Annotated in this window: 57 protein-coding genes, 1 tRNA gene and 1 pseudogene (1 of these 59 running past the window's edge); 41 read left to right on the top strand and 18 right to left on the bottom strand. The window is 64.5% G+C overall.

Features of this window, described 5'->3' with window-relative positions; translation table 11 throughout:
- Together B552_RS0112630 and B552_RS0112625 are read right to left on the bottom strand one after the other, a co-directional pair.
- Positions 1 to 241, bottom strand: partial view of a hypothetical protein gene (locus tag B552_RS0112630; RefSeq protein ID WP_019449387.1) — the 5' portion only. It extends 68 nt beyond the left edge of the window; the window shows 241 of its 309 coding nt (coding positions 1-241); its start codon is at positions 239 to 241; its stop codon lies beyond the left edge, outside the window.
- Between the two features lie 104 nt (positions 242 to 345).
- Positions 346 to 1299 carry a LysR family transcriptional regulator gene (locus tag B552_RS0112625; RefSeq protein ID WP_019449386.1) on the bottom strand — a complete coding sequence of 318 codons (954 nt, stop codon included), beginning with the start codon at positions 1297 to 1299 and terminating at the stop codon, positions 346 to 348.
- Between the two features lie 217 nt (positions 1300 to 1516).
- On the opposite strand from B552_RS0112625, the gene oxlT reads away from it, so the two are divergent.
- From oxlT to B552_RS0112605, 4 genes are all read left to right on the top strand, one after another.
- Positions 1517 to 2860, top strand: coding sequence for an oxalate/formate MFS antiporter (gene oxlT, locus B552_RS0112620; protein ID WP_019449385.1), 1344 nt, complete (start codon positions 1517 to 1519; stop codon positions 2858 to 2860).
- A 32-nt stretch (positions 2861 to 2892) separates the two neighbouring features.
- On the top strand, positions 2893 to 3804 hold the full coding sequence (locus B552_RS0112615; RefSeq protein WP_026035599.1) for a LysR family transcriptional regulator: 912 nt from the start codon (positions 2893 to 2895) through the stop codon (positions 3802 to 3804).
- 217 nt (positions 3805 to 4021) lie between these two features.
- Entirely contained in the window at positions 4022 to 4240 is a 219-nt protein-coding gene (locus tag B552_RS0112610; protein WP_019449383.1) for a hypothetical protein, read from the top strand.
- Positions 4241 to 4562: 322 nt separating this feature from the next.
- Positions 4563 to 5579: a zinc-binding alcohol dehydrogenase family protein gene (locus tag B552_RS0112605; RefSeq protein WP_019449382.1), complete on the top strand. Its 1017-nt coding sequence runs from the start codon at positions 4563 to 4565 to the stop codon at positions 5577 to 5579.
- A gap of 93 nt (positions 5580 to 5672) precedes the next feature.
- On the opposite strand, the gene B552_RS0112600 is transcribed toward B552_RS0112605, so the two are convergent.
- The gene (locus B552_RS0112600; RefSeq protein ID WP_035879782.1) at positions 5673 to 6698 is read right to left on the bottom strand and encodes an alpha/beta fold hydrolase; all 1026 of its coding nucleotides are present in this window, start codon (positions 6696 to 6698) and stop codon (positions 5673 to 5675) included.
- Positions 6699 to 6894: 196 nt separating this feature from the next.
- The gene (locus tag B552_RS0112595; RefSeq protein WP_019449380.1) at positions 6895 to 7515 is read right to left on the bottom strand and encodes a TetR/AcrR family transcriptional regulator; all 621 of its coding nucleotides are present in this window, start codon (positions 7513 to 7515) and stop codon (positions 6895 to 6897) included.
- Between the two features lie 280 nt (positions 7516 to 7795).
- On the opposite strand from B552_RS0112595, the gene B552_RS0112590 reads away from it, so the two are divergent.
- From B552_RS0112590 to B552_RS0112475, 24 genes are all read left to right on the top strand, one after another.
- The gene (locus B552_RS0112590) at positions 7796 to 8176 is read left to right on the top strand and encodes a helix-turn-helix transcriptional regulator (protein WP_019449379.1); all 381 of its coding nucleotides are present in this window, start codon (positions 7796 to 7798) and stop codon (positions 8174 to 8176) included.
- 425 nt (positions 8177 to 8601) lie between these two features.
- On the top strand, positions 8602 to 9930 hold the full coding sequence (gene hmgA / locus B552_RS0112585) for a homogentisate 1,2-dioxygenase (protein ID WP_019449378.1): 1329 nt from the start codon (positions 8602 to 8604) through the stop codon (positions 9928 to 9930).
- Positions 9931 to 9979: 49 nt separating this feature from the next.
- Complete coding sequence (gene fahA / locus B552_RS0112580; RefSeq protein ID WP_019449377.1) at positions 9980 to 11242, top strand: fumarylacetoacetase; 1263 nt, start codon at positions 9980 to 9982, stop codon at positions 11240 to 11242.
- 210 nt (positions 11243 to 11452) lie between these two features.
- Entirely contained in the window at positions 11453 to 12202 is a 750-nt protein-coding gene (locus B552_RS0112575) for a beta-ketoacyl synthase chain length factor (protein ID WP_019449376.1), read from the top strand.
- On the top strand, positions 12195 to 12974 hold the full coding sequence (locus B552_RS0112570; protein WP_019449375.1) for a lysophospholipid acyltransferase family protein: 780 nt from the start codon (positions 12195 to 12197) through the stop codon (positions 12972 to 12974). Before B552_RS0112575 ends, B552_RS0112570 begins: the two co-directional genes overlap by 8 nt.
- The gene (locus B552_RS0112565) at positions 12961 to 13230 is read left to right on the top strand and encodes a phosphopantetheine-binding protein (RefSeq protein ID WP_019449374.1); all 270 of its coding nucleotides are present in this window, start codon (positions 12961 to 12963) and stop codon (positions 13228 to 13230) included. The genes B552_RS0112570 and B552_RS0112565 overlap by 14 nt, the downstream gene beginning before the upstream one ends.
- A gap of 39 nt (positions 13231 to 13269) precedes the next feature.
- Entirely contained in the window at positions 13270 to 13527 is a 258-nt protein-coding gene (locus tag B552_RS0112560) for an acyl carrier protein (protein ID WP_019449373.1), read from the top strand.
- A 7-nt stretch (positions 13528 to 13534) separates the two neighbouring features.
- Positions 13535 to 14092, top strand: a complete 558-nt coding sequence (locus B552_RS0112555) for a membrane protein (RefSeq protein WP_019449372.1) — start codon at positions 13535 to 13537, stop codon at positions 14090 to 14092.
- Positions 14085 to 15767, top strand: a complete 1683-nt coding sequence (locus B552_RS0112550; protein WP_019449371.1) for an AMP-binding protein — start codon at positions 14085 to 14087, stop codon at positions 15765 to 15767. Before B552_RS0112555 ends, B552_RS0112550 begins: the two co-directional genes overlap by 8 nt.
- Entirely contained in the window at positions 15764 to 16516 is a 753-nt protein-coding gene (locus B552_RS0112545; protein WP_019449370.1) for a glycosyltransferase family 2 protein, read from the top strand. The genes B552_RS0112550 and B552_RS0112545 overlap by 4 nt, the downstream gene beginning before the upstream one ends.
- On the top strand, positions 16513 to 17559 hold the full coding sequence (locus B552_RS0112540; protein WP_026035596.1) for an acyltransferase: 1047 nt from the start codon (positions 16513 to 16515) through the stop codon (positions 17557 to 17559). Before B552_RS0112545 ends, B552_RS0112540 begins: the two co-directional genes overlap by 4 nt.
- Complete coding sequence (locus B552_RS0112535; RefSeq protein WP_019449368.1) at positions 17537 to 17953, top strand: acyl-CoA thioesterase; 417 nt, start codon at positions 17537 to 17539, stop codon at positions 17951 to 17953. The genes B552_RS0112540 and B552_RS0112535 overlap by 23 nt, the downstream gene beginning before the upstream one ends.
- Positions 17950 to 18570: an outer membrane lipoprotein carrier protein LolA gene (locus tag B552_RS0112530; RefSeq protein ID WP_019449367.1), complete on the top strand. Its 621-nt coding sequence runs from the start codon at positions 17950 to 17952 to the stop codon at positions 18568 to 18570. Before B552_RS0112535 ends, B552_RS0112530 begins: the two co-directional genes overlap by 4 nt.
- Positions 18563 to 20944: an MMPL family transporter gene (locus tag B552_RS0112525; protein ID WP_237718201.1), complete on the top strand. Its 2382-nt coding sequence runs from the start codon at positions 18563 to 18565 to the stop codon at positions 20942 to 20944. The genes B552_RS0112530 and B552_RS0112525 overlap by 8 nt, the downstream gene beginning before the upstream one ends.
- Positions 20941 to 22170 (top strand): NAD(P)/FAD-dependent oxidoreductase, encoded by a 1230-nt coding sequence (locus B552_RS0112520; RefSeq protein WP_019449365.1) that lies wholly within the window; start codon positions 20941 to 20943, stop codon positions 22168 to 22170. Before B552_RS0112525 ends, B552_RS0112520 begins: the two co-directional genes overlap by 4 nt.
- A complete protein-coding gene (locus B552_RS0112515) occupies positions 22158 to 22730 on the top strand; it encodes a DUF3261 domain-containing protein (protein WP_019449364.1) in 573 nt (190 codons plus the stop codon). The genes B552_RS0112520 and B552_RS0112515 overlap by 13 nt, the downstream gene beginning before the upstream one ends.
- Positions 22727 to 23917, top strand: a complete 1191-nt coding sequence (locus B552_RS0112510) for a beta-ketoacyl-ACP synthase (RefSeq protein WP_019449363.1) — start codon at positions 22727 to 22729, stop codon at positions 23915 to 23917. Before B552_RS0112515 ends, B552_RS0112510 begins: the two co-directional genes overlap by 4 nt.
- Before the next feature lie 2 nt (positions 23918 to 23919).
- A complete protein-coding gene (locus B552_RS0112505) occupies positions 23920 to 24438 on the top strand; it encodes a hotdog family protein (RefSeq protein ID WP_019449362.1) in 519 nt (172 codons plus the stop codon).
- Positions 24435 to 25166 carry a 3-oxoacyl-ACP reductase FabG gene (gene fabG, locus B552_RS0112500; RefSeq protein ID WP_019449361.1) on the top strand — a complete coding sequence of 244 codons (732 nt, stop codon included), beginning with the start codon at positions 24435 to 24437 and terminating at the stop codon, positions 25164 to 25166. Before B552_RS0112505 ends, fabG begins: the two co-directional genes overlap by 4 nt.
- Positions 25163 to 26392 (top strand): beta-ketoacyl-ACP synthase, encoded by a 1230-nt coding sequence (locus tag B552_RS0112495; RefSeq protein ID WP_019449360.1) that lies wholly within the window; start codon positions 25163 to 25165, stop codon positions 26390 to 26392. Before fabG ends, B552_RS0112495 begins: the two co-directional genes overlap by 4 nt.
- Before the next feature lie 48 nt (positions 26393 to 26440).
- On the top strand, positions 26441 to 27106 hold the full coding sequence (locus B552_RS0112490; RefSeq protein ID WP_237718200.1) for a 4'-phosphopantetheinyl transferase superfamily protein: 666 nt from the start codon (positions 26441 to 26443) through the stop codon (positions 27104 to 27106).
- Positions 27107 to 27299: 193 nt separating this feature from the next.
- Positions 27300 to 27575, top strand: coding sequence for a helix-turn-helix domain-containing protein (locus tag B552_RS0112485; protein ID WP_019449358.1), 276 nt, complete (start codon positions 27300 to 27302; stop codon positions 27573 to 27575).
- Complete coding sequence (locus tag B552_RS0112480; protein ID WP_026035594.1) at positions 27575 to 28900, top strand: type II toxin-antitoxin system HipA family toxin; 1326 nt, start codon at positions 27575 to 27577, stop codon at positions 28898 to 28900. Before B552_RS0112485 ends, B552_RS0112480 begins: the two co-directional genes overlap by 1 nt.
- A 116-nt stretch (positions 28901 to 29016) precedes the next feature.
- Positions 29017 to 29511 carry a universal stress protein gene (locus tag B552_RS0112475; RefSeq protein ID WP_019449356.1) on the top strand — a complete coding sequence of 165 codons (495 nt, stop codon included), beginning with the start codon at positions 29017 to 29019 and terminating at the stop codon, positions 29509 to 29511.
- Positions 29512 to 29654: 143 nt separating this feature from the next.
- On the opposite strand, the gene B552_RS0112470 is transcribed toward B552_RS0112475, so the two are convergent.
- A complete protein-coding gene (locus B552_RS0112470; RefSeq protein ID WP_019449355.1) occupies positions 29655 to 29918 on the bottom strand; it encodes a hypothetical protein in 264 nt (87 codons plus the stop codon).
- Positions 29919 to 30146: 228 nt separating this feature from the next.
- Here B552_RS0112470 and B552_RS28430 point away from each other — a divergent pair, with 228 nt between their 5' ends.
- A complete protein-coding gene (locus B552_RS28430; protein ID WP_083860285.1) occupies positions 30147 to 30422 on the top strand; it encodes a DUF3562 domain-containing protein in 276 nt (91 codons plus the stop codon).
- 71 nt (positions 30423 to 30493) lie between these two features.
- Here B552_RS28430 and B552_RS0112465 read toward each other — a convergent pair whose 3' ends face one another.
- The 3 genes from B552_RS0112465 to B552_RS0112455 all read right to left on the bottom strand — a co-directional run bounded on the left by B552_RS0112465 (position 30494) and on the right by B552_RS0112455 (position 34061).
- Complete coding sequence (locus B552_RS0112465; RefSeq protein WP_019449354.1) at positions 30494 to 31387, bottom strand: DMT family transporter; 894 nt, start codon at positions 31385 to 31387, stop codon at positions 30494 to 30496.
- Positions 31388 to 31461: 74 nt separating this feature from the next.
- Positions 31462 to 33483 (bottom strand): squalene--hopene cyclase, encoded by a 2022-nt coding sequence (gene shc / locus B552_RS0112460; protein ID WP_019449353.1) that lies wholly within the window; start codon positions 33481 to 33483, stop codon positions 31462 to 31464.
- Positions 33480 to 34061 carry a TetR/AcrR family transcriptional regulator gene (locus B552_RS0112455; protein ID WP_019449352.1) on the bottom strand — a complete coding sequence of 194 codons (582 nt, stop codon included), beginning with the start codon at positions 34059 to 34061 and terminating at the stop codon, positions 33480 to 33482. Before B552_RS0112455 ends, shc begins: the two co-directional genes overlap by 4 nt.
- A 154-nt stretch (positions 34062 to 34215) precedes the next feature.
- Here B552_RS0112455 and B552_RS0112450 point away from each other — a divergent pair, with 154 nt between their 5' ends.
- Positions 34216 to 35358: a CapA family protein gene (locus B552_RS0112450; protein ID WP_019449351.1), complete on the top strand. Its 1143-nt coding sequence runs from the start codon at positions 34216 to 34218 to the stop codon at positions 35356 to 35358.
- 7 nt (positions 35359 to 35365) lie between these two features.
- Here B552_RS0112450 and B552_RS27465 read toward each other — a convergent pair whose 3' ends face one another.
- Entirely contained in the window at positions 35366 to 36133 is a 768-nt protein-coding gene (locus tag B552_RS27465) for a PTS sugar transporter subunit IIA (protein WP_035879777.1), read from the bottom strand.
- A 291-nt stretch (positions 36134 to 36424) separates the two neighbouring features.
- Here B552_RS27465 and B552_RS0112440 point away from each other — a divergent pair, with 291 nt between their 5' ends.
- The 3 genes from B552_RS0112440 to B552_RS0112430 are packed head-to-tail and all read left to right on the top strand — an operon-like array spanning position 36425 to position 38194.
- The gene (locus tag B552_RS0112440) at positions 36425 to 36769 is read left to right on the top strand and encodes a hypothetical protein (protein ID WP_035879774.1); all 345 of its coding nucleotides are present in this window, start codon (positions 36425 to 36427) and stop codon (positions 36767 to 36769) included.
- A 28-nt stretch (positions 36770 to 36797) separates the two neighbouring features.
- Entirely contained in the window at positions 36798 to 37841 is a 1044-nt protein-coding gene (locus B552_RS0112435; RefSeq protein ID WP_019449348.1) for an MBL fold metallo-hydrolase, read from the top strand.
- Positions 37842 to 37870: 29 nt separating this feature from the next.
- Positions 37871 to 38194, top strand: a complete 324-nt coding sequence (locus B552_RS0112430; RefSeq protein ID WP_019449347.1) for a hypothetical protein — start codon at positions 37871 to 37873, stop codon at positions 38192 to 38194.
- Between the two features lie 16 nt (positions 38195 to 38210).
- Here B552_RS0112430 and B552_RS0112425 read toward each other — a convergent pair whose 3' ends face one another.
- The gene (locus B552_RS0112425) at positions 38211 to 38426 is read right to left on the bottom strand and encodes a CDGSH iron-sulfur domain-containing protein (protein ID WP_019449346.1); all 216 of its coding nucleotides are present in this window, start codon (positions 38424 to 38426) and stop codon (positions 38211 to 38213) included.
- Positions 38427 to 38640: 214 nt separating this feature from the next.
- Between B552_RS0112425 and B552_RS0112420 the strand changes: the two genes are divergently transcribed.
- The gene (locus tag B552_RS0112420; RefSeq protein ID WP_019449345.1) at positions 38641 to 39036 is read left to right on the top strand and encodes a hypothetical protein; all 396 of its coding nucleotides are present in this window, start codon (positions 38641 to 38643) and stop codon (positions 39034 to 39036) included.
- Positions 39037 to 39116: 80 nt separating this feature from the next.
- On the opposite strand, the gene B552_RS0112415 is transcribed toward B552_RS0112420, so the two are convergent.
- Both B552_RS0112415 and B552_RS0112410 read right to left on the bottom strand, forming a co-directional pair.
- The gene (locus B552_RS0112415; RefSeq protein WP_019449344.1) at positions 39117 to 40172 is read right to left on the bottom strand and encodes an alkene reductase; all 1056 of its coding nucleotides are present in this window, start codon (positions 40170 to 40172) and stop codon (positions 39117 to 39119) included.
- 108 nt (positions 40173 to 40280) lie between these two features.
- The gene (locus tag B552_RS0112410; protein ID WP_019449343.1) at positions 40281 to 40583 is read right to left on the bottom strand and encodes a metalloregulator ArsR/SmtB family transcription factor; all 303 of its coding nucleotides are present in this window, start codon (positions 40581 to 40583) and stop codon (positions 40281 to 40283) included.
- Positions 40584 to 40826: 243 nt separating this feature from the next.
- On the opposite strand from B552_RS0112410, the gene B552_RS0112405 reads away from it, so the two are divergent.
- Positions 40827 to 40903 (top strand) — tRNA-Val (locus tag B552_RS0112405).
- Positions 40904 to 41001: 98 nt separating this feature from the next.
- On the opposite strand, the gene B552_RS0112400 is transcribed toward B552_RS0112405, so the two are convergent.
- Positions 41002 to 41838: a class II glutamine amidotransferase gene (locus B552_RS0112400; RefSeq protein WP_019449342.1), complete on the bottom strand. Its 837-nt coding sequence runs from the start codon at positions 41836 to 41838 to the stop codon at positions 41002 to 41004.
- A gap of 469 nt (positions 41839 to 42307) precedes the next feature.
- Here B552_RS0112400 and B552_RS28425 point away from each other — a divergent pair.
- Positions 42308 to 42544, top strand: a pseudogene (locus B552_RS28425) (EAL domain-containing protein); the annotation flags it as partial.
- Positions 42545 to 42574: 30 nt separating this feature from the next.
- Here the strand turns inward: B552_RS28425 and B552_RS0112385 are convergent.
- Complete coding sequence (locus tag B552_RS0112385; RefSeq protein WP_019449340.1) at positions 42575 to 42841, bottom strand: hypothetical protein; 267 nt, start codon at positions 42839 to 42841, stop codon at positions 42575 to 42577.
- 328 nt (positions 42842 to 43169) lie between these two features.
- Between B552_RS0112385 and B552_RS0112380 the strand changes: the two genes are divergently transcribed.
- From B552_RS0112380 to B552_RS0112365, 4 genes are all read left to right on the top strand, one after another.
- Positions 43170 to 43496, top strand: coding sequence for an H-NS family nucleoid-associated regulatory protein (locus B552_RS0112380; protein WP_019449339.1), 327 nt, complete (start codon positions 43170 to 43172; stop codon positions 43494 to 43496).
- Positions 43497 to 43670: 174 nt separating this feature from the next.
- Positions 43671 to 44348: a heavy metal response regulator transcription factor gene (locus B552_RS0112375; protein WP_019449338.1), complete on the top strand. Its 678-nt coding sequence runs from the start codon at positions 43671 to 43673 to the stop codon at positions 44346 to 44348.
- Positions 44348 to 45790 carry a heavy metal sensor histidine kinase gene (locus B552_RS0112370; protein WP_019449337.1) on the top strand — a complete coding sequence of 481 codons (1443 nt, stop codon included), beginning with the start codon at positions 44348 to 44350 and terminating at the stop codon, positions 45788 to 45790. The genes B552_RS0112375 and B552_RS0112370 overlap by 1 nt, the downstream gene beginning before the upstream one ends.
- A gap of 45 nt (positions 45791 to 45835) precedes the next feature.
- Entirely contained in the window at positions 45836 to 46243 is a 408-nt protein-coding gene (locus tag B552_RS0112365; protein ID WP_019449336.1) for a VOC family protein, read from the top strand.
- Positions 46244 to 46350: 107 nt separating this feature from the next.
- Here B552_RS0112365 and B552_RS0112360 read toward each other — a convergent pair whose 3' ends face one another.
- From B552_RS0112360 to czcI, 4 genes are all read right to left on the bottom strand, one after another.
- Entirely contained in the window at positions 46351 to 49482 is a 3132-nt protein-coding gene (locus B552_RS0112360) for a CusA/CzcA family heavy metal efflux RND transporter (protein ID WP_019449335.1), read from the bottom strand.
- Positions 49483 to 49496: 14 nt separating this feature from the next.
- Positions 49497 to 50708 carry an efflux RND transporter periplasmic adaptor subunit gene (locus tag B552_RS0112355; RefSeq protein ID WP_019449334.1) on the bottom strand — a complete coding sequence of 404 codons (1212 nt, stop codon included), beginning with the start codon at positions 50706 to 50708 and terminating at the stop codon, positions 49497 to 49499.
- Positions 50709 to 50721: 13 nt separating this feature from the next.
- Positions 50722 to 51993, bottom strand: a complete 1272-nt coding sequence (locus B552_RS0112350) for a TolC family protein (RefSeq protein WP_026035593.1) — start codon at positions 51991 to 51993, stop codon at positions 50722 to 50724.
- 99 nt (positions 51994 to 52092) lie between these two features.
- Complete coding sequence (gene czcI, locus B552_RS0112345) at positions 52093 to 52473, bottom strand: cation efflux protein, CzcI family (protein WP_019449332.1); 381 nt, start codon at positions 52471 to 52473, stop codon at positions 52093 to 52095.
- Positions 52474 to 52633: 160 nt separating this feature from the next.
- On the opposite strand from czcI, the gene B552_RS0112340 reads away from it, so the two are divergent.
- Positions 52634 to 54988, top strand: a complete 2355-nt coding sequence (locus B552_RS0112340) for a heavy metal translocating P-type ATPase (RefSeq protein WP_019449331.1) — start codon at positions 52634 to 52636, stop codon at positions 54986 to 54988.
- Positions 54989 to 55160 lie beyond the last annotated feature (172 nt).

Below are 55160 nucleotides of genomic sequence, written 5' to 3'. Positions count from 1 at the left end.
GGAACGACGCTTCATAGGCCTTGAGCAGATGCGCGTGGAAGTCCTCGATGTAGCGTGCAACACGGGTCTTTTCGCATTCGATGCCGCAGAGCCAGTCGAACATCGGCATGTCCCAGCGAAAGCGCAGGCCCAGTTCGGCGAACGCGGCGTTGTAAGCGGCAAGCTGCATTTCGCGATCAGGCCGGTTCATCTCGCTGGCTGCCGAAGCGGCGATCGGTGCGGCGGTATGGAGTTGGTTCATGATCGTCTCCTTGCGTGACACGTGGTCGGGGCTGTTTATGCCTGCAGCTTAGGATGGACGATCAATTAACGATAATTAAAGTTTCATCGATAAACCATAAGTAATCACTTATGCATGGCGTGACGAGGGCGGATCACACCTTCCACGCCGGTGATCTGCTGGATCAGCGTGGCGCCTTCCTCCATCAGGAACTGCTTGAAAGCCAGCGCTACGGGCGGCAGGCGCTTGTTCTTGCGGTGAACCACGTACCAGTTGAGCATGACCGGGAAGCCCTCGATATCGAGCACGGCCAGCTTGCCAGTCTGAAGCTCCAGACCCACGGTATGGGCAGACAGAAACGCGATGCCCATGTTGGCGATCACGGCCTGCTTGATGGTCTCGGTGCTCTTGATCTCCATTGCAATGCGCAGATTCGACAGGCGGCCCGCAAAGCCTTCCTGCATCGAGTTCCAGGTGTCCGACCCTTTCTCTCGCGACACAAAGGCCTCTTCGGCCAGGCCGGCCAGCGGGATATTGCGTTTGCCGACCAGCGGATGGTTCGGAGCGGCAACGATCACGTACGGGTGGGGGGCAAACGATTCGGCGATGGTGTCCATGCCTTCCGGCGGGCGGACCATCACGGCGACATCCGTCAGGTTGCTGGAAAGCTGGTGCAGCAGTTCCTCGCGGTTGTGCACTGCAAGGTTGAGGGTGACCGCGTCGTGCCGGTTCATGAACTCGGCCAAAAGCCGCGGGAAGAAATAGTCGCCTGCGCTGATCACGGCAACGTTGAGGCGGCCTCCGGAAATACCCTTAAGCTGCGCCATCGCATCTTCGGCTTCGCGGAACTGCTGAATGATGCTGCGGCTGTAGTGCAGCATCTCGGTGCCGGCCGGGGTCAGGTAAATGCGCTTGCCGAGTTGCTCGAAGAGCGGCAGGCCCACATGCAGCTCAAGCTGCCGAACCTGTGTGGAAACAGCAGGTTGCGTGAGGTGCAGTTCCTCCGCCGCGCGCGAAAAGCTCATGTGGCGGGCCACCGTTTCGAACACTTTCAGCTGACGCAGCGTGGCATTCTTCATTGCACGATATCCCGCTATCTATAAAGGATCGTTAATGATCATAATAAAAAACTTTATGCTGTGCTGATCTAAGTTTGAAGTAGCATCAATTCACCGATGCAACGTGCCGCAATGTCAGGCGCGCTCATTCAGTAGTGAAAAGTAGGGCGTCCCACAGGGGCCAGCCCACCATTCGCGCCGCCAGAGCGCGATAGACACTAATGCAAGGAGACACGACATGGCGCACACCAATGCGGCAGGCCCCGCTGTAGGCAATTTCAATGGCGGTCTGCTCCACAACCGCTGGTTCCAGCTCTTCATAGGCGTACTCTGCATGGGCCTGGTGGCGAACCTCCAGTATGGCTGGACGCTGTTCGTAACCCCCATGAACGCCAAACATCATTGGGGCGAATCGGCGATCCAGGTTGCATTTTCCATCTTCATCGTCACCGAAACCTGGCTCGTGCCGCTGGAAGGCTGGCTCGTCGACAAGCTCGGACCACGTCCAGTGGTGGCTGGCGGCGCGATCTTCGCGGGGCTTGCGTGGGTGATGAACTCGTATGCCACGTCGCTGCCGATGCTGTACGCGTCAGCAGTCATCGCGGGGATAGGCGCTGGTGGCGTCTATGGCACGTGCGTCGGCAATGCGCTCAAGTGGTTCCCGGACAAGCGGGGCCTGGCTGCCGGCCTGACTGCAGCCGGCTTTGGCGCGGGCTCGGCGCTGACGGTGATTCCGATCGCCAACATGATCCAGAAGTCCGGCTACGAGCATGCGTTCTTCACGTTCGGCATCCTGCAGGGCGTATTGATTTTCGTGATGGCCTTGCTGCTGGTAAAGCCGCAGCCTCCCAAGGGATTGGTGGCCAACAAGGCCATCCTGACCAACCCAGTTGAGTTCACGCCAGGTCAGATGGTGCGCACACCAGTGTTCTGGGTCATCTATGCCTCGTTTGTTGCGGTGGCGGCGGGAGGGATCATGGCAACTGCGCAGCTCGGGCCCATCGCCAAGGACTTCGGCTTTGCCTCGATGCCGGTCACGATGCTTGGCATGACGCTGCCGCTGCTGACGATGACCCTGTCGATCGACAACCTCTGCAACGGCCTGACTCGCCCGCTGTGTGGCTTTATCTCGGACCGCATCGGCCGCGAAAATACGATGTTCCTGATCTTTATCGGCGAAGGGCTGTCTCTGCTCGGCCTGCTGGCGCTGGGTCGCGACCCGTACTGGTTCATGCTCTTCGCGGCGCTGACTTTCCTGTTCTGGGGCGAGATTTTCTCGATCTTCCCCGCGCTGTGTGCGGATACGTTCGGCAGCAAGTTTGCCGCGGCCAATGCCGGCACGCTCTATACGGCAAAGGGCACCGCGGCGATGCTGGTGCCGCTGGCGTCCGTGCTGTCCCACCAGGGCGGCTGGAACCTGGTATTCACGGTGGCGGCGGTGATGACCGTGACCGCCGGGGTATCCGCCAAGTTCGTGCTGCAGCCGATGCGCCGCCGCTTTATCACGGGCCACGCCGTTGCGCAGCCAGTCAGCGATCACGCAACGTACATGGCAGGGTTCTCCACCGGGAAGGGCGAATAGGCGGCCCGGAGAACGTGGAAAGGAGCGGCACCATGAATGTTTCTCTTCCCCAGTTGAAGGCCTTCGCCGCGGTTGCACGGCAGAAGAGCTTTACGCGCGCGGCGGCCGAACTGGGCCTTACCCAGTCGGCGATCAGCCGCAGCGTGCGTGAACTGGAAGAGGAGATCGACCAGCGCCTGTTCGATCGCACCACGCGCCAGGTGGAGTTGACCGATGCGGGCGAGTTGTTGTCGCAACGGATCTGCCACCTGATCGAGGAAGTCGAGCAGACGCTGCGCGAAAGCCATGGCACGGGCAAGCCGTGCGAAGGCACGGTGCAGATCGCGACCGATCCGGTACTGTCATCGATGTCGGTGCCAATGTGGGTGGCAGGCTGCCGCAAGGCATGGCCAGGCATCGGTATCACGTTGCGCGATCGTTCGCATGAATGCGTGCTGCAAAGCGTGCGTAGCGGTGAGGTCGATTTCGGCATCGCCAGCAACCCCGCACCTTGCGACGATCTTTACTACGAGCCACTCTGCATCGATCCGTTGCAGGCCGTGTTGCCGGCCCACCATCCGCTGGCCACTCGCGAATCGCTGGGGTGGGGCGAACTTGGCAACGCGTCGCTACTGGTGCTCGACCAGAGTTCCGGCATACAAACAGCGGTGGAACGCGCGCTGGCAACCTATCACGTGCGCCCCGGCTCTCTGCAGGTGCTGGGCCACTTTGCCGCGATATTCGGCATGGTGGCGATGGAACTCGGCATTGGCGTGGTGCCGTCACGCGCGCAGGCCGGCGGCGTCGCGCCCGGAGCGGTCCTGCGCCCTCTGCGGCCGCAGGCCACATCCAATGTCATGCTCGTGCGCCGCAAGGCCCGCTCGCTCAAGCCGAATGCGGCAGCGGTGTGGGACAACCTGCGTGCTCAGGAATATGACCAGGGATGGTTGAAAAAGGTGGGGTAGGGCGCTGAATTGCATTCACGTGTGGCATCGCCGCAAGCGCCGATTGCCACGATTGGGTCCCTTGAAATGGTTGTTTGAGACGCGCAGCGCACCCCGAGGGGTGCGCTGTTGCATTTAAACTGCAACTCTTGTTGATATATCACATACCAAATATTTACAGATCTCGCAGTGCAGCATATACTGGGAACTTCTTGACCTACCTCACTTAGGAGTTTTCATGAACGCCGCACTGCTTTCCGCCGTCGCCCTGGGCCTGATTTCGCTGGGTGTTTCCGTGACCTATCTGCTGGCAACACGCCTGCCCATGAGCCTGCTGGCCACCGCGCAAGAGCATGGCCGCTTTGCGGGTCTCGGTTCCACGCAGGATATCGACGGTGTTGGCCGTGCGACGCCGAGCGCCACTACCCAGGTTCAACCGCAATTCGCACACGCCTGATTCTCTCGCCCCGCTTTCTGCCAGGAGCCTTGTAACGGCCGGCAACTCCTGACAAGCACGCTTCATCCAGATAGTTCGTACCTCTCACGGCCGTCCCATCCCTAATGCCCCTGCGCTGCGGATCTCAGGTCCCGACGCAGCCAGGCGTCTCAAGATTTCCCCAATTCCCATTCAGCAGTGTTCTGAACTGCGTCACGCGGGCTGCTTTGCTCAAATTCTCCAGATTTTCGGGAAAGTGATTGCGAGATCTTCCGGCTAATCAACGGGATCGTTAGCGACTAGCATCGAGTCATCTTCATCTGTCTTGCAAAGGATGCACTCCATGAAAGCCATCGGTTTGACCCGCTACCTGCCCATCAGCGATCCTCAGTCGCTCGTCGATATTGACATCGCCAGGCCTGAGGCTAGCGGCCACGATCTGCTGGTCAAGGTTGAGGCGATTGCCGTGAATCCCGTCGATACGAAGGTTCGCGCTCCGAAAGACAAGGTCGAGGAAACGCCGCGCGTGCTTGGCTGGGATGCCGCAGGCACGGTGGTGGCGGTCGGCCCGGATGTGACGCTGTTCAAGGTTGGCGATCCTGTCTTCTACGCTGGCAGCATCACGCGCCAGGGAACGAACAGCGAATATCACCTTGTCGACGAGCGCATCGCCGGGCACAAGCCCGCTTCGCTCGACTATCCGCAAGCGGCCGCGCTGCCACTGACGGCGATCACCGCCTGGGAAGCTATGTTCGACCGGCTCGGCATTTCGCCAAAGGGTGATGACGCGGGCAAGTCAGTGCTGATCATTGGCGGCGCCGGCGGGGTAGGGTCGATCGGAATCCAACTCGCCAAGGTGCTGGCCGGGTTGACCGTGATTGCCACGGCATCCCGGCCGGAATCCGAAACATGGTGCCGGCGCCTTGGCGCCGACCACACCATCGATCATCGCGCCGACATCCCCACGCAACTGCGCGCGCTGGGTTTTGAACACGTCGACTTCATCCTGTGTTTCAACGATACGGATCGCCATTTCAATGCAATGGCCGAAGCAATCGCGCCGCAGGGCAAGATTTGCTCGATCGTCGAGAACGCCCAGCCGCTGGCCATCGGCGCGCTGAAGAACAAGAGTGCCACCTTCGTCTGGGAGTTCATGTTCACGCGCGCGATGTTCCAGACGTCCGACATGATTGCGCAGCACCGCCTGCTCAACGAGGTGGCGCGTCTGATCGATGCGGGCAAGCTGCAGACGACGATTGGCGACAACCTGGGCGCGATCAACGCGGCCAATCTGCGCCGCGCCCATACGCTACTGGAAGGGGGGCAGACAATCGGGAAGCTGGTGCTGTCCGGCTTTTGATTGAACGATATTTGCAATTAACGGCCAAGAACTCACCAAACCAATAAGAAGGGCCGGACCTCTTGCGAGGTCCGGCCCTTTCATCTTGTGCTTTCAGCAAGTGGCGATGGCTGATCGGGATGCGCTCGCCGTTTTGTACAAGGCCGGCTTTGTCTGAAGCGTGTTCACAAAATCGGCGATATGGCCGATCACACTGGGATCGCGCAGGATGCGGCGATGCCCGAGGCCGTCGGTTGTTACCAGCCGCGCGCCAGGCCACGCACCAGCGATGGCGGCGCCGTCTTCCCAGCGCACTTCCTTGTCATCGCGATCGTGAATCACGAGTGCAGGGGGAACCGGGCGCGTGCGGCCGACGTCTGGCACATTGAATGTGGACCACGCCATTCCGAGCCATTGTTCGCTGCTCCGCTCCATGCGTGCGAGCACGTGTGGCGCGATGCCGAGCCTCCAGGCGAGGGTGGCGCATGCGCTATGCATATCGGCGGGTGACCCAAGCATCACCACGCCGCGCACGGGCAAGCCTTCGCGGATCGCCTGTGCCGCCGCGGCGCCGCCCATAGAGTGCGCCACGACCGTATGAACGGGGCCAACATGCCAGGCAACAGCCAGCAGCGATCGAGCCATCTCCACGATCGAGCTTTGGTCCCGGCCGCGGGCCCCTGCATCGGAGGCACCGTGGGACAACGCATCGAAAGCCACCACACGCATGCCGGCAGCCAGCAAACCGGTGACCACCGCATGCCACTGGCCCGCGTTGCCGCCCCATCCATGGGCCAGCAGTACGACAGGCCCCTTGCTGCCCCAGCGGTAGACACGTACGCGGCGGCTGGCGCCCTGGCCGGTGACCAGTGCCCATTCGGTCCGCGCAGAATCCAGCAGCCGCAAGCCTTCCGGAGACGGTTTGCTGCCAGGCGGACTGAACCAAAGGCGTTCCAGCGAACGCGAAGTGGCCGTGGGGAAGAACAGGCTACCGGTCTGCCAGCGCAGACGCCGGCTGGCGTGGGCCAGTCCCTCGAGCATGCCCGCGAGCGCCGCGTGGCCAGATCGAGGATTGGAAAGCGGCTCGCCGACAGTTCGGGCGGCGCGGGTCGGGGGTGAGGATGACAGCACTTGCGACACGACAAACTCCTCCAACTGATGCTTCAACCGGATTGAGTGGCGATTAGCGCCAGAATTTCTTGGATTTTTTGTGTTTCACGACCGACCAGTCGTGCTATTTTTTGGGCAACAAAAGACTGTAAAAATGCCGTTGGATACACCAGGCGCCTGCCCTGGGCGCGTGGGAACTGGATATCTCGATGGGGGCGCCGGCAGTTCAGTGTGCGGTGCCGGTGACCTCGGCGCGATTCTCTTTCACGTCGTTGACGAGCCGGCCAAACGCTCGCCGCGCCATCGCTTCGGCATCGCTTCGGCCAATCATCCTGAACGATGACTGGAACGACATGCCGATGCCTGCCATCTCGAATGCAAACTGGCGTGCGTCGGTATCGGCACGCAGATCGCCTTCGTCCACGGCGTCGCCAACCACTCGCACGATGGTGCTGTGCCAATCCTTGAATGCCTGCAAAACCTTGTCCCGTATGACTCCGGGGCGATTGGCGTACTCCTGGGACAGCGCCATGAAAATGCACCGGCCCTCGACAACCGTGCCACTGAGCCATACCAGATAGCCATCGAACAAAGTCTGCAGGCGGGGCATGCCGCGCCGTGCACGCATCGCGGGATCGATCACGATCTCGCCGAAACGCTCCATCGCGCGGGCAAGCACGGCTTCCTGCAATGCCTCCTTCGACTTGAAGTGGGCGTACAGGCCACTCTTCGACATGTTGGTGTCGGCGGCGAGCGTTGCCAGCGACAACTGCTCGAAGCCAACCTGCGTGGCCGAGCGGAATGCCTGTTCAATGATCGCGGTGCGGGTGAATTGGCCTTTTTGCATGCGCTGAAGAATAGCACGACCGGTCGGTTTGTCAACTTGCCTTGTTCCACACATGGACGATACTGATGTGACGTCAACGCAAAGCGGGCGGTCCCGTTATGTGGGGGCGGGAAGAGGAAGTTGTGCTTTACCCGCCGTTTGGATGAGAGTCTGGATGGCGAGAAAGAGCCATCATAGGAAATCTGCAAAAGTGTTCCGGAATACCTTACGGAACGCTTTACGTGCTCTATACTCGAATGCACGTCCGCGCACTTTTTTTGACTGGTGACTGGAGACCGACATGAACAGTACAGCCGTGCCAAGAGGCGCTAGCGAACCGTTCCGGCAACTGCGGGCGTTGCGTCGAGCGCGCAAGCTCAAGCAGGAGGACGTCGCCCGTAAGGCAGGAATCTCCCGGGAAGCCTATCTACGGGCGGAATCGGGTCAGGCCGATCCGCGTATGTCCACATTCCTGGCGGCCTGTGAGGCGCTGGGCCTGGAAGTCGTGCTCGCTCCGCAGCATCTTGCCGCAGACGTGAACGCATTTATCGCCAGCCGTAACGGCGGTGTCACAGCTGCTTCGATGGCAGGACAGGCTGCAGGCGCAACCGCTCCAGCGGCCGCGGCATCGTCTGGTGGTTTTGGTTCGGGCCCCGCGTCCGAGGGTCACAAGCCCGTTTAAACCGCCAGCACCCGATTCTTCAGCAGGGCGGATACCCATCCCGTCCTGCTGAAGGACGCTGCGTCCACTTTTCCTGCGCTCACCTCCGGGGCGCCGACTCCGCTTCTGCGGCTGCTTGCGTCACAGCGTTCGCTGTCGCCCAGCAGTCCATCATCTGACTCGCCGAGACCCCGGCCGGGTCGCCTTTTCCTTTCCGGAAGTTTCTCTGACCCTGTATCGCCGATACAGCGCTCGTGCTCGCCTATCGTAATTGTGGTTTGACTTTGCGCAAGACGATGATTACGATTTGGTAAATCGATTTCACAATTCGTAAATCGAAGAGCGAGGCGGTGATACCGTCACAAGGCACCTGGCGTTGACCGGGCTGCCTGCCGCCAAGGATGTTCGCCCCGTCGCAGGCGCGAGCGAAGCGAGAGGAAGACTTCATGACCCAGACCCAACTGAATGTGGCCGACACCGCCGTGGCCGAATACATGTCCGGCTTTGCGAACGAGTTCGCCACGGAAGCATTGCCCGGCGCGTTGCCCGTCGGCCGCAATTCGCCGCAGCGCGCACCGTACGGCCTGTACGCCGAACAGCTTTCGGGCACGGCATTCACCGCGCCGCGCGCCCACAATCGCCGTTCGTGGCTGTACCGGATCCGCCCGGCGGCCATGCACAAGCCGTTCACGCTGATCGAGCAGGACCGCTGGGTGAGCCACTTCGACGGCGTGGTGACGTCGCCGAACCAGATGCGCTGGAGCCCGCCTGCAATGCCCACCGTGCCTACGGACTTTGTCGATGGCATCGTCACGATGGCAGGCAATGGCGGTCCGGAGGGGCAGGCCGGTTGCGGCATGCACCTGTATCTCGCAAACAGCTCGATGCGGGATCGCTTCTTCTACAACGCCGACGGCGAGATGCTGATCGTGCCGCAGCAGGGCCGCCTGCTGATTGCCACGGAAATGGGGCGTCTGGCGGTGGAGCCGCAGGAGATCGCCGTGATCCCGCGCGGCGTACGCTTCCGCGTGGAACTGCTCGATGGCGAGGCGCGCGGCTATATCTGCGAAAACTTTGGCGCGCTGTTCAAGCTGCCCGACCTGGGCGTGATCGGCTCGAATGGCCTGGCGAATCCGCGCGATTTCCAGACCCCCGTGGCCAGCTATGAAGACCGCGATGGCAATTTCGAACTGGTGGCGCGCTTCCAGGGCAATCTGTGGCGTGCCGAAATCGGACACTCGCCGCTGGACGTGGTGGCGTGGCACGGGAACTACGCGCCGTACAAGTACGATCTGCGCCTGTTCAACACCATCGGATCGATCAGCTACGACCATCCGGACCCGTCTATTTTCCTGGTGCTGCAGTCGCCTTCGGACACGCCGGGCGTGGACTCGATCGACTTCGTGATCTTCGGGCCGCGTTGGCTGGCCGCGGCGGACACGTTCCGCCCGCCCTGGTTCCACCGCAACATCGCCAGCGAATTCATGGGCCTGATCGCAGGTGTGTATGACGCGAAGGCGGAAGGCTTCGCCCCGGGCGGCGCAAGCCTGCACAACTGCATGAGCGGCCACGGCCCCGATGCGGAGACGTTCGAGCGCGCCACCGTTGCCGACACCAGCACGCCGCACCACATCACCGATACGATGGCGTTCATGTTCGAAACGCCGGCCGTGATCCGGCCGACCCGCTACGCGGCTGAATCGGCGCTGCTCCAGAACGACTACTACACGTGCTGGCAAGGCCTGAAGAAGCATTTCAACCCGAACGTGCGTTGATCCGACGTATCAGCAGGACCAAGACAGGAACAAGAGGAGTACCGAGACAATGACTGCCCCCAAGACAAGCTGGGTTGAATCGGCCAACGACGGCCAGACCCATTTCCCGCTGCAGAACCTGCCGTACGGCATTTTTTCGCCGGCCGGTGGTGCACCGCGCGTCGGCGTGGCGATCGGCAACCAGATCCTGGACCTTGCCGTCCTGGACGATGCCGGCCTGCTGCCCGCAGCGGCAAAGGGTGCGTTTGCCGCCCCCAGTCTCAACCGCTTCATCGCGCTGGGCAAGCCGGTGTGGACCGAAACGCGTGAGCGCGTGACCGCGCTGCTTTCGGCCGACGACAGCAAGCTGTCCGGCGATGCCGCACTGCGTGGCAAGGCGCTGGTACCGATGTCGGCGGCCACGCTGCACCTGCCTGTGGAGATCCCCGGCTACACGGATTTCTATTCGTCGCGCGAGCACGCCACCAATGTCGGCCGCATGTTCCGCGATCCGGAAAACGCGCTGCTGCCGAACTGGCTTGAAATCCCGATCGGCTACAACGGTCGCGCCAGTTCCGTGGTTGTCAGCGGCACCGCGCTGCATCGCCCCAACGGCCAGATCAAGCTGCCCAACGAAGCGCGCCCGGTCTTCAGCCCGTGCCGCAAGCTCGACTACGAGCTGGAAATGGCCTTTATCGTCGGCAAGCCGTCGAACCTGGGCGAACCGGTCAGCACGGCCGATGCCCCGGCCCATATGTTCGGTCTTGTGATCCTGAACGATTGGAGTGCGCGCGATATCCAGCAATGGGAATACGTGCCGCTCGGGCCGTTCAACAGCAAGACGTTCGGCACGTCGATCTCGCCGTGGGTGGTGACGATGGACGCGCTGGAGCCGTTCCGCCGCGACAATCCGGCGCAGTCCCCCGAGCCGCTGCCGTATCTGCAGCAGCAGGGCCGCAATGCCTACGATATCGATCTCGAAGTGGCGTTGCAGCCGGAAGGCGCAGCAGCCGCCAGCACGGTCTGCCGCACCAACTTCAAGGCGATGTACTGGACCATGGCCCAGCAACTGGCCCACCATACGGTGTCAGGCTGCAACGTGCGCATTGGCGACCTGATGGGCTCCGGCACCATCAGCGGCACGACGTCCGATTCCTGCGGCAGCCTGCTGGAAACGACGCGCAACGGTGCAGAACCCGTCACGCTGGCCGATGGCGTCAAACGCGGTTTCATCGAGGATGGCGACACGGTGATCATGTCCGGCTGGTGTCAGGGCGACGGGTATCGCGTCGGCTTCGGCGAGGTAACGGGTAAAATCCTGCCGGCGCGCTAAGTACCGCGGCGGGGCCGCACGGGCGGCCACGGCAAGTCAACAGGGCGGAGCGGCAAATGTGCTGCATCCGCCCTGTTACATTTCTGCAATACGGTTACTTTTCTGGCACAGCCAGGGCGCGCCGGGACATGAGAAAATGCGCCGCCGAACAGATATTCATCCGATTACATCTGACGGCGGACCGGGTCACTATCCTCCCACGCGCAAGGCATGACACTTGAATTCGAAATTCGCGCATGGGCGGCATGTGCGCCGGCTTTGCAGACACACGCCGACTGGCAGGCATGGAGCCAAGCCCCATGGTTGCCAGAAGGAACGGATCTGCCTGCGCTTGCCGCGATGGCGCCAATGTTGCGCCGCCGTGTCAACGCTACCGGACGTGCCGCGCTACATCCCGCCTACGAGATCGCCGCCAATGACGCAGGCGGAATGCCTGCCGTCTTTGCTTCTCGTCACGGGGATTCCCACCGCGCCTTTTCGATGCTGAGCGAGCTTGCCGCCAACCAGCCGGTTTCGCCCACCGCGTTCGGCCTGTCCGTACACAATGCCATCGGGGCGATGTTTTCGATCGACCGGGGCGCCGCCACGAACCTGCAGGCGCTCTCTGCTGGGCGGGACACCGTCGAGACCGCCGTGGTCGAAGCCTGCGCGCTGCTGGCGGATGGCGCCCCGGAGGTACTGCTGGTCTGCTACGACACACCGCTTCCCGACCCGTATCTGGCCTATGCCGACGAGCCCCAATGCCTGTATGGCTGGGCCTGGAGGGTTGGGCAGCCGCGCACGGGCGCGCCGGCATGGCGGCTTGAACTCGTCGGAGTTGATGCTGCCGAAGATCCTGCCGCCCAGGGCAATCCATTGCTGCCGCATGGACTGGATATCCTGCGTTTCGTGCTGGCCGGGGATGCGCAGTTGCTGCATCGCACCGAACATGCGGTCTGGCGGTGGAGTCGTCATGATTGACCGGCTTGACCGCGCCTGGCGCGTCTGCGCCACGGCGTTCTGCTTCGCGGTCTTCGGCATCGGCGGCCTGCTGCTGGGCGTGCTGGTCTTCCCGTTGCTGTCGCTTGCACCGTGGTCGCGCGCCCGGGGGGAGCGGATCTGCCGTGGCGTGATCCAGTACGCGCTTCGCGCCTTCCTGTGGCTGATGCGTGCGGTCGGCGTGCTCGATTACGAGGTGCGTCATGCCGAGCGCCTGCGCCGGACGGGCCTGCTGATCGTGGCCAACCACCCGTCGCTGATCGATGTGGTGTTCCTGATGGCGCTCACGCGTAACGCGAACTGCGTCGTGAAGGCCGCGCTGGCGCACAACCCGTTCACACGCGGGGCGATACGGTCCACTGGCTGGATCCGCAACGACAGTGGCGGCGCGGCCATGGTCGACGACTGCATTGCGTCACTTCGCGCCGGCAACAACCTCATCATTTTTCCGGAAGGCACGCGTACCCGGCCCGGTGCGCCGCTGCAACTGCAGCGCGGCGCAGCCAATGTGGCCGTGCGTGGTGACATCGCCCTCACGCCTGTGGTGATCCGCTGCGAACCGCCTACGCTGACAAAAGGCGACAAGTGGTACCGCGTGCCGCAACGGCGGCCACGTTTCGTCATCGATGTCCATCCCGATGTCGGCGTCGCCCAGTGGGTGCCGGACGGACTGGAAGCCGTCCAGGCCGTGCGCCGCTTGAACCATTCACTATCTGACTATTTTTCTCGGGAGATCCGCCGTGAAGTCGCTTGAGCAGGAAATCAAGGAACTCATCATCACCTCGCTGTCACTGGAAGATATCAAGGCGGAAGATATCGACACCGACGCGCCGCTGTTCGTGGAGGGGCTCGGGCTCGATTCCATCGACGCGCTTGAACTTGGCCTGGCGCTGCAGAAGCGCTACGGCGTCACCATGAAGGGCGAGAAGGAGGAGGTCCGCGCCCGATTCGCGAGCGTGGCGACGCTGGCCGCCTACATTGCGTCGCAACGCGGGCAGGCCGCGGCATGACGCCGCGGTAACCGCTAATCGGGAACACGGAGCCATACCATGACGCACGACGAAATCTTTGCTCGCGTGGCGGCAGTGCTCGATCAGACTTTCGAGATCGATCCCGCACGCATCACGCTCGATGCGCGCCTGTATGACGACCTCGATATCGACAGCATCGATGCCGTGGACCTGCTCGTGAAGATGAAGCCGCTGCTGAACCGGCCGCTTCAGCCCGAGCAGTTCAAGTCAGTGAGGACCGTGCGCGACGTGGTGCAGGCACTGGCGCAACTGATCGATTCAACGGCCACCGCCTGAGAGAGACATGGCATGGCGAAAATGGGGGCTGGGGCTGCTGACGATGGCTTACCCGCTCGTGATCTACCTTGGCTTGCAGCACTTTTCGCCGCGCGTGATGGCGCTGGCGCTGGTGGCGCTTGCACTGCTGCGCGCCGGCACCAGCCGCCAGGCTGGCTGGCGCGTCACGGCGCTGCTGGCCGGGGTGCTGGCGATTGCGGTGTTCGCTTCGGACCACGCGCTGCCGCTGAAGCTTTATCCCGTGCTGGTCAACATGGCCATGCTCGGCGTGTTCGGCTGGAGCCTGCGCCATCCGCCGACGCTGGTTGAACGGCTTGCCCGCCTGCGCGAACCGGACCTGCCGCCGGCCGGCGTGGCCTATACACGCCGCGTCACGCAGGCCTGGTGCGTTTTCTTTGTCCTGAACGGGACGATAGCCGCTGTCACGGCGCTGGCCGGTAGCGACCGGGTCTGGGCGCTCTATAACGGCGGTATTGCCTATGGATTGATCGGGCTGATGTTTGTTGGAGAATGGCTGGTGCGCCAGCGCGTGAAGTCCGCACATGCGGAGGACCACCATGGGTGATCGCATGTACGGAGTCGGCTCAGTGATGCCCGCGCTGGCCGGGCAGGACAAGGCCAGCGAATTCGTTGCACGGGCATCGGCCTGGCGGCAGGCGTTCCTGGGCGCTCCCGGAAGCCGCTGGGCGTTGCATGTCGAAAGCCCGGCCGAGTTCGCCGCGGCGCTGTTCGGCGCGTGGTACGCGGGCAAGCACGTGGTACTGCCCGGAGACACACGGCCCGAAACACTCGCCGTGCTGAACGGCCAGGTCGATGGCATGGCCGGCGATCTTCCGCATGGCCTGCAACCGGTTGCGGCGGTTGCGGCGGCTGCGCCACTGGAATGGCCGCCGCTTGACGTTCAGGACACGTGGCTCACGCTATTCACATCTGGCTCGACCGGCGCGCCTAGCGCGATAGTCAAGCGGCTGGCCCAACTCGACGCGGAGGTACATGCGCTCGAACAGGCGTTTGGCGCCTTGCTGCCAGCCGACAGCCGACTGTTGACCACGGTTTCCCATCAGCATATCTACGGCCTGCTGTTCACGGTGCTTTGGCCGCTGGCCGCCGGCCGGCCACTGCCGGCTTCGCGCCTGGCCTTTCATGAGGAACTGGTTGCCGCTTGCGCCGAAGACCCGGCGCCGGCGGTTCTGGTCAGCAGTCCGGCTCACTTGAAACGGATGCCCGAGGCGCTGGACTGGCGTGCTGCGCGTGACGTGGTGCGCGCGGTGTTCTCGTCGGGCGGGCCATTGCCTGCGGAGGCCGCGTCGGATGTGTTGCGCCATATCGGCCTGTCACCGATCGAGGTTTTTGGCAGTTCGGAGACCGGCGGCATTGCATGGCGTCAACGTGCCACGCGGGACGATCGCTGGACGCCGTTGCCCGGTGTGGCATGGCGGCTTGAGGACGGTTTCCTGGCCGTGCGCTCGGGGCATCTTGCCGACGATGGCTGGCAGGTGTGCGCGGACCGTGCACTTCCCGCCAGCGATGGCGGCTTCGTGCTGGCCGGCCGGGCAGACCGCATCGTCAAGATCGAGGAAAAGCGCGTTTCGCTGAGCGCGATCGAACAGCGGCTGGCGTTGTCACCGCTTGTGCGCGAAGCGCGCGCACTGGTGATCGACACGGCTGTTGGCACCCGTGTGGGCGCCGTCGTGGTCCTGGGCGATGAAGGCCAGGCGATGCGTGATGGCGCAGGGCGCCAGGCGGTGATTGCAACGCTGCGCCGCCATCTTGCCGACAGCGTGGACCCGGTGGCATTGCCGCGCCGGTGGGACTTTCCGGCTGCGCTGCCGTGCAACGCACAGGGCAAGACCACCGAAGCGATGCTGCGCGAGCTGTTCCGCAGGAGTATTCCGGCAGTGCGGTGGCTGGAGGCGGACGATACGTCCGCCACGGCCGAGCTTGATATTGCCGAGGATCTCGCGATCTTCGACGGCCATTTCCCCGGTGCGCCAATCGTGCCCGGCGTGGCCCAGGTCGACTGGGTCATGGCGCTCGCGCCGCAGCGCCTGGCTGTTCCCCCGCGCCAACGCTTCGCGCGGCTCGATGTGCTGAAATTTCAGGCCGTGATTCGTCCCGGTGCCACCGTGCGGCTTGCCATCACCTGGCAGCCCGACGCTTGCGCACTGGCTTTCCGACTAACCTCCGACGCCGGCTCGCACGCGAGCGGCAAGATCGTTTTTCACCCCGCAGTTTCATGACCGCCGTTTTTCGTCCCATCGTGCTGGTGCCGGTCTTTGACCACGAGCATGCCATCGGAGCCATGGTCGAGGCCATCCTGAGGCATCCGTGGCCCTGCCTGCTCGTCGATGACGGCAGCGGTCCTGAATGCGAGCAGGTCTTGCGCGATCTTGCCGACGCCAATCCCGGGCGTGTGCTGCTGATACGCCTGCCGGAGAACCGTGGCAAGGGGGCGGCGATGATGGCCGGTTTTGAGGCGGCCGCAAAGCTTGGCTATTCGCACGCGCTGCAGATCGATGCCGACGGCCAGCACAATGCTGCCGACATCCCGCGCTTTCTGGCGCTGGCGCAGGAGAATCCGGCGGCGGTCATTGCCGGCTGCCCGGTCTACGACGAATCGGTGCCGCGCCACCGCTTCTATTTCCGCTACCTCACGCACATCCTTGTGTGGATCAATACGCTGTCGTTCGAAATCCGCGATTCCATGTGCGGCCTGCGCGTCTATCCGCTCGATGCCGTGACGGCGCTGATGGATGACGTCCAGCTTGGGCGCCATATGGAATTCGACACGGAGGTCATCGTGCGCATGTACTGGCGCGGCGCATCGGTCGTGAACGTACCCACGCGCGTGACGTATCCGACCGACGGCGTGTCGCATTTCAGGCTTCTGCAGGACAACGTGCTGATGACGGGCATGCTGACCCGCCTGTTCTTCGGCATGCTCTGGCGCATGCCGCGCCTGCTATGGCGCAAGGTGCGCCCGGCATGAGTATCGTGCACCCCGAATCCCCACGCTCCGGGCGTTCGCAATCGGCTCAATCTCGCCAGTCGCCTCACTGGAGCGCGATCGGCGAAGCCACGTGCGTGTGGGGCATCTGGCTGCTGTACGGCTTGTACCGAGCCTTCGGCCGCCTGCTGTTCCGTGCCGTGATGTACCCGGTGGTGGTGTATTTCTGGCTGGCCTATCCGCTGGCGCGGCGCTCATCGATGGAATACCTCGGGCGCGTGGAAGCCGCCAGCAGTGCTATTGGCACGCGGCCCACATGGCGCCATTCGCTGCGGCATCTGTTCTCGTTCGGCGATACGCTGCTGGACAAGCTGCTGGCCATCGGCGGGCGCTATCGCTTCGAGCAAGTCTCGAAGGAAGGTGCCGAAGTGCTGCGCCGCCAGATTGCCAGCGGGCGCGGCGGCATCATCATGACGGCCCACGTCGGTTGCCTGGAGCTTTGCCGCGCCATGGCCAATCGCCTGGACGGCCTGCGGCTGACCGTGCTGGTCAACAGCGCGCACGCCGAGCGCTTCAACCGCATTCTGGCGCGGCTCGATCCAGATTCGATGCTGCAGCTTTACCAGATCGACGATATTTCGCCGGCCACCGCACTGGAACTATCCGCTCGCGTCGAGGCCGGAGAGTTCGTGGCGATTGCGGGCGACCGCGCGCCGGCCCACGGGGGCAGGGCGGTACGCGTGCCATTCCTCGGCGCCCCGGCACGCTTTCCGGTGGGGCCTTACGTACTGGCCAGCCTGCTGAAGTGCCCGCTGTTCGCAATGGGCTGCGTGCGTGAAGGCCGTGGGCACCTGATTCGTTTCACCGAACTGGAGCGCGCAGTGAAGCTGCCGCGAGCCAGACGCGAGGCAAGCCTGGAGGCACTCGCTGCGTCCTACGCGCAGTGGCTCGAAGACCTGGTGGCCCGCTCGCCATACGACTGGTTCAATTTCTACGATTTCTGGGCGGACGATCCGATCAGCATCGGCCGCCGAGACATGCAGCATCCCGCACAGGAACGCGATGTCCAACACACTGAGTCATGAGATCACGCTGACGCCGGCGTTTCACGACCTCGATCCGATGAACGTGGTCTGGCACGGCAACTATCTGCGCTACTTCGAACTGGCGCGCTGCGCGCTGTTGCAGCAGATCGACTACGACTATCCGCAGATGTGCGCTTCGGGCTATGCCTGGCCGATCGTCGACGTACGCGTCAAGTACGTGCGTCCGCTCCGGTATGGCCAGCCCGCGATCGTGCGCGCCACGTTCGTGGAATGGGAAAACCGGCTCAGGATCGACTACGAGATCCGCGATGCCGCAACTGGCGCGCGGCTGACGAAGGGCCATTCGATCCAGGTGGCCGTGGACATGGCGACGCAGGAAATGCAGTACGTCAGCCCGCCAGTGCTGCTGCAGCGGCTTGGAGTGTCGTCATGATGCGCCGGGTTGTGCTGCGCGCGATGATCGCGCTGGGTGCCGTGGCCGTGCTGCCGGTGCACGCGGAGGACCTGTCCGCCGCCGTGGCCGCGCGCCTGTCCGATGCGCCGGTGATCCACGGCCAGTTCGAGCAGACGCGCAGGTTGGCCGGTTTCAGCAACCCGCTGGTCTCGCGCGGCGATTTCGTGCTGGCGCGCGGCCGTGGCGTGGTGTGGACCACGCGTGAGCCGCTGGTGTCGAGCCTGCTGGTTACGCCCGAGAAGCTTGTGATGCGCGGTGCGGACGGCAAGGTCCAGCAGCAGATGCAGGCCGATGCCCAGCCGGCCATGCGCATGGTCGGAGAATCGATGATTGCCGTCCTGCGTGGTGACCTGCGCAGCCTGTCCACCCGGTTCAGTGTGACTGGCAAGCTGGTTGGCAAGTCCGGGTGGACGCTGACGCTGACGCCGACCGATGCCGGCGTACGCCGTGCCTTCGTCCGGATCGATCTGGCCGGAGACCGGTTCGTGCGTGACGTCAGGCTTGAGGAAGCCAGTGGCGACAGCACGGTGGTCAGGATGATCGACCCCGCAGGTGTGGACAGGCTCAGTGCTTCGGAGGAACAACGTTTTGAATGAGTTGGCGCACGGGATGGCGATGCAGGGCGGGCTCACCCGCCGCGAGCGCCTGCTGGCCATCGGCTGGCTGTTGCTGGTGATCGCACTGGTCGCGCATCAGGTGCAGTTCTGGCGAGCGTCGCGGCTGGATACCGATGTGATGGCACTGCTGCCCACCAGCGAGCGAACCGCCACGGCCGACCGCGTGCTGCGCCATCTGACAGATGGTGTATCGCGCGAGATCGTGGTCCTCGTGGGCGGCTCTGATTGGGCGAAAACGCGCGCCGCGGCACAGCGTTTCAGTCAGGCGACTGCCGGCAGCGGTGCGCTGCTGAAACCGGTCGACAAGATCGCCGCATTCGATTTCGATGCGGCGCTGGCGTTCTACCGGCCCTGGCGCGATCGGCTTCTGACCGATGCGCAGCGCGAGCAATTGCAGACGACCGATGCCGATACGCTTGCCCGGCAGGCGCTGACGCGGCTCTATCAGTTTTCCACCGGGCCCCGGCTGACCGACTGGGCATCCGACCCGCTTGGCCTGTGGCAGGACTGGTGGCTGTCCCGTGCCGCCGTGACCCGCGTTCATGAGCGCGATGGGCTGGCCACGGTGACTGGCGACGGCAAGGACTGGGTCCTGCTTTCGTACCGCATCACCAAGCCCGCGTTCTCGGCCAATGGCAACACTGACTACAGTGACCTGCTAAGCGCGGCGGAAGCGGCTGCGCGCCATGGTGATGACAGCGTGCGCGTGGTGACGGCTGGCATTCCGCTGCACGCGGAAGCGGCGGCGGCACAGGCCAACTGGGAAATGAACGTAATCGGCTGGGGTTCGCTGGCCGCCGTGCTGCTGCTGGTGTGGCTGGCCTTCCGTTCGTTGCGGCCCATCGTGCTGGTCGGGTTGTCGCTGCTGATCGGCACGGCCGCGGCGATCTCCGCCACGGCGATCGTGTTCGACCGCGTTCACCTGATCACGCTGGTATTCGGCGCCAGCCTGGTGGGCGTGGCCGAGGATTTCGGCATTCATTACTTCGTGTCGCGGCAGGCGATGCCGCGTGCCACGCCGCCGGCGGTCATGCGTTTTCTGGCGCCAGGGCTGGCGCTGGCGCTGTCGACTAGCGTGGTGGCGTACCTTGCACTCGGGATCGCGCCGTTCCCCGGGCTGCGCCAGATGGCGCTGTTCTCGGCGGTTGGCCTGATTACCGCGTTCCTGACCGTGCTGTTCTGGTTTCCGTTCCTGGATCGCGGGAATCTGCGGCCCACGCGCATGTCGACATGGCTTGCCGATAGCCTGGAGCGTTGGCCGTACGCGCGCAACGACCGCCGCACCTGGCTTGGCATCGCCGCGTTGCTGCTGTTCATCGTCACGGGAATCTGGCAGGTGCGCGTGGCCGATGACATACGCCAGCTCCAGAGTTCGCCGCCCGCGCTGATCGAAGCGCAGCGTACGGCGGGGCGTCTGCTGGGCACGCCAAGCCCCGCGCAGTTCATCCTTGTGCGTGGTGCCACGCCGGATGAGGTACTCGCGCGGGAAGAGGCCATCAAGGCTGCGCTGGCCGGCGCAATCCGCCACGGCGATCTGGCCGGCTTCGTCGCGATCTCTGACTGGGTGCCATCCGCCGGACGCCAGCGCGTGGACGCGGCACTGTCAGATCGGCAGGCGGCCGCCGTGCGTGAGCGCGTGGCCAGCACACTCGGCGGGACAATTGCCGCACCGCCAGCCCCGGCGGCAGATGCGGTGCTGACACTGGACGCGTGGCTTGCGCAGCCGCTTTCGGAAACGCTGCGGGAGCTGTGGCTCGGCCACGAAGGCAACGGCTATGCGAGCGTGATGCTGCTGCGCGGCCTGGACCATGCTTCGGCGATACCGGGCATAGCCGCGTCGGTGCGGCAGGTGCCGGGCGCCGAATGGGTGGACCGCGTGGCGGATATCTCGTACCTGCTGCATCACTATCGCGTGCTGATGAGCTGGTTCCTGCTGGCGGGCGCGGTGGGCGTAGCGCTGCTGCTGGCCTGGCGTTACGGCCGTTCCGGCTGGCGCGCGCTCGTGCCGACGCTGATGGCGGCGGCATTCAGCGTGGCCGTGCTGGGCTGGACTGGCGTGCCGCTGCAACTGTTCTCCGTGCTTGCGCTGGCGCTGCTGCTGGGCGTGGGCGTGGACTACGGCATTTTTCTGCTCGAACATCCGGGCGATGGCGAGTCATGGACCGCCATCGTGCTCGGGGCAGCCAGCACACTGCTGGCATTCGGGCTGCTCGCGTTGTCGTCCACGCCTGCGCTCCACGCGTTTGGCGCGACGATGCTGTCGGGCGTGGGTGCGGTCTGGGTGATGTCGCCGTGGTTCAGGCCGCTGCCCGGAAACGTATCGCATCAGATCAATCAGGAAGGAACTCCATGAACAAGGAAAAAGTGGATGTGCTGATCGTCGGCGCGGGCCCGGCGGGCTCCGTGGCGGCTGGACTGCTGCGCAAGCGCGGCATTGGCGTACTGGTGATCGAAAAGGAAACCTTCCCGCGCTTTTCGATCGGGGAAAGCCTGCTGCCGCAGAGCATGGCCTACATCGAGGAAGCGGGCATGCTGCAGGCCGTGGTGGAGGCCGGTTTCCAGTACAAGAACGGCGCGGCGTTCGCGTGTGGCGATCGCTATACCGATTTCGACTTCCGCGAGAAGTTCTCGCCGGGATGGGGCACCACCTATCAGGTGCAGCGTGCGCAGTTCGATGACGTGCTGATCCGCGAGGCCCAGAAGCAGGGCGCCGAAGTGCGCTTTCGCCATGTCGTGGAAGCGGTGGATGTCAGCGGCACGGCGCCGGTCGTCACCGTGCGCGACCCGGATGGCAACGCCTATGTGGTGGAGCCGCGCTACCTGCTCGATGCTTCGGGCTTCGGCCGTGTGCTGCCCCGTCTGCTGGACCTGGAGTCGCCGTCGAACTTCCCGGTGCGCGCGGCCATCTTCACACACGTGGCCGACGGGATTCCCGCAGGCACGTTCGACCGCAACAAGATCCGCGTGGGCGTTCATCCGGAACACGTCGATGTCTGGTACTGGACGATTCCGTTCTCCAACGGCCGATGCTCGCTGGGCGTGGTGGCCGAGAAGAGCTTCCTCGATCGCTACGCCGGCGACGATATGACGCGTCTGAAGACGCTGGTGGGCGAGGAACCCGGGCTGGCGACGCTGCTGAAGGATGCGCAGTGGGATACCCCGGCGCGCCAGATCGTCGGCTACTCGGCCAATGTCCGTTCGCTGTGGGGCAATGGCTACGCGCTGCTTGGCAACGCGGGCGAGTTTCTCGATCCCGTGTTCTCGTCGGGCGTGACCATCGCATTCAAGTCGGCCAGCCTGGCCACCGCCTGTGTGGCGCGCCAGCTGGACGGTGAAGCGGTGGACTGGGAAACCGACTACGCCAGGCCGCTGAAGGCCGGCGTCGACTGTTTCCGCGCCTTTGTGGAAGCCTGGTATGAAGGCAGCTTCCAGAAGCTGATCTTCCATCCGGACTCTCCGGCCGATATTCGCTGCATGATTTCGTCGATCCTGGCCGGCTACGCCTGGGACCTCAAGAATCCGTTCGTGACCGATTCGCGCCGGCGGCTGAGCGTACTGGAGCAGTTTTGCGACGCCTGAGTCTTTCATCCCTGCTGGCGGCCGCTGCCATGCTGGCAGCGCTGGCTGGCTGTGCCACCGTTGCCCCGACGTCGACGGAAGCGCCGCTGCTGCGGCTGCCGCCCGCCTCGCTGGGCAGGACGCTGAATCTGCAGCAGCAGATCACGGTGCAGTTTCCGTCGCCACAGGGGGAGCAGACACGTGACATGATCGCGCTGCTGGAGGCCGATGCCGCGCATACGCGGCTGGCCGCCGTGGCAGGCGGCCAGGTACTGGCGCGAATCGACTGGGATGGCCACGAGTTGCATGTGACACGCGCACCGTGGGCGCCCGCCGAACTGAAGCCCGAGCGCATCCTCAGCGATATGCAACTGTCGTTGTGGCCTGTCGATGCGATCCAGGCCGCGCTGCCCGCTGGTTGGTACATCGAAGCCACGCCGGGCATGCGCCGCCTGCGGAACGGCAGCGAGATTGTGGCCGAGGTGCGCTATCCCGATGCCGCCACCACGCTGTTCACGCAGCTGCGCGACGGGTACAGGCTGACCATCCGCACGCTGCAGGATGCAGGGGGAACGCAATGACGATCTACCTCAACGCGATGAACGTGATCTGCGCGCTCGGTAGCGGCAACGAAGCCGTGCGTGCAGGCCTATGGCGCAGCGACGGTCCATCGGGCGGCGAGACGACCGACCGCTATACGCCCGGTAACCCATTGCATCTGGGTACCGTCAGTGAACCGATCGCCGCCGTCGATTTGCCCGATGGCACGCCGCTGGAACTGGCCAGCCGCAACAACGCCATGCTGGAGCGCACGCTGGCCGGATTACGGCCTGCAGTGGACGCCGCACTGGCAACGGTTGGGCCAACGCGAGTGGCAATCGTGCTTGGCACCAGCACCTCCGGCATCTACGAAGGCGAGCATGCCGTGCACGCCCACGTCACGCAGGGTGCGTGGCCCGCGCAATTCCACTACAGCCAGCAGGAGCTTGGCTCGCCGGCGCGCTATCTGGCTCGGCGGCTTGGCGTGGGCGGGCCTGCATTCGTGATCTCCACGGCATGCTCGTCCAGCGCCAAGGCCATGGCGGCGGCAGCAAGGCTGCTGCAGCACGGCATTGTCGACGTGGCGATTGCGGGGGGCGTCGATACGCTGTGCGGGTTCACGATCTCCGGATTCCTGTCGCTCGATTCCGTGAGCGCGGCGCGCTGCAATCCGATGTCCATACACCGGCAGGGGATCAACCTTGGCGAGGGCGCCGCGTTGTTCCTGATGTCGCGCGAGGCCGGCCCCGTGCGCCTGACGGGCTGGGGCGAGACTTCAGACGCGCATCATATGTCCGCGCCCGACCCGTCCGGCGCCGGCGCACGGCTGGCAATGCAGCAGGCCCTGGCACGGGCCGGCCTGCGCGCGGCCGACATTGACTACCTGAACCTGCACGGCACGGCCACCGAGCAGAACGACGTCATGGAAGCGCATGCCGTGGCCGACCTGTTTGGCCGCGACGTGCCGGTCAGTTCCACCAAGCCGCAGACCGGCCATACGCTCGGCGCGGCGGGCGCGGTGGAATCGGCGCTGATGTACCTGACGCTGACCGACAACCCGCAAGGCCGGCTGCCGCCGCATTGGTGGGACGGCGCAGCCGATCCGTCGATGCCCGCGCTGCATCTGGTCGGTGGCAATGAGTCGCTTGGCCGCCCGGTGCGGCACGTCATGAGCAATTCGTTCGCCTTTGGCGGCAGCAATTGCGTGCTGGCGATGGGAGAGGGCTAAAGATGACCGCTCCTGAACCGTTATCGAAGCCACGGCATCGGCCGGATCTGCTGCCGCCCGTGGCGCAAGTCGTGCCGCATGCCGGCGCAATGCGGCTGATCGACGAACTGCTTGAGGCCGATGACACGGCGTGCATGGCGCGCGCCACGGTCAGGCCGACGCAGCTGTTCGTCGACGAAGCGGGCATGCCGGCGTGGATCGGCATCGAGTACATGGCGCAAACGATCGCGGCATGGGCTGGTGTGCAGGCGCGCGGATCGGGCCATGGGCCTCGCCCCGGTTTCCTGCTGGGCTCGCGCCGCTACGCCAGCGATGTGGCGGCATTTCCGGTGGGCAGCGAACTGACCGTTCGCGTGCAACTCGAAATGGCCGGGGACGACGGCCTTTCATTGTTCGCGTGCACACTGGCGATGGACGGCTGCGAGGTTGCGCGGGCCACGGTTTCGGTATTCCAGCCTGCCGATGCACAGGCACTCCAGCAGGCACTCCAGCAGGCAGACATCAAGGGGCAGCAGACATGACAACCCAGACCGTGCTTGTCACGGGATCATCGCGTGGCATCGGCCGCTCCATTGCGCTGCGTCTTGCACGCGACGGCTATGACGTGGTGATTCACTGCCGCGCGCGCCGCCAGGATGCCGAATCGGTGGCCGACGCCGTACGCGCGTTCGGCCGCAATGCGCGCGTGCTGAATTTCGATGTCGGCCAGCGCGAGGCCGCTGCCAGCGTGCTGCTGAACGATATCGACCAGCACGGCTGCTACTACGGCGTGGTCTGCAACGCGGGCCTGGCGCGCGATGCGGCATTCCCGGCCATGAGCGGCGAGGAGTGGGACGAGGTGATCCACACCAACCTCGATGCGTTCTACAACGTGCTCAATCCGGTAGTGCTGCCGATGGTGCAGCGGCGGCGGCCCGGCCGGATCGTCACGCTGTCGTCGGCTTCCGGCATCGTCGGCAACCGCGGCCAGACCAACTACAGCGCGGCCAAGGCCGGCATCATCGGCGCCACCAAGGCGCTGGCAATCGAGCTGGCCAAGCGCCAGATCACGGTGAACTGCGTGGCGCCGGGCCTGATCGACACGGAGATGGTAGAGGAACACGTGCGCGAGGAAGCGCTGAAGATGATCCCCGCGCGGCGCATGGGAACACCGGACGAGGTGGCCGCCACGGTGGCGTTCCTGCTGTCACCGGACGCCGGATACATTACGCGGCAGGTAATTTCGGTGAACGGGGGCATGTTCGGATGAAGCGGGTGGTGGTAACCGGGGCCGGTGCAATCAGCGCCATCGGCAATGACTGGGCTACGGTGCGCAGGCATCTGGCCAGTGGCCGTAACGCCGTGGTGCGGATGCCGGCGTGGAGCCAGATCCGCGGCCTCAACACGCAGCTTGCCGCCCCGGTGCCACCGTTCACATTGCCGCCTCACTACACACGCAAGCTCACGCGGACCATGGGCCGCGTCTCGCTGATGTCGGTGCTGGCCACGGAAGCCGCGTTGGCCGATGCGGGCCTGGCCGGGCATCCACTGGTCACCGGCGGGCAGATGGGCATCGCGTATGGGTCGTCGACAGGCACGCCGTCGGCCGCGCAGGACTTTGCGCGGATGATGAGCGATGGCACCACCGAGGGCGTCAACGCCACCACGTATATCCGCATGATGCCGCACACCGCGGCCGTGAACATCGGCGTGTTCTTTGGCATCAAGGGGCGCATCCTGACCACGTCGAGCGCGTGCACGTCCGGCAGCCACGGTATCGGCTATGCGTTCGAGACGATCCGCATGGGCAGGCAGGTGGCGATGCTGGCGGGCGGCGCCGAAGAACTCGACGCCACCGAGGCGGCGGTCTTCGATACGCTGTTTGCCACGAGCACGCGCAACGACTCGCCCGAGGCGACGCCCCGGCCGTTCGATGCACGGCGCGACGGCCTGGTGCTGGGCGAGGGCGCCTGCACGCTGGTGCTTGAGGAGCTGGAGCACGCGCAACAACGCGGCGCGCCGATCCTGGCCGAGATCGTCGGCTATGGCACCAACAGCGATGGCGTCCACGTGACCCAGGCTCATGCCGGCACGATGGCGCTGGCCATGCGCATGGCGCTGGACGATGCCGGCGTTGTGCCGGAGCAGATTGGCTACGTGAACGCCCACGGTACGGCCACCGACCAGGGCGACGTAGCGGAATCCCACGCCACGCACACCGTGTTCGGCTCGCGCATGCCAATCAGCTCGCTAAAAAGCTATCTGGGCCATACGCTGGGAGCCTGTGGCGCGCTGGAGGCGTGGATGTCGATCGAGATGATGCGGGATGGCTGGTTCGCCCCGACGATCAATCTGGAAAGCCCGGACCCACGCTGCGCGCCGCTGGACTACATCATGGGCGACGGCCGCCGTATCGACACGGAATGCGTGATGAGCAACAATTTCGCATTTGGCGGGATCAACACGTCGCTGGTCTTCCGCCGCTGGAACGACTGAAACCCCTTCCTCATTCCCATGCCGCTCGCGCTGCGTACCGGATCTGTGATGGCCTTCGCCGCAATGGCGCCACCCGTGGCTCGCTGGATGTCGCCAGAGGAAATGGCGCGGCTGGCCGCAATGCGTGCCCAGGCGCGTGCCGAGCAGTTTGCCGCAGGCCGCTGGCTGGCGCGCCGGCTGCTGGCGGTGACGTTCGGTGGCGAGGCGGCCGAGTGGGCGCTTTCGGCCGCCGAGGATTCGCCGCCCCTTGCAACGCATACAAGCGGCGCGGTCGGGATGCCGGTTTTCGTTTCGATTGCGCATTCAGGTGATTGCCTGGCCTGCGCGGTGTCCGATACGCCCGTGGGCGTCGATATCGAGGAACTGCAGCCGCGCAAGCACCTGGATACGCTGATCGAGGCCACCACGACCGAGGCCGAGCGCGCGGCGCTGCCCCAATTGCTGCCGGAAAGCGAAGACGCGGCGCGGCTTGCAACGTTCTTCCAGCTCTGGACCTTGAAGGAAGCGTGGATCAAGTGCCACGGCGGCAACCTGTTCCAGACCATGATGGGGCACGTGGTGGAGGCGCTGCCGGCGCCGATGTCCCAGGCCAACGGCGTGACCTGGCGCCGCAATGATGCCGTGCTGGCGCTGGTGGCATCCGCGCCCGTGGATGCGCTGGGCCTGCCAGAGGCCGCTGGCTGGCGCCTGCGTGAGCGTGAATCGGCTGACTGAACCGGCTGACTGAAGCGAACGCCTGAAGCAATCACCTGAAGCAACGACAACTGCGCAACGCTTTACAACGTATAGATTGTAAATCTGATTTACACCATATTGGTTGTATCTTGAATTTACAGCCTATAAGTAGTAAAACGCCTTTACAACCTATGAGTTGTCAGCCCCGACGCCAGACTCCGCAAGACTTCGCATGAGCACGACCTATCCAATCCGCATCATCAGCCAGTTACGCCCGATCCTGCAGGGCTTCCGCAAGTCGCACGGCCTGACGCAGGCCGAACTCGCGGCAAGGCTTGGTGTGAGCCAGCAGAGCTATGCACGGCTGGAAGCCAATCCGGGCCGCGCGAGCATGGCACGCATCCTGACCGTGCTGCAGGCGCTGGAAGTGGAACTGGTGCTCTCACCGCGGGGCAAGGCCGCACCGGCCGGGCGCCAGAAGAAGAACGGGAATAGCGAGGACTGGTAATGGGACGACGTCCCCTCAGGCGCCGGCTTGGCGTCTGGATGAACGGGTTGTTCACGGGTACCTGGGAGCAGGGCACCGACGGTGAATCCTTCACATACGACGAGAACTGGATAGGCAATGCGCAGGGCCGGCCACTGTCGCTGTCGTTGCCGTTCCGTTCCGGCAGCGAACCGTACCGGGGGCGGGTCGTCACCGATTACTTCGACAACCTGCTGCCCGACAGCGACGCCATTCGCCGCCGCCTGGCGCAGCGCCACCGCACGCAGGGCACAGGGCCGTTCGACCTGCTGTCCGCGCTTGGCCGCGATTGCGTGGGCGCGCTGCAGTTGTTGCCGGATGACGCGGTACCCGAGGCGCTGCATTCCATCGACGGCACGCCGCTTGACGAAGCCGGGATTGCCCGGTTGCTGCGGGACACCACGCGGCGCGTGCCACTTGGCCAGCATGCCGATGAGGACGACTTGCGCCTGTCGATTGCCGGCGCGCAGGAAAAGACCGCGCTGCTGCGCCGCGACGGCCAATGGCTGCTGCCACATGGCAGTACGCCGACCACGCACATCCTCAAACTGCCGCTTGGCCTGGTTGGCAACATGCGCGCCGACATGCGTACGTCGGTGGAAAACGAATGGCTCTGCGCCCAGCTTGTGCGGCACTACGGACTGCCGGTCGCAAACTGCGAGGTTGCGCGCTTCGAGGACCAGAAGGCGCTGGTGGTGGAGCGCTTTGACCGCCGCCTGGCGCCGGACGAAAGCTGGATCATCCGCCTGCCGCAGGAGGACTTCTGCCAGGCACTTGGCGTTTCGGTGCTGGCCAAGCACCAGGCTGACGGCGGGCCTGGCATCGCGGAAATCATGGCGGTGCTGGCCGGTTCCGAGACCGCGGCGCATGACCGGCGCAACTTCTTCAAGACACAGATCCTGTTCTGGCTGCTGGCGGCCACGGACGGGCATGCCAAGAACTTCAGCCTGTCTATCGGGCCGGGCGGTCGATACTGGTCGACGCCGCTCTATGACGTGCTTTCCGCCTACCCGATCATGGGTGGCGGGGCCAGCCAGATTGCTCCACAGAAAGCCCGGCTCGCCATGGCCGTGCGAGGAAGCCAGAATCACTACCGGCTGGCGCAGATCATGCGGCGCCACTGGTTCGAGCAAGGGCGGCAGGTGGGCATGAGCGTGGATGAGGTGGAAGCGATCATCGCGGAACTGACGGCCGCCACCGGGCAGGCCATCGCGCAAACCGCGGCCGTGCTGCCGCGAGGATTTCCAGCCGATCTCGCCGAGAGCGTGTTCGTGGGGCTGCAAGCGCAGGTTCGCAGACTCGCCTAGATTGAGAGTGGTGGCAGCTTGCGTCACGTCAATGCATGGGCGAGCCTGCCACCTAGAGTGACGTGTGAGATTCCTCGTCATCCTGACGAGGAACGCAGATCCCACAGGAGTCCCACATGTACCGCCAAATCATGGTCCCGATCGACGATAGCCATTGCTCGTCCCGTGCGCTGGACGAAGCCGTCCGGATGGCCCGCGCCACCGGGGCGCATCTGGAAATCGTCCATGTCATCGACTATGGCTTCCTGAGATTCAAGGCGCATTCGGACGAGATTGCGGAGCAGCGCCAGCATCGGGTGGCGGCCGGCAAGGCCCTGCTGGCCAAGGCCGCGCATCACGCGGAGCGCGCGGGCATCGAATTTTCCGAGAGGCTGATCGATGACATGTCCACGCTCGGTGATGTCGCAAACAGGCTGATTCACGACCTGCAGGACAGCAAGCCAGACCTGGTGGTCATCGGCACGCACGGCAACAGCGGCCTGCAGCGAGTGGTGCTGGGGAGTGTTGCGGAAACCCTTGTACGGCACGGTTCGGTGCCCGTGCTGGTGGTTCGGGGCGATATTCCGCTGGCCGAGCCGGTAGGTGCCGGGCCGCAAGCCGCTTCGGCGTAGTTACCAGGGGCAGCAGAGGATACGTCGGCGGCCCTGCGCGGCTGCCGAGCATAAGGCGTCAATGCGAACGATTGCCGGAGCCCGGGAAAGTGCCGGGCTCCGGCAATCGGCGTGTGGAGTCTGAAGCTATCCGGACGCCAGGGCTACTTCTGGCCCGCGGCCGCATGAGCCGCCGAGATCGCGGCATCACGTTCCTTGGCAGCGGCGGCCTTGGCTTCGTCGTAGATCTTCTTCGCGTCGGCTACCTTCTGGTTGTAGGTCTTCCTTGCCGCAGCAACCTCCTGACGCATCTTCACGATTGCGTCATTGCTTGCATGCGACGCGGCGGCGCCGGAAGCCGACTGCGCCCATGCCGGAGCGGCGCAGAGGGTAGCGGAAATCATGATCAGGCTGGCCAGGTGTTTCATTCGCTTCTCCCATCGTTGTCGCCAATCACCTTAGCCGGAAGCGCCCGGCATCTCCATTGGCCCAAAGCCCAACTGGGAGCGACATGCACGCGTTCAGGTCACACCGGACCCAGTGAAAATTTATGGAAAATTAAGAACGCGAACTAGATCAAAAGCAGTAGATCTGCGGTATTGGAATGTCCGGCGGACCGTCTACACTCGAGGACCGTCCATCGCGAAGGACTCGCCATGTATCGCGCACCTGAAGCAGTAGCGGATCGTTCAAGCCCGGCCATACCTGCTGCTCCGGAGCCCCGCGGCGCGGCGCGACCGGCTTCCGGGGATCGTGCCATCGAACGCATTGCCGAGGCCTACGATGTACCCGTGGAAGTGGTTCGACGAGAGTTCTGGGACGCGTGGTGCTCATTGTCATCCGACGCGAGGATCTTCGATTACGTCCTGGTGCTGGCGGAAAGACGCGTTATCGCCTTGCTGCGCGGAAAGCGTCGGCCCGGCGCGCACTGAGTACCTTAGATCGGACCACTCCGCCCAGGGCTGCCGCACTTCACACGCGCTTCACACCGCTTAACACAGCTTCAACCACGCCTGCCCATCACCAGATACAGCCCGGCTGCCGCCAGCGCCATGCCCGGCCACGCCATCGGCGGGATCGGTTCGCCAAGGACCAGCAGCGCGATAACCGTCGTAGTGGGTGGAACGAGGAAGAACAGCGCCGAGACCCTTGATGCCTCGCCGTGGCGGATCATCGCCAGCAGCAGCGATATGGCGACAATCGAATTGCCGATCACGAGATAGGCGAGCGATCCCGCCAGTTCGGGCGTCCACTCAACGCGCATCGGCTCCAGCGCAAAGGCCAGCGGTGCCGTGACCGCCAGTCCCACGGCGTACTGCACCGTGTTGGACAGCACGGGATGCACCGTCGTACCGAACCGTTTCTCCCACAGCGTGCCGCCCGTCATGGCCAGCAGCGCCAGCACCGCGAACGCCAGCGCGGCAGGGGTGATATCGATCGATGACTTCGCCGTGATGACCAGGATTGCGCCCGCCACGCCCATGGCCAGGCCGATCCACCGCATCCTGTCCACGCGCTCCCCGGCAATGGCCGGTGCAAGCAGCCCAACCAGAATGGGTTGCTGCGACGTGACCAGCGCCACCGCGCCGGCCGACATGCCGTACTTGAGGCTGAGGTAGGTGAACGAGAAATAGCCGGCCTGGATCAGCAGGCCCACCACGGCCAGATGTAGCCATGGCTTGATGCCGACGGGGAGCGCGGGCCTGATCCAGAGGCAGGGGCCAATCAGCAGCCCGACGACGCACGCATATCGCAAGGCCAGGAAGGTCAGCGGGTCAGCGTGGCGCAGGCCGAGCTTGAGAAACACGAAGCCGCTGGACCACAGCAGCAGGAACAGCGCGGGCGCTGCGCGTAGCCACGGCGGATTCGCTGCTGCATACGTCGTGTGTTCTGGCATGCCGTGGCCTGCTGAAGCTGGAATGAGGCGACAGTAGCATTTTCATGCGCGCCTCGCCTTACATCGCTTCGCGGTCAGAGGGTGGCTGGTGCCAGCGCGGTGTCCGCCGTAGTCCGTTGTGTCGTGGGTTCCGCCGCCTGTTCGGCCTCGTGTTCCGCACCGGCCGCCGCTGCCGCTGTCAGCCGTCTGTACCGGCCAAGCGCCCATAGCGGGAAGTAGGCGGTGTACCCGTGGTACTTCAGGTGGAAGATCCGCGGGAACCCCGGTGCGTTGTGATGCGGGTGCAGCCAGAACCCGTCCTCGTTCTGTGCATCGATCAGGTACGCCGCGCCTCGGTGCACCGAATCCGAATCGGCTTCGCCGACGGCCATCTGGCCGAGCATTGCCCAGGCCGTGTGCTCTGCCATGCTGCCGTCCTCGTGGGTGCCAGCCAGTTCGGGGCGCGCATAGCTGTCGTTCGTCTCGCCCCAGCCGCCATCGGTGTTCTGCTTGCCACGCAGCCACTGCAGCGCGTTACGCACCATCGGCAGCTTGCGATCGACGCCAGCCAGGCCCAGGCCCGCCAGAACGCTCCACGTGCCGTAGATGTAGTTGGTGCCCCAGCGTCCCCACCAGCTTCCGTCCCGTTGCTGTGTGGTCTGCAGGTAGGCGATGCATCGCTCGCGCACGGTGGCGTCCTGCGGGCGGCGGGTGACACCAAGTGCCAGCAGTACGCGGCCGGAAACATCCTCGGTGGGCGGATCGAGCAACGCCCCGTGATCGGCGAACGGAATCGCGTTCAGGAAATTGCGGTCGCAATTGGCGTCGAATGCGCCGAAGCCGCCATTGCGTGACTGCAGGCCGATGATCCAGTCCAGGCAACTTGCAACGGCGGTGTCGTAGCGGTCCGGCTGGCCAGTGCGCTTGCCGCGCGCGTGGAGCATTGCCAGCACGACCGCCGAATCGTCGATATCGGGGTAATACGGGTTGGCGTACTGGAACGCCCAGCCACCGGGCGGCGTGTTCGGTGCCGCGTTCTGTTCCCAGTCGCCGCGCAGGTCAAGAACCTGACGGTCGGCCAGCCAGTCATAGGCACGGGCGACAGCCGTGGCGGACCGCTCGCTGGCGGGCGCCTGTTCCAGCGCCATGACGCTCCAGGCCGTATCCCACACCGGAGACAGGCAGGGCTGGCAATACGACGATCCGTCATCGCGGTGCACCACCAGCTTTTTCAGTGCGGCCGTGCAATCGCGGCGCAGCGGATGGTCCTCGGGGTATCCGAGCAGCACCATCATCTCGTAGCTGTAGACCATCGGCGGGAAGATGCCGCCAAAGCCATCCTCGCCGTTCATGCGCGCTTCGGACCATTCCACCGCACGCCGGATGGCGCGGCGCCGCAGGAAGCCCGGAATCAGCGGTTCCAGATGGCGAACCACGCGGTCCATCGCCAGAAACGCGCGCTGCAGGCCGGCCTTGCGCGGAAAGTAGTCCTGCTCCAGTTCGGGCGGGGTAACGAACAGTTCCTGCACATGGACGCCACGCGGGTTCTTCGCCATGGCACGCATGGAGCAGAGCACCAGCAGCGGCACCATGGTGGTACGCGCCCAGTAGGCAATCTTGTCCATGTGGATCGGCGCCCAGCGCGGGAACAGAACGAACTCCACCGGCATGAACGGCGTGGCGCGCCAGGGCACTTCGCCAAAGGTTGCCAGCAGGATGCGCGTGAACACGTTCGACTTCGCCGCGCCACCGCGCGACAGGATTGCTTCGCGTGCCCTGACCATGTGCGGGGCGTCCGCCGGATCGCCCGCGGCTTTTAGCGCAAAGTACGCCTTGACGCTGCACGAGATGTCGAGGTCTCCGCCGTAGTAAAGGTCCCACGCGCCATGGCGATCGAGTCGCTGCGTTGCGCGCAGGTACCTTGCCATGCGCGCCTGCAGCGCCGTGTCGATCTCATCGACGAAGTGCATCATCAGGATGTACTCGGCCGTGATGGTGGCGTCGCATTCGAGTTCGAAACACCAGTGGCCGTCGGGGTGCTGGTGGTCCAGCAGCGCGTCTCGTGCGCGGACGATCGCGGCATCGATGTCAGATGCCGGGAGTACTTGCTTGATCATGCTTGTTCTGGGCGAGGATGCGTCATTTGCTCGAGCCGGCGCACCAGTTCCAACCGCTGTTCAGCGTTGATGGTGCGATGGCCGAGCAGGTCGGCCAGCCAGAGCCCGTCGGCCGCAAGGCGGCACAGCAGCAGGCTCGTGGTGTCTTTGCAGAGATCCAGATCCGCGTTCAGCGATCCGGATTCCCATTCCTGGTAGGGCGTGCGGAACTCGGGCCGCGCCATGACTAGCATCATGGCGGCCCTCCACAACTCGCGCTCGCCGGTTTCGGCAAAGCCGTCGGCAGAGGCGTGCAGGTAGGCGCGGGTGTTACGGCCGTGGGGCTCGGCGTCGGTGTCGGCCAGCGTGGCAACCTGGCCCTTGAAGTGCTGGAGCACCTGGGCCGACAACGCTTCGAGCAACTCCTGCTTGCTTGAGAAGTGATGCTGCAGGCCTCCCTTTGAAACGCCTGCGCGTGCGGCCACCGAGTTCAGCGTGACGGCCCCGATTCCTTCTTCGACGAGCAGGTCGATGGTGGCCGATAGCAGGCGGTCGCGAATCAGGTGCGGCTGTTTGGGGCGGCGGTGGGCTTCACTCATGGAGCCGGAAGATACCATCCGGACGGATTGTTTGCAATCGAGCCGATGTGCTGACAGGTGCGCTTTGCGCGGAGAGTGCGAATTGTGGCGGCAAGCCGCGTTGGCTATCTTGAAACGACGGCGCCGATGCGCAAACCGCGCTGGAGCCGCCTCCATGGCCACGTTCAAACTGTTCCTGGCGGGGGATGTGATGACTGGCCGGGGTATCGACCAGATCCTCCCGCATCCCGGCGATCCAACGCTATATGAGCGCTATGTGCGCGATGCGGGGCACTACGTCACGCTTGCGGAGCGCAGGGCCGGGCCGATACCTCGCCAGGTGGCGCCCGGCTATATCTGGGGCGATGTGCTGGAGGTGCTGGCCATCCAGCAGCCGGACCTCAGGATCGTCAACCTGGAAACCGCTGTCACCACATCCGATGCGGCGTGGCCGGACAAGGGCGTGCACTATCACATGCATCCGGACAATATCGCCTGCCTGTCGGCCGCCGCGATCGACTGCGCGGTACTGGCCAACAACCATGTGCTCGACTGGGGCAGGCCAGGGCTGCTGGAGACCCTGTCGGTACTGCGCAATGCGGGAATCGCCCTGGCCGGAGCCGGGACCGACGGCGATGCCGCGGCCGAACCCGCGTGCCTCGGTGTATCGGGCGGCGTGGTGCTCGTGCTTGCCTATGCCATGGAGAATGCCGGCACGCCTTTGCCGTGGGCCGCCGGGCGCGGTCGACCGGGGGTCAACTGGCTGCCTGATTACTCCGGTGCAAGTGTCCAGCGCATTGCCGCGCAGGTTCGTGCCTGCCGGGCGAGGCCGCACGCTGGCCCTGTGCATGCGGTCGTCGCCTCGATCCACTGGGGCGGGAACTGGGGATTCGAGCTGGAACCCGGACAAACGGAATTTGCGCACCGGCTGATCGACGAGGCGGGCGTCGACATCGTCCACGGGCATTCCTCGCACCATGTGAGGGCCATCGAGTGCTACGCGGGCAAGCTGGTGCTTTATGGTTGCGGCGACCTGATCAACGACTACGAGGGTATTGGCGGGCACGACGCGTTTGCCCCGGATCTGGGTCTGCTGTATTTCCCGACCATCGAGCCCGGCAGCGGGCGGCTGCGTGACCTGGTGCTCTGGCCGGTGCGCCGGCGCGCGCTGCGCCTGTGCGCGGCATCTGACCAGGACGTGGCCTGGCTGCATTCGGCACTGAATCGCGAGGGCCGTCTGCTTGGCACGCGTGTGGAGTATCTGGCCGGAGGCTGGCTGCGTGTGATGCCGGCCGATTCCCTTCAGAAGCAGCATTGACGCCGTATCAGACCCGATCGGCTTCCGGGGCGTAGCTGGCGAACAGGTGGCAGACGGCTTGCGCATCCCGGCATTGCCGCAGTGACTCCCGGAAGCGCCGATCACAGAAAAGCTCAGCAACGCTTGCCAGCAAATGCAGATGCGAGTTGTTGCCCCAGTCCGGCAGCAGCAGGCAGACCAGATCCGATACGGGGTAGCCATCGGGCGCCTCGAACGCCATGGGCGCCGCAGGCCGAATGTAGAAGGCCACCTCCCGTGGCACACCGCTTATGCGGCCATGCGGCAGTGCCACGCCTTGCCCCAGCGCGGTTGAACCGAGCGATTCCCGCTCCGCGAGGCTGGCGGCCACGGCATCGGCATCGAGCCCGTAGCGCTGTGCCGCAAGCGTGCCAATCTGCCGGAATAGTGATGGCCGGTCGGCCACGTCGATGTCGAGCACGACATCCTCCTCATGCAGGATGCCGCCGATTCTCAGTGGCAGCGAATCGCCATCAATCGGGCCGGTTCGCGCCGCCGCGCCATTGATCAGATCCAGCCATGCGCCAGAAGGCTTGTCCGGGATCTCGAAGAACTGCCTGACCTCGGCGCCCGGTGCGAGGTTGCCGATATGGCCCAGTGCATCGCTGACGGCGCTCCTCGGCAACGTCAGCGACAGGCGCATGCGCCCGCCGCCCGGCAACACCGCGACGCAGATGGTCCATGACCGGCCCGCGCAGTCTCTCGTCAGTGCTTGCCGAAGCGGCCAGGCGTGCTGGGCGTCCAGCGTGATATGCATCGTGATATCACGCGATGCATGACCCACACGCGGGACGGGCCGCGGCCCGGTTGCCGGAAGCCCGGCTGGTGGAGCCGAGCCAGGCGTGGAATCGCTCATGGCGCGATGCCCCGGCATGCCATGACCCGCAGTTGTTTCGCCATCACTTGTCTGGCGCAACATCGCGCCGCATCACTCGATGATTGCATCGTAGGCCGTTGCGCATCAGGTTGGTGCAATGGCAAGCGGTGAATTCATAAAAATCCTGAAAAGACGCGGGCACGAACGCGCCGCCGGGTTAAGCTCGTGAACATGGCGAAGTCTCGTGACGATCCCTCGAAATGGGCCCGCTTCTATATCCTTGACGAGAAGAACCGGCCCATACAGGTTGCCGACCGCGACGAGTGGTCGCGCTGGATGGCGGAGAACGACCTGGTCTTCCGCCGGACGCTGCTGGAGCAGTCAGGCGGCATGGTGACAACACGCTTTCGCGGCGTGTCCGAAGCCGCGCCGAAGGAAACGCCACTGTTCATTACCCGGGTGACCGGACTGGATGCGTCAGGCAACGACAGCTATGGCGCGCTGACGCTGGAAGTGGCACTGGAGCAACACGAGGAAATCGTGCAGAAGCTGCTTCGCGATCTCACCGGGCGGTGACGCCCCGCACCCTGTATCGGCACCGATCATGCGCACATTGCTGGAACCCCGCCTGGTCAATGATGCCTTCGGCGATCCGGGGCTGTTCGTGGATTTCCTGGACGAACGGCGGGCGCTGCTGTTCGATCTCGGCGATATCACAAGGCTGATGCCGCGCGAACTGATGCGCCTGTCGCATGTGTTTGTCACGCACGCGCATATGGACCATTTCTCCGGCTTCGATCACCTGCTGCGTGTGCTGCTGGGGCGCAAATCGCGCATCGTGCTGTACGGCGGGCCGGCATTTGTGGCGCAGGTCGAGCACAAGCTGCGTGCCTATACGTGGAACGTCGTGCAGCGCTATGCGATGGAAATCGTGGTCGAAGCGATCGAACTGGGGCTGGACGGCGCGCGGCGGCACGCGTGCTTTTCGAGCCGGCACGGCTTTGCAAGGGAGGAAGCATCCACGACGGCTGGGACCGGCGGCACTGACGACACCGTGCACGACGAGCCGAGCTTCCGTGTGCGCGCCTGCTTCGTCGATCACGGCACGCCATGCCTGGCCTATGTGGTGGAAGAGAAGGCCCGCCTCGTCATCAACAAGGACCGGCTGATCGAGTCCGGCCTGACGACGGGCGCCTGGCTGCGGGATCTCAAGCACGCGGTCCTGAGCGGTGCCGCGCTGGATGCGCCTATTCTTGTGCAGTGGCGCGACAGGCAGGGCGATCACGCGGCCACACGCCAGATCGGCGAACTGAGCCGGATGATCCTCGATGTCGTATCGGGGCAGCGCATCGGCTACGTGACCGATTTGCGCTATACCGATGAGAACGTGCGAGCGTTATCGCAACTGATGGGTGGGGTGGACCAGCTCTTTATCGAAAGCGTCTTTCTGGACAGCGACCGGGCGCACGCGCAGCGCAAGAACCACCTGACCGCCGAACAGGCAGGCCGAATCGCGCGCAGCATTGGCGCCAGGGCCGTCACGCCGTTCCATTTCTCGTCGCGCTACCAGCGCCGCCCGGCGGCCCTCGTCGCCGAGGTCACGGCGGCGTGGGCCGGGGGCGAACTGACACCGGGCCACCCGGCCTGAAAACCGGAGGAGAAAGCGATCGGGCCATCATGCAAGAGCTTGCCTTTCGCACCCTGCTGTACCGCTACTTCTTTTTCGACTGGCTATTCAAGGACGCCAGCCGGGGCGACCTGCGCGAGCGGTCCGCGGCCTGGCGCTTCAACAAGGCGCATGCGCACTGGCTGTTGACCTACCTGCGGCGCTGGTTCTGGTGCGGGGTGCTTTGCTCCGTACTCGGGGGCACGGTCGAACTGATAATGAGCGCGCCAGCACTCTCGGCGCTGTTCTACGTTCCCGGCGTGCTCAGCGTGCCGGTCAACGTCATCATCTGCGTGCTCTGGATTGGCCTGAAGACGCTGCCAGGGCCCATCTGACTGGCGATGCTGCGCCTTAGGGCATGGGCTGCGGCGTGCTGGAAAAGCCCACGCGCTTGTGCGTGCCATCGCAGAACGGCTTGTTCTCCGATTGACCGCAGCGGCACAGCCACACCTGGTCGCCTTCGAAGGTGAAAGGCACGCCTGCCGGGGTCAGGATCGTGACGGGGCCCTTGATACGGTAAGGCCCGTTGTCCTGTACGGTGACGGTGACAACCTTGTCTTCGCTCATGATGCCCCCTTTGGTCGCCGGGCCGGAATCTGTGAGGAACTGTACTCCAGTTTCAGCCGCTTCGATCAACCAGCCCGACGGCAGCGTGGAGCCTTCTGCGCGCCTTCTGTGCGCCTTCGGTGGCCCTTCTGCGCATGTGGATCGCACACTATGCTGATACCACCCCCAATCCCGGTTCAACACTTCGAGCCGGACTTCCGAAGGAGAGCGTTCCATGGAAATGCAGCAACTTGTTTCTGAATTCCTGGCTTCCGAGCATGGCGGCCAGGCGGCCCAGGCGCTGGCGGATCAGGGCATCAATGCGGACGATGCCCAGCAGATGCTCGGGCAGGTCGCGGAGACGGCGCATGCCCACGTCGAAGAGCAGAGTTCGAGTTCGGGCCTGCTGGGCGACCACGCGGGCAAGAGCTTTTTCGCGGCGTTTGCAGCGGGCCTGGTCCGTGGCGATGGCTTCGTCAAGTCGCTGACCGAAGGCGGCGAAGGCGTCCTGACCGGCCGTGTAGCCGAATCGCTCGCCGAGAAAATGGGGCTGGACCCCGGAATGGCGGCCACCGTTGCGGCGGCCGCCACGCCCTACATGGTGGCGTTCCTGAAGGAAAAGTTCGCCTGAGGTCGTTTGGCCTGGCTGCGAACCCCCGCGCACGGCAGGCGGAGGAAAAGACAGGGGGTTCGCGGCTGGCTACCTTTCACTCAGGCGAGGGCAGGGTAGTCGACGTAGCCTTCCGCACCCGGGTGGTAATAGGTGTCCGGTTGCGGCGTGTTGAGCGGCGCGTCCAGCAGCAGGCGTCGCGGCAGGTCGGGGTTCGCAATGAAAAGCTGCCCGAATGCCACGGCATCTGCTTCGCCGGCTTCCAGCACGTGCTCGGCGGTTGCCTTGGTCATCTTTTCGTTGGCGATATAGGTGCCGCCGAACGCCTTCTTGAGTTCAGGCCCCAGGCGGTTGTCGCCCAGCGCTTCACGCGCGCAGATAAAGGCAATGCCACGCTTGCCGAGTTCGCGCGCAACATACCCGAACGTCGCGATCGGGTCGGAGTCGCCCATCGTGTGTGCATCGCCGCGCGGCGCCAGATGCACGCCGACGCGAGATGCGCCCCAGACCGCGATGCAGGCGTCTGTCACTTCCAGCAGCAGACGGGCGCGATTCTCGATGGAACCGCCGTAGGCGTCGGTGCGCTTGTTGGTACTGTCCTGCAGGAACTGGTCCAGCAGATACCCGTTGGCGCCGTGGACTTCCACGCCATCGAAACCGGCTGCCTTGGCGTTCTCGGCGCCACGGCGGTAAGCGGCGACGATGCCGGGAATCTCATCGGTATCGAGCGCGCGCGGCGTGACAAACGGGCGCTTCGGGCGAACCAGGCTGACATGGCCGCCGGCCGCGATTGCACTGGGCGCCACCGGAAGCTCGCCATCAAGGAAGACCGGGTCGGAGATGCGGCCCACATGCCACAACTGCAGGAAGATGCGGCCGCCCGCGGCGTGCACCGCTGTGGTCACGGCCTTCCAGCCAGCAACCTGTTCGTCGGACCAGATGCCCGGCGTGTCGGCATAGCCCACACCCTGCGGGGATACGGCGGTGGCTTCGCTGAGGATCAGGCCTGCGGACGCGCGCTGCACGTAGTACTGGGCCATCAGCGCGTTCGGCACCCGGCCGCCGCCCACGGCCCGCGAACGGGTCAGCGGCGCCATGATGACGCGGTTCGGAAGTTCAAGGTCGCCAATGCGGATCGGATCGAAGAGAGTAGGCATGAGAGTCAGGTTTTGGTTTCGGTATCGAGAGGGTCGAGAGACTGGGTGCACCGGTTCCGGTGCGTGTTTCGGGTGCCATTGCTCTGCACCACTGGTACGGCGCTGACGTCAGAGGTCGGACTTCATGTGGTCAAGAAACGCCTGGATGACGGCTTCGTCGCGCTTGAAGAAATTCCATTGGCCCACCCGCCTGGAGGTCACCAGGCCAGCGCGCTGCAACGTTGCCAGGTGTGCCGAGACAGTCGATTGCGACAGACCCGAGCGCGCATCGATCTGGCCGGCGCAGACACCGATGTCGAGCGAATACTCCTGCTCGGGGAAGCACTGCTCCGGCGTCTTGAGCCAGGTCAGGATGCTGCGCCGCACGGGGTTCGCCAAAGCCTTGTGGATGGCGTCGATGTCGATGTCCATTGCCGGGGGATCGGATGGTTGATGCCTCATATCTGGATCGTGACTTCGCGAAATCAATATCGCTGAATGTGAAAATTTGTATCGGAACTATACGATATATCTGAGCGGCTTGCAGGGATGGTTCATGCGTCACAAGCGAGTGCTCCCGCGTGTGCCGATTCGTGAACCGGGCGCGGCGAAAAGAAAGTGCAAAGAAAAGCTTGCGTTGCACAAAGGCAATCTATAGAATCCGCTCCCTTCAACAGGCTCGTAGCTCAGCTGGTTAGAGCACCACCTTGACATGGTGGGGGTCGTTGGTTCGAGTCCAATCGAGCCTACCAACGCATCAGACAGGAACGGACGGTTGCCCATGGCACCGTCCGTTTTTGTTTTTGCGCCGCCTTCGTGTGCACATTTGTGCTGACAGAATACGGTGCGGCTAGGCCGATGTGCCTGGCGCGAACGGCTGCAGTTCCACCACGCCTTCGCGCGCATGGATGAAGCTGCTTTCCGGCACCTCGATCCACGCGCCGGGAAGATCGACGAGCGGCTCGGACAGCACGAGGAAGCCATGCTCCCCGACCTCCTTGATGCGTGAGTTCTCCGGATAGAGCTGGTGCAGGTGGTGGAACGACGCGCTGTGAAACAGCGATCGCGAATCGTGCTCGCTCGAGTAGCGCGCGGCCACGATCTGCTGCCCGTCGGTGGCGCAGACGGTCATGTTCAGCGGGTATTCCACGCCGTGGCGACGGCCCACTTCTTCGATCAGTCCCACCATGCGCTCCAGCGCCTGACGCGGCTCCTGTTCAAGCCCGAACGTCAGCGCCAGCAGAAACATGATTTCCGAATCCGTGGAGCCTTCGATCATGCGGAACAGTTCCGGGTCGATGGCGAGGATCAGCTCGCGCTTCACGGTCTGGAATTCACGTATCAGGCCGTTGTGGGCAAACAGCCATCGTCCGTGACGGAATGGGTGGCAGTTGGTCTCCTGCGCCGGCGTTTCCGTGGCTGCACGAATATGCGCCATGAACAGCGGCGAGCGAATGGCCCGCGCCGCTTCGCGCAGGTTGGCGTCATTCCATGCGGGATGCACACACCGGTAGCGGAACGGTGGCTCGGCTGCGGGACCATACCAGCCAATGCCGAAGCCGTCGCCATTGGTCGTGGTGTGCCCGAGCCGCGAATGCAGACTCTGGTCGATCAACGAATGCTGCGCGCGAAACAGCAACGTTTCCATCTGAATTGGATTGCCCGAGTAGGCCAGCCATCTACACATGTCGGCTCCTGAAGTGATGGTCTCCTGAGGCGGCAAGGCCACGCGGCGCCCTGCTGCGTGGGTTGCGCCATCCTGGGGACGCCAGACTGAGTCTAGGAAGTCATGGCGGCGATGCAAGCGGTGGGGCGGCGGTTCCAGAACGAAAAAGCCCCGGGGCACGTGTGCTCCAGGGCCAGATGATGGCGGGATTCCCGCGCACCTCACCTTGCGGCACGGCCAGTCTCAAAGCCACGGCTGACGATGCGCATGGTGCGGCGCGCGGCGGCATGCCCGTCCCATCTACAAGGCATGCCGCACTAACCTGAGCGGCCCTGCCCGCCGCCCGGGATGTGGAAAGCTTCATCACGCATCCAGCATAGGCGGACGCAGGGGGCCAGCCATTCGGGCGCGCGCTGATAGCGGTGTAGGCGTTTGTCGGACGGCGGTGGTTTGCGGGCGGTGACGGCTGACGACCAGTGCGGACGCCGCGAAGATTGAGCGTGGCTTTGTGCGAGATCTTGCCGAAGTCAGCGAGCATGCGGCCATTGTGTCCGCCATCGTGGCGCTCGGGTGCACGCTGAAACTGCAGGTGGCGGCGGAAGGCGTGGAAACGACCGCATAGCGGTCGTTTCTGGCAGGGTTGGGCTGTGATGCGCTGCAGGGCTACCTGCTGGGTAAGCCGGTGCCCGCAGCGCAGTTCACTGTGCTCGCGACGGCCGGGGAGTGATGGCCGTCACGTGTAGCGCCGTGGCCGGATTCAGGCCCCGTCGGTGAACACGTCGCGCTTGCCCGTGGCGCTGAAACCGCCGTCGGTGTACGGGCTGCGCGGTTGCTGGATGCTGTGGCCGCCGTCGGTGTACGGGTCGCGCGTGCCGACTCGATCGACATAGCCGTCGCGATTGGTGACGCGGGCGCCGTCGGTATAGGGGTCTGCGGCGCGCGGCGCCGCGTTGGCCAGGCCTGCCGCGCCGGCAAGCGTGGCGGTGAGGGCGGTATAGAGCAGGGCTTGCTTGATGGTTCGCATTGTGAATTCCTTCGTGGTATTGGTTACTGGAGAGAGGGTTACTGGAGAGAGCTCCTGGGTCGTCGGGCGACCTTGGAACGCAGTCTAGGCAGCAGGCACCGACACCAACATGACCCATGGATGACATTAATGTCATCCAGGCATGACGATCTGTTTCAAGTCGGCCAGGAAGCTTGAGGTTGGACGATGAATTCAGCCCGTTGCGACGAAACTGCGGCCAACACCCTGTAGAATCGCGGACTGGCCCCGGGGGTGTCCTGCACGGGCCATTCCACAAGTCCTTTTTCTCCAGCCCGTCCGAAATGACGACGGGCGCGCACGATGAGTCATGTCCGAGTTTGATGCAGCCAAACAAGCCGCGGTGGCATGGGTCCGCGAGCAGATGGATCTCCATGGCCTGACGTTCGAAGATCTGGTCGAAGCAGGCTGTTTTGCCATGGACCATGCTGACGCGGCCGATGCTGCTGATCACGGCGATCACGCCGGTACCAACGGTGCCGGCCCCGCAACCATGCCGCCGGCTGCAGAAGCGGCGCCGCGCGTGCTGTATCGCAATGCATTGGGGCAAACCTGGGACGGCAGCGGCGAGTACCCTGACTGGCTGCAGCGCGCCGTCAACGCAGGGCAATCGATCGACTTCTACCGCGTCGATTAATCGAATCGGCGGGCTTGGGAGCGTCGTCGCGGGTTGTCATCACCCACGGCGCCGGCGATATCAAGATGACATTCGCGCAATGTTCGGTAATTTCGCGCGAAGCTCGGCTACTGTCTGGGTTTCAGTCATGAAATTCGAATAGCGGGTGCGGATCTGGCCCGAAAGTGGATCAGCATGCGCATTCTGATTGTCGAAGACGAACCCAAGGCTGGCGACTATCTGCTCAAGGGCCTTACCGAATCTGGCTTCGTGGCCGATCTGGCGCGTGATGGCGTGGATGGGCTGGCTCTTGCACGCGAGCAGCACTATGACCTCATCGTGCTCGACGTGATGCTGCCTGGCATGGATGGCTGGCAGATTCTGCGCGAACTGCGACGTGACAAGGACACGCCGGTGCTGTGCCTGACTGCGCGCGACGAACTGTCGGATCGCCTGCGTGGCCTGGAGCTTGGTGCCGACGACTACATGGTCAAGCCCTTCGCGTTCGCCGAACTGGTGGCGCGCATCCGCACGATCCTGCGGCGCGGCCCGCTGCGCGAAAGCGAGTTCATCGAAGTGGCTGACCTGCAGATCGACACCATTCGCCGCCGCGTCACGCGCGCCGGGCAGAAGGTCGACCTGACATCCAAGGAGTTCGCGCTGCTGCAGTTGCTGGCGCGGCGGCGCGGCGAAGTACTGTCGCGCTCGCTGATTGCCTCGCAGGTCTGGGACATGAATTTCGACAGCAATACCAACGTGGTGGACGTCTCGATCCGGCGGCTGCGTGCGAAGGTCGACGATCCATTTCCGAACAAGCTGATTCACACGCGGCGCGGCATGGGCTACGTGCTCGACGAATTCGACGAGGCGTGATGCGGCTGCTTTCCAGGCTGCGCGCCACCTTGCCGGCGTCGCTGACAACGCGTCTGGCGCTGGCATACGGGCTGACCACGGCCGCCGTGCTGGTCGGCGTGGCCGCCTACCTGTCCAGTTCCCTCGGCAACCAGTTGCAGGCGCGCGATGAAGGCGAACTTGTCGGCGAAGTCCTTCTGGTGCGCCACCTGCTGCGCGAAGTGGGCAGCGAAGCGGAGATCCGCGCCGATACGCACCGGTTTGCCGATATCGCCATGGGGCATGAGGGATTGATGCTCATCGTGCGCACGCGCAAGGGCGAGCCGCTGGTCACGCTCAATCCGCGCAACGAACCCATCCCGCAACTGGACGCGCTGCCGGTTGGCACCACTCCCGACAAGTCACAACTGCAGACCTGGCTTCCGCGTAACGGCGTACCTTCGCTGGGCATGGCGGCGCTCGGCCAGATCGGCAATACAGATCAGGCCGTGGAAATCGTGGTGCTGAGCGACGCAGGGTACCGCGTGGCGTTGATGCGCGAGTACCACGGCAGGTTGCTCGTCGCGGTCCTGTGCGGATCGATCGTGGCGGGGGCGCTTGGCTTCCTGCTGGCGCGGCGCGGCTTGCGTCCATTGCGGCGCATGGCTGGCGATGCGGCGGCCGTGACCACAAGCCGCCTTGCCACGCGTCTCGATGCGGACGGCGTTCCGGCGGAACTGCGCGAACTGGCTGGCGAGCTGAATGGCATGCTGGCGCGCTTGCAGGACAGCTTTACGCGCCTGTCCACGTTCTCCGCCGATCTGGCCCATGACTTCCGCACGCCGATCAGCAACCTCGTTGGCCAGACACAGGTCACGCTTGCCCAGCGCCGTACACCTGCCGAGTACGAGTCCCTGCTGGAATCGAACCTCGAGGAATACGAGCGCTTGTCGCGCATGATCGAGAACATGCTCTTTCTTGCCCGTGCCGACAATGCGCAGGTGGCGCTTGGCGCGCGCCCGCTTGATGCGCGTGCCGAACTCGACAAGGTGGCGGAGTACTTCGATGCCGTGGCGGCAGACCGCGACCTGACACTGTCGGTCTTTGGCATGGCCACGGTGACCGCCGATCAGACATTGCTGCGGCGCGCCGTCATCAATCTGCTCGACAATGCCCTGCGTCATGCGCCAGCGGGCAGCACGGTCAGGGTTGCAGTGTCGCGTGCCAGGCCCGGGCATGCCGCCATCTGCGTAACCAACGCCGGCCCCGCGATTGCGCCCGAAGCGCTGCCACACTTGTTCGGCCGCTTCTATCGCGGCGACCCGTCGCGCCGCAATTCTGCATCGTCGACGGGCCTTGGACTGGCCATCGTGGATACCATCATGCGGCTTCATGGCGGCAGCGTCTCGGTGCGGAGCGTCGACGGGCAGACCGCGTTCGAACTCGAATTTCCTGACAAGTCTGTCAGTAGGGCAGGCGCATAATTGTCGTTTCGCGGGGAGCGCTCCCGCGTCACTCAAGGAGACGACATGCAGGTGCAACCGTATCTCGATTTCGGCGGCCGGTTTGACGAGGCCATGGCGTTCTACGGCAAGGTGATGGGCGCCAAAGTCACGTTCCTGATGCGCTACAAGGAGGCGCCGGAGGGCCAGCCGCAACCGTCAGCCGCGTGGGCTGACAAGGTCATGCATGCAAACATCCAGATTGGCGACAGCCAGATCATGGCCTCGGACGGCCGCGAAGGGCAGACCCCGGCGTTCTCGGGTTTCATGATGTCCGTGGGCGATGTGCCGAATGCCGAAGGCCAGCGGATCTTCAACGCGCTGGCCGAGGGTGGCCAGGTAATCATGCCGTATCAGAAGACGTTCTGGGCCGAGGGTTTTGGGATGCTCGTCGACAAGTTCGGCATGACGTGGATGGTGAACTGCGAGCATTGATGCAGGACGAGTAACGGCGAGTGACACGCTCGGCCGCTGTCACTCGCCGCTTGTTTCTTCAGGTTTCTCTCCCGACGCGCGGGAGAGAAACCACCCAGGACAGGCTGTCAGTGGGCAACCGACCGCCCGTGAGCCCACCGATACAGCACCGGCAACACCAGCAGCGTCAGCGCGGTCGACGACAGAATCCCGCCAATCACCACCGTTGCCAGCGGCCGCTGCACCTCCGCGCCGGTACCCGTGGCAATCGCCATCGGCAGGAACCCCAGCGAAGCCACCAGCGCCGTCATCAGCACCGGCCGCAGACGCGTCAGCGCACCGTTGAATACGGCATCGTCGAGCGAGCGTCCGTCTTCGCGCAGGCTGCGGATAAACGACAGCATGACAAGACCGTTGAGCACCGCAACGCCCGATAGCGCGATGAAGCCAACCGCCGCCGATATCGATAGCGGTATCCCACGCAGCCACAGTGCCAGCACGCCGCCGGTCAGGGCGAACGGAATGCCGGTAAAGACGATCAAGCCGTCACGAACGTTGCCGAACATCGCGAACAGCAGCACGAACACCAGCAGCAGCGCCACCGGCACCACCACCTGCAGCCGCCCGGTGGCCGACTGCAGTTGCTCGAACGTGCCGCCCCACGAGATCCAGTAACCGGTCGGAATCTTCACGCGCGCATCGATCGCGGCCATCGCTTCCGGCACGAAGCCGCCCAGATCACGGCCCCGCACATTGGCGCTGATGACGATACGGCGCTTGCCGTTTTCGCGCGATATCTGGTTCGGGCCGGGCGCGATGTCGAGCGTGGCAACCTCGCCGAGCGGGATATAGCTCGTGGCTGCTGCGGCGTTCCTGGGTAACGGGATCGACAGGCGACGCAATGCTTCGACGTCGGCACGGATGCCTTCGGGCAGACGCACGCCGATATTGAAGCGGCGGTCACCCTGGTAGAACACGCCCGCGTCGCGGCCGCCCACGGCAATGGCAACGGTGTCCTGTACATCGATCATGTTCAGCCCATAGCGCGCCGCGCGGGAACGGTCCACCTCCACGGTCAGCACGGGTAGGCCGGTGGTCTGTTCGACCTTGACCTCGGTGGCGCCGGAAACGGTCTGCAGGACCTGTGCGATGCGCTGGGCCGTTGCGTCTAGCACGGCGTTGTCGTCGCCAAACAGCTTGACCGCAACGTCGCTGCGCACACCCGAGATCAACTCGTTGAAGCGTAGCTGGATCGGCTGCGAGAACTCGTAGCGGTTGCCGGGAATCTTCTCCAGCTCTGCTTCGATCGCGGTGCGCAGCGATTCCCGCGAGCGGGACGGGTCCGGCCACTGCTCGCGCGGCTTCAGCATGATGTAGCCATCCGAGATGTTGGGAGGCATCGGGTCGGATGCGATCTCCGCGGTGCCGGTGCGCGCAAAGATGCGCTCGACCTCGGGGAAAGTCGCCTTGAGGCGCGTTTCGATCTGCTGCTGCATCGCCACGGACTGCGTCAGGCTGGTGCCGGGGATACGCAGCGCCTGTACGGAGAAATCGCCTTCGTTGAGGTTTGGAATGAACTCGCTGCCGAGCCGTGTCGCCACCAGGCCGCTCAGCAGCACCGCCACGCACGCGGCGGTCAGGACCACCGGGGTGTTGGCCAGTGCCCGTGTCAGCACCGGCTCGTACCAGCGGCGGGCCCAGCCCATGATGCGGTTTTCCTTCTCTTCGACACCGCCACCGATGCAAAGCGCCACGGCCGCCGGGACGAACGTCACGGACAGCAACAGCGCGCCCGCAAGTGCCAGCACCACGGTCATCGCCATCGGGTGGAACATCTTGCCTTCCACCCCGGTCAGCGCAAAGATCGGCACGTAGACGATCATGATGATGAGCTGGCCGTACACCAGTGGCCGCCGTGCCTCTGCCGCCGCCGCGTAGACTTCCTCGAAGCGTTCTGCCCGCGTCAACGGCCTGCCAAGCCGCTCGCGCGCATGAGCAAGACGGCGGACGCAGTTCTCGACGATCACGACGGCGCCGTCGACGATGATGCCGAAGTCGAGCGCCCCCAGGCTCATCAGGTTCGCACTGATCTTGTACGACACCATGCCGGTGAACGTGAACAGCATCGACAGCGGAATCACCATCGCCGTGATCAGCGCCGCGCGGAGGTTGCCGAGGAACAGGAACAGCACGACGATCACCAGCACGGCGCCTTCGAGCAGGTTCTTCTTTACCGTGGCGATGGCCTTGTCCACCAGTACCGTGCGGTCGTAGACCGTGACGGCCTTCACGCCAGCAGGCAGCGACTTGTTGATGACTGCCATGCGCTCGTCCACGGCACGCGAAACCGTGCGGCTGTTCTCGCCGATCAGCATAAATACGGTACCGAGCACCACTTCCCGCCCGTTGTCGGTGGCAGCGCCGGTGCGCAGTTCGCGGCCAAGGTCCACGTCCGCGAGATCGCGAATGCGGATCGGCTGGCCCTGCGCCGTACCGACGATGACATCGCGAATGTCGTCGATGGACTTCACCTGTCCGGGCGCACGTACGAGGTACTGCTCGCCGCGCCGTTCGATATAACCAGCCCCGACGTTGGTGTTGTTGCGCTCCAGCGCCTGCACCACGTCCTGCAGCGACAGCCCGTACGATGCCAGCTTCTCCGGGCTTGGCGCCACCAGGTACTCCTTGGCGAAGCCGCCGATCGAATTGATCTCGGTGACACCGGGAACGTTACGCAACTGCGGCTTGATGACCCAGTCCTGGATTTCGCGTAGATCGGTGGCGGTATATGGCGTGCCATCGGGCTTGCGGGCAGCCGGCTCGGCCTCGACGGTCCACAGGTAGATTTCGCCAAGGCCGGTGGAGATTGGCCCCATCTGCGGCGAAACACCGGCCGGAAGATGCTGGCTGGCCTCCTGGATGCGCTGGTTGACGAGCTGGCGCGCGAAGTAGATGTCGGTGCCATCCTTGAAGATGACCGTGATCTGGGACAGCCCATAGCGCGACAGCGACCGCGTCTGTTCCAGACCCGGCAGGCCCGACATTGCCGTTTCCAGCGGGTACGTGACGCGCTGCTCGGTTTCCAGCGGCGAGTAGCCCGGTGCCGAGGTATTGATCTGCACCTGGACATTGGTGATGTCTGGCACAGCATCGATCGGCAGGCGGCTGTAGTTGTAGATGCCAAGCGCGGCCATGCCGAGCACGGCCAGCATCACAAGCCAGCGCTGAGCGATGGCGAATCGGAGAATACGTTCGAACATGAATGGCTCTCCGTTCAATGCGCGTGCTCGGCGCTGCCCTTGCCTTGTTCGGCCTTGAGCACGAAACTGTTGGCGGCCACGTAGCGGTCGCCCGACGCAAGGCCATCGACGACTTCCACGCGCCTGCCATCGGTACGGCCAGTCTTGATGGCGCGTGCGATGAAGCCTCCCGGTGCTTCGACGAACACCCGCTGCTTACCGTCTTCGGTCTGCACGGCGTCGGCTTCGATGACGACTGCGGCCTCCGCATCGCCGGTGGCCACGCTGACTGTCACAAACAGCCCCGGTCGCCACGCCATTTCGGGGTTGGACAGCGTGACGCGCGCCGTGGCCGTACGCGTCTGCTGGCCCAGCAGGGCGCCCACGTAGGAGACCTTGCCGTCGGCCTTGCCGTCAAACGCCGTAGATGCCACGCGCACCGCTTCGCCCAGCTTCACGTGCCCGAGATCCTTTGGCGCGATGACGAACTCGGCCCAGACCGTTGTGAGATCGGAGATCGTGAACACCGCGGCCTCGGCGGCTACGGCTTCGCCAAGTGCCAGGTGCTTCTCGACGATGATGCCGTCGAAGGGCGCGCGCAACTCGAACTGGTTGATCGCCCGGGCACTGGGTGCGGCACCGATGGCCGTCAGCTTCTGCGCGGCATTGCGCTCGGCAATCTCGGCTTCCTGCAGCGCGGTGCGCGCGGCAAGGAAGTCCTGCTCGGCGGATACCTTGTCTTCCCAGAGCTTTTTCTCACGCGCGTAAGTTGTGCGTGCCAGTTCCAGCCGCCGCTGCGCGGCCAGTAGCTCGCTGCGCTGGTCGGACAACTGGGTGCTCGCGAACACGGCCAGCAGGTCTCCCTTTTTCACGCGCTGGCCGAGATTGGCTGAGACCGATTCCACGACACCGGCCACGCGCGGCACCACGTGCGCGGTGCGATCCTCATTGAACTTGATCTCGCCCGGAAACTCCACGCCGCTGCGGATGCGGCCGGGCCCGGCGGCGCGAATGTCGAGGTTGGCATTGCGGATCTGCTCGGGCGTCAGCGCGATCAGTCCGGGCGGTTCATCGGCATGCTGGGTTCCACTGGCTGCGGCGTCCGATGCGGCCTTGCCTTGCCCGGCTTCGCCGTTTTCATGCGCGTGGTTGTCCCCGCGGCCGGTCAGCAGCAGCGCCAGCGCTGCAATCAGCCCGGCAATCACGATGGCTGCAATGGCAATGCCCTGTTTTCGATTCAATGTCATGACTGGTCCCATCTCAGCGGCCAAGAATGCGGTCGATCGTGGTGGCGGCCTGCCAGCTATTGGCGACCACACCGAGGTAGCGGATGCGTGCCTGGAACAGCGTGCGTTGCGCATCCAGGACTTCGAGGTAGTTGAACTTGCCGGCTTCAAAGCCCTGTGACGCGGCGTGATAGGCGCGTTCCGCGGCGGGCAACACCGTTTCGCGCAGGCTCATTGCCGATGACCGCGAAACCTCAAGCTGGCTTGCGGCCTGCTGCAGGTCGTGATCCAGCCGTAGCCGTGCCGCGCGCAGTTCGTCGGCGGCCTTGTCGGCCTGGCGGATGGCCGAGTAGATATTCCCCTGGTTGCGGTCGAACAGCGGCAGCGGGATGGCCACGCCAAGCACTGGGAACGTACCGCGCTCGGGCGCACCGTTATCGCGTTTGGCGCCGACGCTCAGCGTCACATCGGGGTACTGGCGGCTGCGCTGGACGTTGATCTCGGCCTGTCGGCGATCGAGTTCGCGCGCGCTGGCCAGCAGCGCGGGCGCAGTGTCGAGCGACTGGCGCAGCATCCCGGCCCCGGGGCGCGCGGGGAGGGCGTCCAGATTGCCATCGGCTTCGCTGAAGCGGGGCGACGGGTTGCCCCACAGCGTCGAGAGCGACTGCCGTGCCGCAATGAGCGCCGCTTCGGCCTCGGTGCGTTCGATCTGCGCGTTGGCTAGCTCAACTTGCGCCTTGGTTTCCTCAACCGGCGAGATCTTGCCCGCTGCCACGCGGCGTGCGGTGGCATTCGCGCCGCGCGTGGCGATATCGACCGATCCCACCGCCAGCCGTACGCGCTCCTGCGCCACCAGCACATTAAAGAACGCGCCAATCACACCGGCGCGCAGTTCGGCTTGCGTGGTGCCCAGTTGTGCCTGGGCAACCTCGCGCGCCCGCTCGGCCGCGCCGATGCGCGCACTGCGCTTGCCGCCCAGTTCGATGGGCAGATTCATCTGTGCCGTGGTGGCGCGTGTGGCGGCCCGTGTGTCTTCCATCTGCACGGAGACTTCGGGGTTCGGGATCACGCGTGCCTGTGTGATGCCGCCTTCGGTCGAATCCACTTCGATGCGCGCGGCGGAAAGGGTTGGGTTTTGTGCGGTGGCCAATGCCAACGCTGCTTCCAGCGTCAAAGTACCGGACGGTTCCGGGGTCGATTCCTGGGTGGATAGCGGGGGCAGGGCGTCCCGCGCGGACGCAATGGGGATACAGACGGGGCTTAGGAACGCGGCCGCAAGCCCCAGCGGCAATAGAAGGCTTCTCATCGAAATTCACCGGTACGTACGGGAGAAAATCGGCGAGACGGCGCGCGCACCGCTCAAGCGGCGCCCGGCCTGGAAAAAACGGATTCCGTGTCTCGCCGGCTAGGCGAGACCGAGCCACTGAGGGCGTTCGGGAACGGGAGCGGGGATCGAGCCGAATGCGCTGACGCGTGGCCGATAGCGCACGGTGACGAAGTAGTGGTGGCCGCCAGTCAAGCGTATTTCCCCAAACAGGCCGTGCGAACCGGGGAAATGGCAGGCATTGCAGTCGGCATCGGGCAGCTTGGTGGAACTGGCCGACTTGGCGCCGTCCGCATGACTATCGGAATCGGCGGCCTTGTGCTCGTGCGTGTGATGGCCGAAGTGCGTGGTGCTTGCCTGCGGGGAGCCCGCATTCTCGTGCGAGCAATACGCCGCCGCACCGGCCCAGGCGAACTGGAGCGGCAGCAGGATGGCGAGGAAAACGAGCAGCAGACGGCGCATGGGCGGCGATTATAAGCGGTCGTCGCCGAGGTAAACATTACGTTCGTGTCATGGTTGACGGCTGGCGGCGGCACTGGCGCCGGCGTCGGTGGACGGTGCTTGACCCTGTAGCGACTCAAGGGTCTTCAATGGCAGACAACAAGAATCAACGGGACCTGACATGGCTCGCACTACCCCTGAGAACGTCCTGCCGCCGTCGTCGGCCGCGCGCGGCCACGGGCACGACCACGATCATTCGCACGACCACGACCACGACCACGACCACGGCCACGGGCATGACCACGGCCATGACCATGGCAAGGAGCATGCGCAGGAACCGGCGCATGCCTGCTGCGGATCATCGTGCGGCGCCACGATCACGGTCAGCCAGCCCGTGGCCGCGCCTGCCGGCGCACGCTCCGCCGCGTATCGCATCGAGGCAATGGACTGCCCGACCGAGGAAACGCTGATCCGCAACAAGATCGGCGGCATGGCTGGCGTGGCGGCGCTTGATTTCAACCTGATGCAGCGCGTGCTGACGGTCCACCACACGCTTGATTCGCTCGATCCGGTGGTCAAGGCCATCGCTTCGCTCGGCATGAAGGCCGAACCGCTCTCGGATACCGGGGCGAAAACGGCCATCGCCGAGCCCGGCAAGCCGTGGTGGCCGCTGGCGCTGGCCGGTGTCACCGCGATTGGCGCGGAGGTGGCCGAATGGTTCCAGGTCGCAACGCCTTACCTGCCGGCGGCGCTGGCGCTGGCCACGGTGCTGTTCGCCGGGCTCGGCGTGTATCGCAAGGGCTGGATCGCAGTGCGCAACGGCAACCTGAACATCAATGCGCTGATGAGCATTGCGGTGACTGGCGCAATGCTGATCGGCCAGTGGCCCGAAGCGGCGATGGTGATGGTGCTGTTCGCGCTGGCCGAACGGATAGAAGCGGCGTCACTGGACCGCGCGCGCAATGCGGTGCGCGGCTTGATGGCGATGGCCCCGGAACAGGCCACCGTGCGGCAGGCCGACGGTAGCTGGCTGGGGGTGGAAGCGCGGCTGGTGGCGCTTGGCGCCACGGTGCGGCTGCGGCCCGGAGAGCGCGTGCCGCTTGACGGCCGCGTGGTGAAGGGGCAATCGGCACTCGATCAGGCCCCGATCACCGGCGAAAGCGTGCCGGTCGACAAGACCATTGGCGACAGCCTGTTTGCCGGCTCGATCAATCAGTCCGGCGAACTGGAGTATGTCGTTACGGCACCGGCCGACGATTCCACGCTGGCCCGCATCATCCACGCCGTGGAAGCGGCGCAGGGCAGCCGTGCGCCCACGCAGCGCTTTGTCGACCAGTTCGCGCGCATCTACACGCCTGTGGTGTTTGCAATCGCATTGGCGGTGGCCTTGGTGCCGCCGCTGCTTATGGGCGGCGCCTGGGTCGCGTGGATCTACAAGGCACTCGTGCTGCTGGTGATCGCCTGTCCGTGCGCGCTTGTGATTTCGACGCCGGTGACGATCGTCAGCGGACTGGCTGCGGCGGCCCGGCGCGGCATCCTGATCAAGGGTGGCGTCTATCTTGAACAGGGGCGCCAACTCGCCTGGCTGGCGCTCGACAAGACCGGCACGCTGACCCATGGAAAGCCCGCCCAGACCGATATGGCGCTGCTCGTCGAAGACGTGCCCGATGCACGCGCAATTGCCGCAAGCCTGGCGGCGCGGTCCGATCACCCGGTCTCGCTGGCCGTGGCACGCGCGGCCGATGCCGATGGCCTTGCCCGGTTCGAGGTGCATGATTTCGAGGCGCTGCCGGGGCAGGGTGTGCGCGGCACGGTCAACGGCGTGACGTACTGCCTTGGCAATCATCGGCTGATCCACGATCTCGGTGCATGCTCGCCCGCGCTGGAAGCACGGCTTGAAGCGATCGAGCGGCAAGGCAAGACGATCGTCATGCTCGCAGCCATGGACACTGCAGGGCCACGCGCGCTGGTGCTGTTCGGCGTGGCCGACACCGTGCGCGACACCAGCCGTCAGGCAATCGAGCAATTGCACAAGCTTGGCGTGAAGACGCTGATGCTCTCGGGCGATAACCCGCACACGGCACAGGCCATCGGCGAGGTGGTGGGGATCGATGAAGTACGCGGCAACCAGTTGCCGCAGGACAAGGCTGACGCGATTGCTGCGCTGACCGGTCAGGCCCACACGCACGGCGGGCGAGTCGGCATGGTTGGCGACGGCATCAACGATGCGCCGGCGCTGGCAAGGGCCGATATTGGCTTTGCAATGGGTGCGGCCGGCACGGATACGGCGATTGAAACTGCCGACGTGGCGCTGATGGACGACGACCTGCGCAAGATTCCGGCTTTCGTGCGCCTGTCACGCCGGACGTCGGTGATCCTCAAGCAGAACATCACGCTTGCACTCGGTATCAAGGCCGTTTTCCTGGCCCTGACCGTGATGGGCATGGGCACGATGTGGATGGCCGTGTTCGCCGATATGGGCGCGAGCCTGCTGGTGGTATTCAACGGACTGCGGCTGACGCGCAGCAATGGCTGACGACAGGTGCTATGCGCACCCCTCTCCCACTTGTGGTGTACAGACCGGAGACATGGGTAACGGGTGTTCGGAGACATAGGTGACACGTGATCTGCGCGCATCATGATGCGCGCAGATCGATTTCTCCAATCTCGAAGCGGCTGAACCACACTGCGAAGCAGCCATCCTCGGC

Source organism: Cupriavidus sp. BIS7 (genome assembly GCF_000292345.1).
In the GTDB taxonomy this organism is placed as follows: domain Bacteria; phylum Pseudomonadota; class Gammaproteobacteria; order Burkholderiales; family Burkholderiaceae; genus Cupriavidus.
The sequence above is the reverse complement of the archived record's forward strand: the minus strand, read 5'-3'. Positions and strand labels throughout refer to the sequence as shown.

What these genes read in the sequence shown, in the direction of transcription:
- B552_RS0112625 (WP_019449386.1), bottom strand. Translation starts at nt 1,299, where the DNA reads ATGAAGAATGCCACGCTGCGTCAGCTGAAAGTGTTCGAAACGGTGGCC.
- B552_RS28430 (WP_083860285.1), top strand. Translation starts at nt 30,147, where the DNA reads ATGTATCGCGCACCTGAAGCAGTAGCGGATCGTTCAAGCCCGGCCATA.
- B552_RS0112425 (WP_019449346.1), bottom strand. Translation starts at nt 38,426, where the DNA reads ATGAGCGAAGACAAGGTTGTCACCGTCACCGTACAGGACAACGGGCCT.
- B552_RS0112350 (WP_026035593.1), bottom strand. Translation starts at nt 51,993, where the DNA reads ATGAGAAGCCTTCTATTGCCGCTGGGGCTTGCGGCCGCGTTCCTAAGC.
- B552_RS0112570 (WP_019449375.1), top strand. Translation starts at nt 12,195, where the DNA reads ATGATTGACCGGCTTGACCGCGCCTGGCGCGTCTGCGCCACGGCGTTC.
- B552_RS0112575 (WP_019449376.1), top strand. Translation starts at nt 11,453, where the DNA reads ATGACACTTGAATTCGAAATTCGCGCATGGGCGGCATGTGCGCCGGCT.
- B552_RS0112545 (WP_019449370.1), top strand. Translation starts at nt 15,764, where the DNA reads ATGACCGCCGTTTTTCGTCCCATCGTGCTGGTGCCGGTCTTTGACCAC.
- hmgA (WP_019449378.1), top strand. Translation starts at nt 8,602, where the DNA reads ATGACCCAGACCCAACTGAATGTGGCCGACACCGCCGTGGCCGAATAC.
- B552_RS0112555 (WP_019449372.1), top strand. Translation starts at nt 13,535, where the DNA reads ATGGCATGGCGAAAATGGGGGCTGGGGCTGCTGACGATGGCTTACCCG.
- oxlT (WP_019449385.1), top strand. Translation starts at nt 1,517, where the DNA reads ATGGCGCACACCAATGCGGCAGGCCCCGCTGTAGGCAATTTCAATGGC.
- B552_RS0112355 (WP_019449334.1), bottom strand. Translation starts at nt 50,708, where the DNA reads ATGACATTGAATCGAAAACAGGGCATTGCCATTGCAGCCATCGTGATT.
- B552_RS0112520 (WP_019449365.1), top strand. Translation starts at nt 20,941, where the DNA reads ATGAACAAGGAAAAAGTGGATGTGCTGATCGTCGGCGCGGGCCCGGCG.
- B552_RS0112610 (WP_019449383.1), top strand. Translation starts at nt 4,022, where the DNA reads ATGAACGCCGCACTGCTTTCCGCCGTCGCCCTGGGCCTGATTTCGCTG.
- B552_RS0112535 (WP_019449368.1), top strand. Translation starts at nt 17,537, where the DNA reads ATGTCCAACACACTGAGTCATGAGATCACGCTGACGCCGGCGTTTCAC.
- B552_RS0112415 (WP_019449344.1), bottom strand. Translation starts at nt 40,172, where the DNA reads ATGCCTACTCTCTTCGATCCGATCCGCATTGGCGACCTTGAACTTCCG.
- B552_RS0112465 (WP_019449354.1), bottom strand. Translation starts at nt 31,387, where the DNA reads ATGCCAGAACACACGACGTATGCAGCAGCGAATCCGCCGTGGCTACGC.
- B552_RS0112510 (WP_019449363.1), top strand. Translation starts at nt 22,727, where the DNA reads ATGACGATCTACCTCAACGCGATGAACGTGATCTGCGCGCTCGGTAGC.
- B552_RS0112530 (WP_019449367.1), top strand. Translation starts at nt 17,950, where the DNA reads ATGATGCGCCGGGTTGTGCTGCGCGCGATGATCGCGCTGGGTGCCGTG.
- B552_RS0112370 (WP_019449337.1), top strand. Translation starts at nt 44,348, where the DNA reads ATGCGGCTGCTTTCCAGGCTGCGCGCCACCTTGCCGGCGTCGCTGACA.
- B552_RS0112365 (WP_019449336.1), top strand. Translation starts at nt 45,836, where the DNA reads ATGCAGGTGCAACCGTATCTCGATTTCGGCGGCCGGTTTGACGAGGCC.
- B552_RS0112360 (WP_019449335.1), bottom strand. Translation starts at nt 49,482, where the DNA reads ATGTTCGAACGTATTCTCCGATTCGCCATCGCTCAGCGCTGGCTTGTG.
- B552_RS0112420 (WP_019449345.1), top strand. Translation starts at nt 38,641, where the DNA reads ATGGAAATGCAGCAACTTGTTTCTGAATTCCTGGCTTCCGAGCATGGC.
- B552_RS0112495 (WP_019449360.1), top strand. Translation starts at nt 25,163, where the DNA reads ATGAAGCGGGTGGTGGTAACCGGGGCCGGTGCAATCAGCGCCATCGGC.
- B552_RS0112590 (WP_019449379.1), top strand. Translation starts at nt 7,796, where the DNA reads ATGAACAGTACAGCCGTGCCAAGAGGCGCTAGCGAACCGTTCCGGCAA.
- fabG (WP_019449361.1), top strand. Translation starts at nt 24,435, where the DNA reads ATGACAACCCAGACCGTGCTTGTCACGGGATCATCGCGTGGCATCGGC.
- czcI (WP_019449332.1), bottom strand. Translation starts at nt 52,473, where the DNA reads ATGCGCCGTCTGCTGCTCGTTTTCCTCGCCATCCTGCTGCCGCTCCAG.
- B552_RS0112400 (WP_019449342.1), bottom strand. Translation starts at nt 41,838, where the DNA reads ATGTGTAGATGGCTGGCCTACTCGGGCAATCCAATTCAGATGGAAACG.
- B552_RS0112450 (WP_019449351.1), top strand. Translation starts at nt 34,216, where the DNA reads ATGGCCACGTTCAAACTGTTCCTGGCGGGGGATGTGATGACTGGCCGG.
- B552_RS0112475 (WP_019449356.1), top strand. Translation starts at nt 29,017, where the DNA reads ATGTACCGCCAAATCATGGTCCCGATCGACGATAGCCATTGCTCGTCC.
- B552_RS0112385 (WP_019449340.1), bottom strand. Translation starts at nt 42,841, where the DNA reads ATGCGAACCATCAAGCAAGCCCTGCTCTATACCGCCCTCACCGCCACG.
- B552_RS0112550 (WP_019449371.1), top strand. Translation starts at nt 14,085, where the DNA reads ATGGGTGATCGCATGTACGGAGTCGGCTCAGTGATGCCCGCGCTGGCC.
- fahA (WP_019449377.1), top strand. Translation starts at nt 9,980, where the DNA reads ATGACTGCCCCCAAGACAAGCTGGGTTGAATCGGCCAACGACGGCCAG.
- B552_RS0112490 (WP_237718200.1), top strand. Translation starts at nt 26,441, where the DNA reads ATGGCCTTCGCCGCAATGGCGCCACCCGTGGCTCGCTGGATGTCGCCA.
- B552_RS0112560 (WP_019449373.1), top strand. Translation starts at nt 13,270, where the DNA reads ATGACGCACGACGAAATCTTTGCTCGCGTGGCGGCAGTGCTCGATCAG.
- B552_RS0112480 (WP_026035594.1), top strand. Translation starts at nt 27,575, where the DNA reads ATGGGACGACGTCCCCTCAGGCGCCGGCTTGGCGTCTGGATGAACGGG.
- B552_RS0112375 (WP_019449338.1), top strand. Translation starts at nt 43,671, where the DNA reads ATGCGCATTCTGATTGTCGAAGACGAACCCAAGGCTGGCGACTATCTG.
- B552_RS0112595 (WP_019449380.1), bottom strand. Translation starts at nt 7,515, where the DNA reads ATGCAAAAAGGCCAATTCACCCGCACCGCGATCATTGAACAGGCATTC.
- shc (WP_019449353.1), bottom strand. Translation starts at nt 33,483, where the DNA reads ATGATCAAGCAAGTACTCCCGGCATCTGACATCGATGCCGCGATCGTC.
- B552_RS0112430 (WP_019449347.1), top strand. Translation starts at nt 37,871, where the DNA reads ATGCAAGAGCTTGCCTTTCGCACCCTGCTGTACCGCTACTTCTTTTTC.
- B552_RS0112410 (WP_019449343.1), bottom strand. Translation starts at nt 40,583, where the DNA reads ATGGACATCGACATCGACGCCATCCACAAGGCTTTGGCGAACCCCGTG.
- B552_RS0112615 (WP_026035599.1), top strand. Translation starts at nt 2,893, where the DNA reads ATGAATGTTTCTCTTCCCCAGTTGAAGGCCTTCGCCGCGGTTGCACGG.
- B552_RS0112485 (WP_019449358.1), top strand. Translation starts at nt 27,300, where the DNA reads ATGAGCACGACCTATCCAATCCGCATCATCAGCCAGTTACGCCCGATC.
- B552_RS0112605 (WP_019449382.1), top strand. Translation starts at nt 4,563, where the DNA reads ATGAAAGCCATCGGTTTGACCCGCTACCTGCCCATCAGCGATCCTCAG.
- B552_RS0112505 (WP_019449362.1), top strand. Translation starts at nt 23,920, where the DNA reads ATGACCGCTCCTGAACCGTTATCGAAGCCACGGCATCGGCCGGATCTG.
- B552_RS0112340 (WP_019449331.1), top strand. Translation starts at nt 52,634, where the DNA reads ATGGCTCGCACTACCCCTGAGAACGTCCTGCCGCCGTCGTCGGCCGCG.
- B552_RS0112470 (WP_019449355.1), bottom strand. Translation starts at nt 29,918, where the DNA reads ATGAAACACCTGGCCAGCCTGATCATGATTTCCGCTACCCTCTGCGCC.
- B552_RS0112540 (WP_026035596.1), top strand. Translation starts at nt 16,513, where the DNA reads ATGAGTATCGTGCACCCCGAATCCCCACGCTCCGGGCGTTCGCAATCG.
- B552_RS27465 (WP_035879777.1), bottom strand. Translation starts at nt 36,133, where the DNA reads ATGCATATCACGCTGGACGCCCAGCACGCCTGGCCGCTTCGGCAAGCA.
- B552_RS0112380 (WP_019449339.1), top strand. Translation starts at nt 43,170, where the DNA reads ATGTCCGAGTTTGATGCAGCCAAACAAGCCGCGGTGGCATGGGTCCGC.
- B552_RS0112440 (WP_035879774.1), top strand. Translation starts at nt 36,425, where the DNA reads ATGGCGAAGTCTCGTGACGATCCCTCGAAATGGGCCCGCTTCTATATC.
- B552_RS0112455 (WP_019449352.1), bottom strand. Translation starts at nt 34,061, where the DNA reads ATGAGTGAAGCCCACCGCCGCCCCAAACAGCCGCACCTGATTCGCGAC.
- B552_RS0112435 (WP_019449348.1), top strand. Translation starts at nt 36,798, where the DNA reads ATGCGCACATTGCTGGAACCCCGCCTGGTCAATGATGCCTTCGGCGAT.